The organism is Martinezella sp. CNPSo 3957, assembly GCF_057784395.1.
Map to the genome: position 1 here is coordinate 223,304 of NZ_JBXSOU010000005.1, position 55,802 is coordinate 279,105.

Here is a 55,802-nt window from a genome sequence, read left to right on the forward strand (position 1 = left end):
GGCCTGACGGCGGAGTGCCTGCTCCACCACCGGATGGCGGCCGCCCTCGATGGCGAACATGCGGCTGCCATCGACGATGGGTCGGCAATAGGCCTGCTCCTCGGCAAGGAGCGCAAGGCCGGCTGCGACATCGATCACCGACAGCGCGCGGGCGCCCGCCTTGATCGCCTCGGCAGCAGCCACCACGGCCGCGACCATGCGGTCGAAGGCCTCGAGCTCGATCGCCAGCGCCTTGTCAGCGGCATTGGCGATGCGGCTTTCGAGATCGGCAAGTTCAGTCGTGGTGAAACGCATGGCATTCGCCATGGTCTGGCGATGGATGAAGCGCGCCTTGGCTTCGCTCGTATCCGTCATCGGACCAGCATTGCCGGCGGTGACCTCGATGAAGTAGCCGAGCACATTATTGTGCTTGATCTTCAGTGATTTGATGCCGGTTTCCTCGGCATATTGCAGCTGCAGGCCGGCGATGACGCGGCGTGATTGATCGCGGAGTGCCCGCACTTCGTCGAGCTCGGCATTCGCCCCTTCCCTCAAGAAACCGCCGTCGCGTTTCAGCAACGGCAGCTCGTCGGCAAGTGTCGCGGCGAGCATCGCTTCAAGATCGGCGGGCAAGGCAACGAGCCCGGTCAATGCATCCTTCAGCTCTTCCGGCAGAAGTGCAGTTCCGAGCATGCGGGCAACGTCGGTTGCGGCTGCCAAGCCCTGGCGGATCGCCCAGAGATCGCGGGGGCCGCCACGATCGAGTGCGAGGCGCGACAGGGCGCGCGGCATGTCAGGCACATGCTTCAATGCCGAACGCAGATCGCTGCACAGCGACGGCTCCTCCGTGAGGAAACCTATCGAATCCAAACGCTCGTTGATGCGCTGGGGGTCGGTGAGCGGCGACATCAGCCTTTCGGCGAGAAGCCGGGCGCCGCCGCCGGTCACGGTGCGATCGATCGCTTTCAGCAGCGAGCCATTGCGGTCGCCAGAGAGCGTGCGAACCAGCTCCAGATTGGCGCGAGTGGCGGGATCGATGAAAAGCGTCGAGGCGCCGCTTTCACGCTCCGGCAACCCTAGCGGCGGCCGCTCGGCGAGCTGGGTCTTTTCGACATAGGCGATCGCGGCGGCGGCAGCTGCCAGTTCGGCGCGGGTGAACGTGCCGAAACCATCGAGCGTCGACACGCCGAAGTAACGAGTGATTCGCCCTTCGGCGCTGGCGCTGTCGAACAGCACGGCCGGCTGCGGGACTGCCGTGCGGCCGAGAATGTCGAAAACCGGCTTCAATTCCGGATCGTGGAACATCGTATCCGGCAGGATCAGCTCTCTCGGATCGATGCGCAGGATATCGGCGAGCAGCCTTGACGCCTCCGTCTCGGCGAGGCGGAAGACGCCCGTCGAAATATCGATCCAGGCGAGCGCCAGCTGCGGCTCGGCGCCACCGCGAATGCGTGTCAGCGCCATCAGATAATTGGATTCCGAAGGCGAAAGCAGTTTTTCTTCGGTGATCGTACCTGGCGTCACCAGGCGCACGACATCGCGCCGCACCACCGACTTGCCGCCGCGCTTCTTTGCCTCAGCCGGATCTTCCACCTGCTCGCAGACGGCGACGCGGAAGCCAAGGGCGATCAGCTTTTGCAGATAATCGTCGGCGGCATGAACCGGTACGCCGCACATCGGGATATCCTGCCCCATGTGTTGGCCGCGCTTCGTCAGCGTGATCCCAAGCGCACGCGAGGCATCGACGGCGTCTTCGAAGAACAATTCGTAGAAGTCGCCCATGCGGTAGAACAGCAGCGAACCGGGATTGTTCGCCTTGATCTCGATATATTGCTCCATCATCGGAGTAGCCGAGGCGCGGCTTTCCTCCGAGGCAAGCTCGGCGGCCGAGAAAGCATCGATGCTGGCGTTAATACGTTCGTTCACGGAGGTGCAGTTTTTCCAAAAAAATGAGGTGCCACCCTATCCGCGCGCCGCTATAGAAGACAACAGCTATCGGGCAAGAGGGACCGGTCGCCCACAGGAGGTTTGGAGGAACTATGGCTGACAGCAAGAGCAAGTCACGTCCGGGAACGGGAATTACCGATCAGGAAGCACTGGACTTCCACAAGAACGGCCGGCCCGGCAAGCTTGAGATCAACCCGACCAAGCCGATGGCGACACAACGCGATCTTTCCCTTGCCTATTCTCCCGGCGTCGCCGTTCCCGTAAAGGCGATCGCTGCCGATCCGGCTACTGCCTACGACTATACCTCACGCGGCAACATGGTTGCCGTCATCTCCAACGGCACGGCCATCCTAGGCCTCGGCAATCTCGGCGCACTCGCCTCCAAGCCGGTGATGGAAGGCAAATCGGTCCTCTTCAAGCGCTTTGCCGACGTCGATTCGATCGATCTTGAGATCGACACTGAGAATGTCGACGAATTCATCAATTGCGTGCGCTATCTCGGCCCTTCCTTCGGCGGTATCAATCTTGAGGATATCAAGGCGCCCGACTGCTTCATCATCGAGCAGCGCCTGCGCGAGCTCATGGACATTCCCGTATTCCATGACGACCAGCACGGAACCGCAATCATCGCCGCTGCCGGCCTGATCAACGCGCTCGAACTGACCGGCCGCGACCTCAAGACCACAAAGCTCGTCTGCAACGGCGCGGGCGCTGCCGCCATCGCCTGCATCGAGCTGATCAAGTCGATGGGCTTCAATCCGGAGAACGTCACCCTTTGTGATACGAAGGGCGTGATCTATCAGGGCCGCAGCGAGGGCATGAACCAGTGGAAGTCGGCTCACGCGGTCAAGACTGACAAGCGCACGCTGGCGGATGCAATGAAGGGCGCTGACGTCGTCTTCGGCCTGTCGCAGAAGGATGCCTTCTCCGAAGACATGATCCGCTCTATGGCAGACCGACCGATCATCTTCGCCATGGCCAATCCCGATCCGGAAATCACGCCGGAGGAAGTCGCCCGCATCCGCGACGACGCCATCATGGCGACGGGGCGCTCGGACTATCCGAACCAGGTCAACAACGTTCTCGGTTTTCCCTATATCTTCCGTGGCGCGCTCGACGTGCGCGCGACCACCATCAATGACGAGATGAAGATCGCCGCCGTCAACGCGCTGGCAAGCCTTGCGCGCGAAGACGTGCCCGACGATGTCGTTGCGGCCTATCAGGGTGCAAGGCCGCGCTTCGGCGCGCAATACATCATCCCCGTGCCCTTCGACCCGCGGCTCATCTCGGCAATTCCCGTAGCTGTCGCAAAAGCCGCGATCGAGAGCGGCGTCGCGCGCCGCGAAATAGCAGACATGGAAGCCTATGCACGCGAACTCTCGGCCCGGCGCGATCCGATCGCCTCGACGCTGGCGCAGCTTTACGAGCGCGTCCGCCGGCACCAGAAGCGCATCGTCTTTGCCGAAGCGGAAGAGGAGCAGGTCATGCGCGCCGCCCTCTCCTACGCCAATCAGGGGCTCGGCACCGCCATCCTTCTCGGCCGCGAAGATCTGATTCAGGCGACGGCCGAACGCGCCGGCATCGATCTCAACCGCCCCGGCCTCGAGATCGTCAATGCTCGCATCTCGAAGCGGGGCGATGCCTATATCGATTATCTCTATGCCCGGCTGCAGCGCCAGGGCTACCTGCATCGTGACGTAACCCGCCTGATCCATAACGACCGCAATCACTTTGCCGCCTGCATGGTCGCGCTGGGCGATGCCGACGGCATGGTGACGGGCGTCACTCGCAACTATTCGACCGCGCTCGGCGACGTGCGCCGCTGCATCGACGCCAAGCCGGGCCACCGGGTCATCGGCATCTCGATCGTGCTTGCGCGCGGCCGAACCGTCTTCGTCGCCGATACAGCCGTACATGACATGCCGACCTCAGAAGAACTGGCTGATATCGCCGAGGAAGCTGCCGGCTTCGCACGGCGCATGGGCTATGAGCCACGCGTCGCCATGCTCGCCTATTCCACCTTCGGCCATCCCCCGGGGGAACGTTCCGAGCGGGTCCGTGAAGCAGTGAACATTCTCGACAAGCGCTACGTCAATTTTGAATTCGATGGCGAAATGGCCGCCGATGTGGCGCTGGACCGCAAGCTCATGGAAAGCCTCTATCCCTTCTCGCGGCTATCCGGACCGGCAAACGTGCTTGTCATGCCCGCTTTCCACTCTGCGGCGATCTCCACCAAGATGCTGCAGGAGCTCGGCGGCTCGACGGTCATTGGGCCGCTGCTCGTCGGCCTCGACAAGCCGGTGCAGATCACATCGATGGGGGCCAAGGATTCCGATATCGTCAATATGGCCGCCATCGCGGCCTATGGTGCGGGGTCGTAGACGCTACCTTATGAAATTGAGCCGGCGACCCAACAAAGGTGATGGGCTCCCGTGTCAATTCGGTGTAAAATAAAGGGATGAGTGAAGCTCAGGTTTTGTTCGGAGTGTTGCGCCATTCAGCGCAGCCTGACATTGTCGATGCTATTGAGCGGTTCGTCCTTGACGCACCCGACCGCAAGCTCAACCGTGTGAATGCGCTCGCCTTCGCCGCCGACCATAGCTTCGATGAAGAACAGACTATCAATGCCTTCCTGCACGCGTCGCGCCTTGGCCTGTTCGAGATGTCGTGGAATGTTCTTTGCCCCGGCTGCGGCGGGGTATTGGATGCCAATACCTCGCTGAAAACCGTGCAAAGCGACACCTATAACTGTACGCTTTGCGCAGCCGGCTACGAGCCGACGCTCGATGAGATGGTCGAAGTTACCTTCACCGTCAGTCCGCGCGTGCGCCACATCGAAGCGCATAATCCGCACGACCTGCCGCCGCTCGAATATTTCCGTCAGATCTATTGGGGCTCGGGTATCGACCTTCCCGACGAGGGGTATGAAGAAAAAGTCGATCAATTCGTTCTGGAATCGCTCGAGCTGCCGCCCGGCGAGAAAGCAGTGATATCGCTTCAATTGCCGGCGGAATTCACCATCATCTTCGAGCCTGTCACGCATGCGGCGCAATTCCTCGATGTGAAGGGAGAGCCGTCTAGGGAAAGGCAGGCTCTTTCAATCGTTTTCGATCGCATGCACCGGCACAGCGAGGCCATCGAGTTGCGGCCCGGTCCCTTGCGCATCCAGATGGAGAACCACACCGACCTTCGCGTGCTGCCGTCGATCTGCGTGGCAAACGAGGCTCTTCACACGCTGCTTGGACAGCGCCGGCCATTTCTGACCGCCAAGCACCTGCTTTCCAATCAGACCTTCCGTGACATCTACCGCACGGATACGATCGACATCGATCAGCGGCTGAAGATCACCAGCCTCACCTTTCTGTTCACCGACCTGCGCGGTTCCACGGAATTATACGAAAGGGTCGGCGATCTCGCTGCCTTCGATCTGGTCAAGACCCATTTCGGCATCCTGCACGAAATCGTGGCGGCAGAGGCGGGTGCCGTCGTCAAGACGATCGGCGATGCAGTCATGGCAACCTTCCCGACGCCGGATCGGGCGCTCACTGCGGCGATGCGGATGCGCGAGGCCATGCTCAGCCTCAACAATGAGCGCGGTAACGACGACCTTCTCCTGAAAATCGGGATCCACGAGGGGCCGTGCATCGCCGTGAGCCTGAACGAACGGCAGGATTATTTCGGGCAAACGGTCAATATCGCATCCCGCGTCCAGCATCTCGCCACATCACGCGAAATCTTCGCCACCAGTTCGGTGCTCGATCATCCTCGCGCTGCCGAACTGATGACAAGACGCGGTCTCACACCGCAATCGCATCATGTCGCGCTGCGCGGCATCACCGACGCGATCGATATTTTCGCGATCCCTTGATAGTCCTCAGCTGGCAAAGCGACCGGCATCCGCGCCGTAATAATTTACGTAGCGGTTGGAGATGCTGGCGATCGGCAGGACGATCAGAACATCCGTGGTGTTGAAGGCCTGATCGACGACGGCGGTCGAGCCAACCATGGCGCCAAGGCGCAGATAGCCCTTGATCAAGGGCGGCATCGCCATCAGCGCTTTCTTCGGATTGATGGCCTCGACCGGCATCAGGTCCATGGTCCGAGCGAGCGACGGCAGAGCACCGACGGCCCAGTCATCCTTGGCGACAACATTGTGATAGAGAAAGGACAAGGCGAGCGCGTGCTGTTCCGGCAGGACACCGGGGAAGGAGGCGCAACCGATCATCGCGCCCATGCCATGCTTCAGCGCATAGGCCCAATTGCCCTGCCAGAGCAGCTCGACCGTGCGCTTGTTGCGGTAGTCCGGCAGCACGCAGGAACGGCCGAGTTCCATGAAACGCTTGTCGGGATGACGGGCAAGCAGTGCGTCGATGTCGAATTCCGATGACGAATAGAAGCCACCATTTGCCATGGCCACTTCCTGGCGCAGCAGGCGGTAGGTGCCGACGATCTGGTCTTCCGAATCGCCTTCGATCGATCGATCCAGCACCAGAAGATGGTCGCAAATGGCGTCCCAGCTATCGACGTCACGCTGGCGACGCATGGCGTCAGCCGGCAATTGCGCGTTCATCTCCTCGACGAAAACGCGGTAGCGTACGGCCTGAGCGGCATCGATTTCGCGCGCCGTGCGGGCAAGGCGCGTTTCGAGATTTCCGATGCGTCCGAGCACATCGCTGGCAACCGGCTCAACCGTTGCCTTTGAAGACTGAACCATTTCGCCCTGAGCTTCGCGATTCAAAATTTCGATGGACATGGCGATTCTCCCCCTGCGGGCCGATATAGCGCCATAAACCAAATTCGTGCGACAGGAAAGTGACACGCAGCCATGCTAAATGCAAGAACTGTGCCCATTGCAATATTCGAATAGGCGCACCGTCCCCAACTTAGCGGCCGCAAATGCCGCAGGTTGAGCCTTCTTTTCGGCCTCTATCGAACATTGATGAGCCGGCTTCCTTGTGCGTCAGTCGAAGATCGGAAATAATTTTCAGGCGCGTTCGAAAACCGATCTGGATAGGCCATTCAGCACTGTCTTCAGCTTCTCAGGATCGACCGGCTTTATGATGACGGCATCGGCACCGGCCAACAGCGCCTGGCGACGGATCGAATCGCGGCTGTCTGCGGTCAGTACGACGATCGGCAGCGAAGGAAGGCCATGCCTGCGTTCATGGGCCCGCAGTTGCGCAAGCACGGCCGCACCCGTGCCGCCCGGCATGTTGAAATCCGTGACCAGTACCTCCGGCCGCGTTTCGAGCTTTTCGATGCGGGCTCGAAGGCCATCGAAATCCTCGACGAGGCGGACCCTGTGGCCGGCCTTGGAGAGCATGGCCCGAACCAGCATCGCATTGACGGGGTCATCCTCGCCCAGCAGAATATCGAGCGCACGGTCCTCCTCCGCCTCCGGCGTCGTTATACCGATCTCGGAAACGGCCTCGATCAAGGCGTCGCGTCTCTCCATGCCGCGCATGCGGCCTCTCAGCACATCGATCAGCGACTGCTCGCGCAGCGGCCTGATGAGCCAGGCATCGAAAAGATCGAGCGGATGAGTGTTGCGCTCCTCGGGATTGACGAGGAATATCTTGCGCAGCCGAGGCACCGCAAGCGCATTTCCCTCGCTGAAATACCAGGGCGCCATGCGATGGTCGACGATGAGATCCGTCCACACCCCGCCTTCGCCCATGGGGAAGGAAGGCAGAAGATCGTCCATGTCACCGGGCCCGATCAGCCGGCAGCGGCCGCCGAGCGTCTGTATGGTCCGCATGATGGCCGTACTTGCCGCGCCTTCGGGGGCAAGCAGCAGGATACGAGAGCCTCTGAGCATGGTATTGCGCCGGTCGTGTCCATTCTCTCCGGCAACCAGGCGGACCGGGAAGGAGATGACGAACTCGCTGCCCTTGCCGCGCTCGCTCGCGACGCTGAGGCCGCCGCCGAATTCGCGCAGGATGCGGGCGGAGATGGCAAGGCCGAGACCTGTGCCGGCACTTCTTTCCACCGTGGTGCCGGCTTGCTCGAACTCGCCGAAGACGCGGGCCTGCTCCTCCTCGGTCATGCCGGGACCGCTGTCGCGCACCGATATCGTCAAATCCCGGCCATTGAGATCGACGCCGACAAGTACACCGCCGGTCTGGGTGAATTTCACCGCGTTGCCGATGACATTGAAAAGGATCTGGCGCAGCCGAGCGGGATCGAATTCCAAGTTCTCCGGAACATCGGCCGCAACGCTTGCAGCGATTTCTATGCCCTTTTCATGGGCGCGATGGGCGAGCATCTCGATGACGCCTTCCAGCAGCGGCCGTAAAGCCTCCTGCCGTGGATGCAACTGGAAGCGACCGACTTCGATCGTGGAGAAATCAAGGAGATCCTCGACCAGCTGCACCAGCGCGTGACCCGATTGGCGAATGCCGGTGAGATAATTTGCCTGCTCCAGGGTCAACGGCGTCTGGGCGAGCAGATGGTTCATGCCGAGAATGCCAGACAGCGGCGTGCGGATCTCATGGCTGACGGTGGCGAGGAGGCGGGATTTGGCGGCGCTGTTATACTCGGCCTTCAATCTGGCGTCTTCGCGCAGGCGCGCAGTCTGCCGCTCCTCGGTCACGTCGCGCGCGATGCTCTGTATGCATAATTGCCCCGTCGTCGCGTCGCGGAACATGACATCGTGCCAGGCAAAAATGCGCCGCCCCTCGGGCGTTGCGATTTCCGCATCCTGATGCTTCGCGCCGGTGACGGTACGGAATACGAGGCCGGTCTCTTCCAGCGTCAGGCCCTCCGGGTGCGGCCTGCCGGTCAATCGGCTGAACGTGGCATTGGCATGCATAATCCGCCGATCGATGCTGCGTGTGACGGTGATATCGCCGAGCGCATCATGAATGGTGGCAAGGAGATTGGCGCTTTCCCTGTACTCCCACAGGCGATCATGCTCGCTCTCGCTGGCATCGGCAGCAGCAATCTCGGGCTCGTCCGCAGCGCCTCGAGCTTTGACGATGCCGATAGCGGCAAGCGCAAGGGCCACAAGACCAAACAGACCCGCGAGCAGCAGCGGACCTCCGGTAAAGCCAATCACCAGAAAGGCTGCCCCAGCGACAAGACCCCCGCCATTCAGCCAATGGCCCAGCAACGACCGGGCCTGCGCGGGCGGTGGCGATTGCTGCCCCGCCTCACGCGGTACTGTCGATTTTACAAGCGACGACTCGTCGGCGGCCGGCCCTTCGCTCGGTCCCGTTTGGTCGTGAACTGCCGCGGCGGCAAGCTTTTCCTGCAGATCTGCCAGAGTGCTCATGCCGTCTGGCTATCATGGGCAGTCTTCCCGATGCCTTCAGGGATTCGATAGAATTTTACGCTTTTGCCTTTTTCGGCATGAGAAGCTCGTCGAGAATGACGCAGCCTGCGCCGATGGTGATGAAGCTGTCGGCAAGATTGAAGACGGCGAAAGACCACGTTTGCGTATGAAAGAGGATGTAGTCGATCACGTGGCCATAGAGAAAACGGTCGAGCAGATTGCCGAGGGCGCCGGCGATGATCAGAGCAAAGCCCGTGTGCGCGAGCCAGCGGTGATCGGGCGTGCGCCGCCAGAGCCAGAGCACGAAGGCGACGATGACGAGCCGCATCCCGACGATGAACCAGCCGTCCATGCCTGACAGCATCGAGAAGGCCACGCCGAGATTATAGGTGCGATAAAGCGACAGCATCGGAATGTAAGGCACAGGCCTATCCACCTGTAGCGGCAACCAGTTGTCGACCATGATCTTGATTGCCTGGTCGAGAACGACGGCAACCACGATGAAAATCAGGATTGGCAGGGGCCGCGAAAACAGGGCTGGCTTTGCAGTCGGCTGTTCGTGGGTCTCGCTATCGGTCATCGGGTCTCGCTCAGGGTCAGGATATGGCGGCGGGCTTCGAACAGCATGACTGCCGTCGCGACCGCCAGATTGAGGCTGTCGGCGCGGCCGGCCTGCGGGATGCGGGCGAGCGCATCGGCCTCTTTCGCCAGGGCATCCGGCAGGCCGGACTGCTCGTTGCCCATCAAGATGACGACAGGCTTCTTCTTGTAATCGATGGTGCGGTAATCGACCGCGCCAGCCAGATGGGTGGCAACAACGGAAACCTCAGCCTTCTTCTTCCAGGCCAAGAACTCTTCCGGCGTCGCCTTGACGACAGGAACGGCGAAGACCGAGCCCATGGTGGCGCGTACGGTTTCCAGCGAAAACGGATCGGTCGTCTCGCCGACGAGGATGACACCGGAGGCGCCGGCCGCATCGGCGGTGCGGATGATCGTGCCGAGATTGCCGGGATCGCGGACGCGGTCGAGCGCTACCCAGGTTTCACCGGCCTTCGGCTTGACGTCCCGAAGCTGCTGCCAGCGCTGCTCGAAGACACCGACTACCATCTGCGGATTGTCGCGGCGGGTGATCGAGCCGATGACTTTTTCGCTGACCTCCAGCACCAGCCCGCCGGCCGCGACCGTCTTGGCGGCCACCTGTTCGACGAGAGGCTTGCCCTTGGCCGCCTTGGCATAAACAAGCGTGCGGATCGTCCAGCCAAGTTCGAGCGCGTCGATGACGAGCTTCAGCCCTTCGGCCAGGAAGGCGCCGCTTTCCTCGCGGGACTTCTTGACCGTCAGCGCCTTAATGTCCTTGACGATCGGATTGGCAAGCGAGGTGACCTCCTTGACCTGTCCGACCTTGCGTGGGCCGTCACTGCGGAAATCCTGGTTCATTTCGGCACCCAGCGGCTGAAGAGAGAGGTGGAAAGCGCCCTGCCCGGCGCGCGGCCGTCAAGGCCGGCCTCACGGATGACCAGTTCGCCGGATTCGACCGCGCCGCCGGCGCCGCGCATGGTCTCGCGCATCAGCTCATGGATCGAGTAGAAGCTGGCGCGGATCGAATAGGCCGTCAGCACGAGGCCGAGCGCTTTCGGCGACAGGATTTCGCGGCAAATATCGAGCATCAGCGGCAGGTGTTCGAACAGGTGCCAGACTTCGCCGTTCGGACCGCGGCCGAATTTCGGCGGGTCGGTAAGGATGATGTCATATTTATTGCCGCGCCGTTCCTCGCGCAGGATGAACTTCATCGCATCCTCGCAGATCCAGCGGATCGGCAGTTTCTCCATGCGGCCCAAGGCCTGGTTTTCGCGCGCCCAGCCGATCGCCTTCTTGGAGGCGTCGACATGGGTCACTTCTGCGCCGGCAGCGGCTGCCACCAACGACGCCACGCCGGTGTAACCGAAGAGGTTCAGGACTTTCAGCGGTCGTTTCGCCGCCTCGACCTGTTCCTTCATCCAGGCCCAGTGCACGATCTGCTCCGGAAAGACCCCGACATGTCGGAAGGCGGTGAAGCGGCCGAGGAAATCGACGCCGAGCAATTGCAGCGGCCAGGTCTCGCCGAGCGCTTCGCGCGGAAAGCGCCAGCGGCCCATGCCGTCCTCATCGGTATCGCCGGTGAAGATCGCATCGGCATTGTCCCAGACATGCGCAGCGAGCGACGGCGGCCATAGCGCCTGTGCTTCCGGCCGCACGATGCGGTAGGGACCGTATTGTTCGAGCTTGAGGCCATTACCGCTGTCGATCAGGTGGAAATCGCCGGCACCGAGTGACTCGAGAATCACCGGCACGCGCTCCGGGGGACGCTCGCCAGTCCGCGCAATCAGCGGACGTTCCGGCGCTGCGGAAGCAGGCGCCGCATCGCGCGGCTCGGTTACCCGTTCGCCATGATCGCGCGTCGGCTTGGCTGGCCTCGAAGCATGCGCGGGCTTTGCCGGCGGCTTGCCGGACATATCACGCCGGGGTTTTGCCCCGAGACCGCCCGCAGTTTTCTGGCCGGGCCGGCTTTCCCTATGTTTCACCATACTTGTCTCAAAATTGATATGTGCGTGCAAATAGCATCTGGCCGCCACTTGGCAAAGCGCTTTCCGATCTGCGATGATCCATGCACAAAATGTCACATTGGGAGGATTGCGCATGGACATGACGGGCGAGGAGCGGATCGCAGCACCCAGGGACGCCGTATGGGCGGCACTGAACGATCCGGAGATCCTCAAGCAATGTATCCCGGGATGCCAGAGCCTGGAGAAGATCTCGCCGACGGAACTGACCGCGACGGTAAAGCTGAAGATCGGCCCGGTTTCCGCCTCCTTCAATGGCGAGGTCAAGCTTTCTAATATCAATGCACCGGAAAGCTACACGATTTCAGGCGAAGGAAAGGGCGGAATTGCCGGTTTCGCCAAGGGCGGCGCCGACGTCGTGCTCAAGGAAGACGGCGACGAGACCATCCTGCAATACGAGGCCAAGGCGCAGGTCGGCGGCAAGATCGCGCAGCTCGGCTCGCGGCTGGTCGATTCGAGCGCCAAGAAGCTGGCACAGCAGTTTTTTTCCGATTTCACCGCGGCGATCAACGACCAGTCCGGCGCCTGATTGCCGAGCGCATATTTGGCGCCCATATAGTCGATCATGACATCGAAATCTCAGACATGGGCCATCCGGCCCGCACGCGAACAGGATATGCGGACGCTCGCGGAGATTTATCTCCAGGTCCGCCGCGAGACATTCCGCTGGGTCGACCCCGATCGCTTTACACTGGAAGACTTTGCCACTCACACGAATGGCGAGCGTCTGTTCGTCTGCGAAGATGAGCATGGCACGATCGCCGGCTTCGCCGCGATTTGGGAGCCGGACGACTTCATCCACATGCTCTATATCCTGCCGGCCTTCCAGGGCCGTGGCGCGGGCAAGGCACTAATGGCCGCACTGCCGGATTGGCCAGGGCGCCGCTATCGGCTGAAATGCCTGGTCAAAAACATCCGCGCCATGGCGTTCTACAGGATGCTCGGCTTCGAGATCATCGGCGACGGCGCGTCGCCGGAAGGGGATTATAAAGAGATGCGGCTTGGCGATGCCGCTTCACTTTGACGGCAGCTGCCCGGCGATCTCTTCGGCGCGCGTGCGATGCTTGTCGGCTTCAGCCTGCCAGCGTACGGCCTCGCGCGACTGGTTACGCGCGCGCTTGCGATGCTTTCCCTGATTGACCCACGTGACCGCGGCACCGACGATCATGCCGAGGATCAGCGCCACAAACAACAGCACGAACAGAGGCGCATTCAGCGACAGCACCTGATCCTCCGGCCGAAAGGGATTGAGCGCCAAAGTGACGGATTGCCTGTTGGCAACGCAGAATATGATGAGGATGATGCCGAGCGGCAGCAATATCAGCAGATTGACGATCTTCTTGGCCATTGCGCAGCTCCTTTGTCCGCGGCCATGAGTGCCACGCACCCAAGCCACCTTCAGCCGCAGAATAGAAAAGAGGCGGCTGAATTCAAGTGCCACCGCGTCGCGGCACAATCATGTCCGACAACTATTTTCGTCGGCGCATTTGGGGAAACTCGGCCGGAGTGGCCCGATCAGTTGTCGTCTTCCTCATCGTCGCCGGCGCCCGGATTCAGGCGCTCGCGCAATTCCTTGCCCGTCTTGAAGAAGGGAACCCATTTTTCCTCGACGAAGACGGTATCGCCGGTACGCGGATTGCGACCGGAGCGTGAAGGCCGGTTTTTGACGGAAAAGGCACCGAAGCCGCGAAGCTCAACTCGGTTTCCCGCTGCGAGCGCATCGGTGATCTCATCCAAGACAGCATTGACGATATTTTCGACGTCGCGGTGATAGAGATGCGGGTTGCGGGCGGCAACAATCTGCACCAGTTCCGACTTAATCACAGCTATCCCCTTAAATCATTGATTTATCAATTGGCTGCACCCTGCCAAACAGAAAGCAGGCCGTCAAGAAACAACTTATCGGTCATGATTTTCTGGAGGCTCTCTCCTTTAATAAAATCATCATAACCGAGGCGATTTAGCAACCAGGAAGCGGCGCCCGGCCAAAAGAAGGACGAAGTTTTGTCTTCCGGCTTCCAATCGACGATCGGCAGGTCCTTCTTCACCTTGCGCGTTTCGAGATAGGCAAGGATTTCGTCCTCGCCGCCGAGCGTGTCGATCAGCTTGTTCTGCAGCGCCTGGCGGCCGGTGAAGATGCTGCCGTCGGCAAGCTTCAGCACTTCGTCGCGCGGCAGCTTGCGGCGCTCGGCGACCAGATCCACGAACCAGGCGTAGCTGTCCATGACCATATTGCGGATCATGTTCTTGGCGTCTTCGCTGGCGGGATGGAACGGCGACGGCTCGGCCTTCAGCGGCGCCGACTTGATCTCGTCGAGCGAAACGCCGACCTTGTCGAGCAGATCCTTGACCTGCGGATACTGAAAGATGACGCCGATCGACCCGGTGATGGAGGTATCGCCCGCAACGATATCGTCGCCGGCTGTCGCGATCATGTAGCCAGCCGAGGCCGCAACGGTGCGAATGTCCGACACGACCGGCTTCTTGGCGGCGACCGCGCGGATCGCCTTGAAGATCCGCTCCCCACCATAGGTCGTTCCGCCCGTCGAGGAGATCGACACGATCAGCGCCTTGACCTGGTCATTGTCGCGGATCTTCTTCAGCCGCTCCAGAAGCTCCGGATCGTCCTGGATGAGCCCGGAAATCTTGACGCGGGCGATCTGCGGACCGCGCGCATCGGGCAGATCGGCAGAGACGAAGCGATAAAACGCAAAGCCCAATGCCACCAGGAGCAAAACGGCAACAATGCGCCAGAAACCGAGCTTGCGTCGCAATTGTCGCCGATCCGCGATTGCAGAACTGTCCATCACGCCTTATTTCTCCCCGCAACAAATTGAAAGCGCTACAAACCGGATGTATGACACCTTGAAACGGGCACAATCCTCAGAGAAAAGCGTTTCCCGTTTTCGATGTCGTCGGCGGGGCGTCGCTCTGTCGTTCATCAGATAGGACATCGCCCGACCTGATGAAACCGGCCGATGGCATATTTTTCTGCTAAAATTCGCCCATGGCAGGAAAAAATCCATATTGGCAAGCCAGTGCAATAATGCGAAACGATCCGATAGGCTTTTTGGCACAGCCTCGCATAGCGTGAATGCGGTTTTCCGGATCATAGAAGACGGACCAGTTGCATGCTCAATACGATCGAGCCCCCCGGCGAGGCAATGCGCTCGGTGCCGGAACGGAACGCGTATAAAGACGCGATTTTCCACTCTAACCGCGTGAAGCGGCTGAGAGTGCTGTTGCCGCTTGCCGCCGTCGTGGTCTCGCTCCTGTTTATCGTCGTCTCGGTCATCCGCGCCTATCTGCCCGCCGACATCCGGATCGAGGGTGCCAAGATCGAGGATGGCAAGGTGGTCATGGAGCGACCGGCCATATCCGGCCGCAACAAGGATGGCATCAGCTATTCGCTGCTTGCCGAAAAGGCACTGCAGGATATCAAGAACCCGAATATGATCACGCTCAAGACCATCAAGGCGTCCATGCCGGTCAATACGGATGTGATCGCCCACGTCACGGCCCAAAGCGCGGATTTCGATCGCCAGGCCGATACGCTGAAGCTGACCGAACCCTTCACCATCATTATGGACAACGGCCTGCACGCGGAATTCAAGACCGCCTTCCTGGACGTGAAGAAGGGAGACCTTTCCAGCCAGGATCAGGTCGCAATCAGCCGAGGCGGTATGTCGGTTGTTGCGCGTTCGCTCAAGATGACGGATAAGGGGAGCGTAATCGAATTCGACGGGCAGGTTCGGATGAACATCCAACCCGCCACTCTCCATAATTCAGATAGCCAACAGAAGCCGGGCGGTTCATGACAAAGTATTGGCCTAATTCAATTTTCAATTCCGGCTTGCCCAAGGCAGGCCTTCTCTGTGCCTTTGGCGCCGTAGCATTCTTCGCCGCTGCCGAGGCCGGCGCACAGTCGACGACCAGCTCGATGCCGGGCCTTGCCCTTTCCAAGGATCAGCCGATCCAGATCGAAAGCGACAAGCTCGAGATTCACGACCAGGAAAGCCAGGCCGTCTTCACCGGCAACGTCAAAGTCGTGCAGGGCACGACGACCATGCAGGCCGGCAAGATGACGGTCTTCTACAAGAAGAAGCAGGCGGGTGACGCCAAGCAGCCCGATAATCCGGTCGCGAAGGCCGCCAAGGAACAGAACCAGTCGCTGGTGTCTGGCGATGCCAACATCGACCACATTCTGGTCAACGACAAGGTCTACCTCGTTTCCGGAACGCAGACGGCGACGGCGGAGGACGGCTCCTTCGACATGACCAACCAGCTTGCCATCCTCAAGGGCAAGAAAGTGGTTCTGACTGACGGGCCGAACGTTTTCACCGGCTGCCAGCTTACCGTGCACATGGCGACAGGCGAAGCCCAGTTGGATTCCTGTGGCGGCCGCGTCCAGATCCAGCTCGACCCGAAGTCGCAGCAAGTGCAGCAACAACAAAAGAAAAACTGATACCGGTCCCCTCGTGACGACATCGACAACTTCCACCTTGCCCGGCGTGCCCGGGCCGTCTTCTGCGGCATCCGGCGCACCGGCCGCCGACAAGGCACGCTATAAAGGCACGCTGATCGCCCGCGGCCTCACCAAGACTTACGGCAGGCGTCGCGTCGTGAATGGCGTTTCGCTGGTGGTACGGCGTGGCGAGGCTGTTGGCCTGCTGGGGCCGAACGGCGCCGGCAAGACGACCTGTTTCTACATGATCACCGGGCTGGTGCCGGTCGATGAGGGCACGATCGAAATTGACGGCAACAACGTCACGTCGATGCCGATGTACCGCCGTGCGCGGCTCGGCGTCGGCTATCTGCCGCAGGAAGCCTCGATCTTCCGCGGCCTGACCGTGGAAGAAAACATCCGCGCCGTGCTCGAGGTCCATGAAAAGGACAAGACGAAGCGGGAGCGCAAGATCGACGAATTGCTGGAAGAGTTCCATATTCGCAATCTGCGCACCGTGCCGGCGATCGCACTTTCGGGCGGCGAACGGCGCCGCCTCGAAATCGCCCGTGCGCTGGCGACCGACCCGACCTTCATGCTGCTCGACGAGCCTTTCGCCGGCGTCGACCCGATTTCGGTCGCGGATATCCAGAACCTTGTGCATCATCTGACCGCACGCGGAATCGGCGTGCTGATCACGGACCACAATGTTCGCGAAACGCTCGGCCTGATCGACCGCGCCTATATCATCCATGCGGGCGAGGTGCTGACCCATGGCAGGGCGAACGATATCGTCAGCAACCCTGAAGTACGCAAGCTGTATCTGGGTGACAATTTCAGCCTCTGATAGGCTGAAATGCCATCTTCCAATCCGCCAATATTAGCGGATGCTACCGCGCGCCGGAAATTTACTTCGGTTTCACAGTTCCGCTTGACCAAATCCAATAAAAAAGCAATTTTTGGGCCAGTTGGAATTTCGCGAGAATTTTAGTGATAAAAGACGCGGATTCCCGAGGAGTTCAAGGGGAGTCCCGCGTCCGCCATGGCACTATCGGCCAATCTTTTCCTGCGCCAAAGCCAGAGCCTGGTGATGACACCGCAACTGATGCAGTCCATCCAGTTGCTGCAGATGACGCATTTCGAGCTCACCCAATTCATCGCGCAGGAAGTCGAGAAGAATCCGCTGCTGGAATTTGCGTCAAATGACGAGGATCTAGGCAGTGCCAGCGACCGTGAGCCGAAGGACGAACGGTTCGAGGCCATGGAGGAAACCCATGGCGAGGATGGCTCCGAACGCAATGCCGGCGACCTTGCGAGCGACTGGTATGAGAGTGACAATACCGGCAATGCCAACCGGCTGAGCGACGAGCTCGACACCAATTTCGGCGATATCTTTCCTGACGACGGCAGTCCGCAGCGCGCCGATGCGCCGGAGCTGCTCAGCCAATGGAAGTCCATGCCAGGGGGGGAAGCCGGTGAGAGCTATGATCTTGACGATTTCGTCGCCGGCCAGGTGTCGCTGCGCGATCATCTGAACGAACAGATCCCATTTTCGCTTCCCGCCATGGCCGATCGGCTGATTGCCCAGCATCTTGTCGACCAGCTCGACGACACCGGCTATCTGCGCGCCGAGCTCAACGAAACGGCCGAACGGCTCGGCACCACGCTTGCCGATGTGGAACGGGTTCTGGACACCCTGCAGCAGCTCGATCCTCCCGGTGTCTTTGCCCGCTGCCTCAGCGAATGCCTGGCGATCCAGCTTCGGCAGAAGGATCGCTTCGATCCCGCCATGGAGCGACTGATCGAAAACCTTGAACTGCTCGCGCGGCGCGATTTTGCTACGTTGAAGCGGGTCTGCGGTGTCGATGAGGAAGATCTGCTCGACATGATGACGGAAATCCGTCAGCTCAACCCCAAGCCGGGCAGTGGTTTCGAGACCGAGATATCTGAGGCGATCATGCCCGATATCGTTGTGCGGCCCTCTGCGGACGATAGCTGGCTGGTGGAGCTCAATCCCGATGCGCTGCCGCGGGTATTGGTAAGCCAGTCCTATTTCGCTTCCGTCACCAAGACCAGCCAGGATCACGCCTTCCTGTCTGAATGCCTGCAGAACGCCAATTGGCTGACCCGCAGCCTGGACCAGCGCGCCAAGACGATCATGAAGGTGGCAAGCGAGATCGTGCGGCAACAGGACGCGTTCCTGCTGCATGGCGTCGACCATCTGCGGCCGCTCAACCTGAAAACCGTGGCGGACGCCATCAAGATGCATGAATCGACGGTCAGCCGCGTGACCTCGAACAAATACATGCTGACGCCGCGCGGTCTGTTCGAGCTCAAATATTTCTTCACGGTTTCGATCGGCGCCGTCGAAGGCGGCGACAGTCATTCCGCCGAAGCCGTACGTCACAAGATCCGCCTGCTGATCACGAACGAGAGCCCGGATGCGGTTCTATCCGACGACGATATCGTCGATACGCTGAAGAAGGGCGGGATAGAGCTTGCTCGCCGCACGGTTGCAAAGTACCGGGAAGCCATGAACATCCCCTCCTCCGTGCAACGGCGCCGGGAGAAGCGGGCTTTGGCCAAAGTTTCCGGTTTCTGACGGGCGGCAACCCTCAACCACAGGCTGCCGAACTCCTAACAGTCCGTTAAGACGCAGTTGACTTTCCCATGCGGCAGGGCTAGAAGCCCGCCGCAATCGCTGCAGGACAAGCACGACCATGAAACTTATCCCCACCATCCAAAAGGCGGTCGATATACGCAATTTGCCTTTGACTGCGTGAAGTGCTTGGATGAGCTTGAGGCTTGGCGTAAACTGATACGCGCAATAACCACTACAAGAAGGGAAACTCCATGAGTGTGCGTGTCTCCGGTAAACATATGGAAATTGGTGACTCCTTCCGGCAGCGGATAGAAGACCAGATCGGTATGGCCGTGACCAAATACTTCGACGGGGGGTATTCAGGTCAGGTAACTGTACACAAGTCCAGTTCGCGCTTCGCGGCCGATTGCAAGCTTCATCTCGATAGCGGCGTGGTATTGCATGCTGCAGGCGAAGCCATGGACCCGCAGCTTGCTTTCGATGCAGCATCCGAGCGCATCGAAAAGCGCCTGCGCCGTTACAAACGCAAACTCAAGGACCATCAGGCTGGCAGCCATGTGAACGGGCAGGCGGAAGTCGCCTATACGGTCATGGACAGCATTCCGGATGACGATGAGGAAATTCCTGCCGATTTCGCGCCAGCGATCGTCGCAGAAAGTACGAAGCAATTGAAGACCATGTCGGTGGCGACTGCCGTGATGGCACTCGACATGACCGACGAACCGCTGCTGCTCTTCCGCAGCCCCGGCAACGAGCACTTGAACATCGTCTACCGCCGTCAGGACGGCAACATTGGCTGGATCGACGCAGCCAATATCAAAGGCTGAGAATAGAAGATAAGCGGCGGCCGCGCATCATCGCAGCTGGCCGCCGCTTGCCCGTCATCGGTTCTCGGCGACACGAAGGATAAAGAGAATGGCATTGGCAGATTTGCTACAGCAAGATGCGATCATCCCCGCCTTGAAGGCAAATTCCAAAAAACAACTGCTTCAGGAGCTGGCCGCCAAAGCTTCCAAGCTGACCGGATTGCCCGAGCGCGAAATCTTCGATGTCGTGCTGCAGCGCGAGCGCCTCGGCTCCACCGGCGTCGGCAACGGTATCGCCATTCCCCACGGCAAGCTTGCCAGCATCAAGTCCATCGCCGGCATTTTCGCGCGCCTTGAAGCGCCTGTCGATTTCGAGGCGCTGGACGATCAGCCCGTCGATCTCGTCTTCCTGCTGCTTGCACCCGAAGGGGCCGGCGCAGACCACCTGAAGGCGCTCTCGCGCATCGCCCGCGTTCTGCGGGACCAGGATCTCGTCGCCAAGCTCCGCGCCACCGATTCCGCCTCCGCCATTTACGCCTTCCTCAACGAGGAGCAGGCATCCAACGCTGCCTGACGGCTTGGATTGCATCCAAGGCAAAAATAAGAGCCGGACGATCAGAGATCGTTCCGGCTCTTATTTTTTAGCGATGACTTTGAAAATCAGGCATCTTTTTCGTCGAGCGGGCTGTTGGCGCCCTGCTCGGCATTTTCGACGATCTTCGGGCCACCCTTGGCAACGCCGACCATGGCCGGGCGCAGAACGCGATCGCCAATGGCGAAACCTGCCTGCACGACCTGAACGACCGTGTTGTTCGGCACCTCGGGATTGGGCACTTCGAACATGGCCTGATGGAAATTGGGATCGAACTTCTGTCCGATCGGTTCGAGCTGGCGCACGCCATGACGCTCGAGAGCCGACAACATCGAACGCTCGGTCATCTCGACGCCTTCGATCAGCGTCTTAAGGCCGGCATCGGCACCGGCGCGTGCTTCAGCCGGAATGGCATCCAACGTGCGGCGCAGATTGTCTGCCACCGAGAGCATGTCGCGGGCAAAGCTTGCCACGGAATAGGACTTTGCATCCTTCACATCGCGCTCGGTGCGGCGACGGAGGTTGTCCATCTCAGCAGCCAGGCGAAGATAGCGATCGCGCAGTTCGCCGTTTTCGGCCTTCAGCAGCTCAACCGGATCTGGCTGGGACGGCTCGGCCGCATCTACGGTTTCCGCTGCATCCTGCGCGAAATCCGCTGACGTGTCGGCCGCCGTGGCGTCAGGTCCGGTTTTTGTTGTTTCGTCGGTCATGACGGTCTCCGAATTGCTTGGTCTTTGGATGTGCCCGATATCGAGGTTTGCTCGGAAAAAATCAAGGCTTTGTCGAGAAGAACAGCCAATTCGCGGCTTTGCGATGACGGCAATACTCTGCCTGCTCATTGCTGCCGCTTGTGACATCAGCTGTTCAGCCCTCCCTACCAGTGGTATTCTGAAATACATCTCAGCACAGCGTGGGGTGACATCAATGTCTAATGGCAAATCCCTTTCAGGCAAGTGTTTCTGTGGCGCGGTGGAAATCGCAGTCGATGGCGAGCCAATGGCGATGGGCTACTGTCATTGCGACTCCTGCCGGGAATGGTCGGCAGGGCCGGTCAACGCCTTCTCGCTCTGGCCTCCGGAAGCCGTGCATATCACCAAAGGCGCGGACAAGATCGGCAGCTACCAAAAGACCGAGAAGAGCGTGCGCAAGTGGTGCACGGTCTGTGGCGGTCATCTTCTGACGGAACATCCGCCGTGGGGCGTGACCGATGTCTACGCGGCCGTCCTGCCCGACCTCGATTTTCAGCCTGGCGTGCATGTCAACTACGAGACGACGGTGCTGCATCTGAAGGACGGGCTGCCGAAGCAGAAGGATTTACCAGCCGAGATGGGCGGATCGGGAACCTTGCTTCCCGATTGACCTTAGCCGCTAGGGTGGTTCAGTTTTCCACGGAATCCTGAACCGCTCTATCTCTTTGTTGCCTCGCAATTCCGGACGGAAAACCACTGCGCACTTTTCCTGGGATTGCTCTAGATCCTCTCCTCAGATTCCAGTCAGATTCCGGGCCGCGAAAGCCGCGAGATCAGCTGCGCGGTATAATCGACCATGGGCACGATGCGGGCATAGTTCAGCCGCGTCGGGCCGATGACACCGACGGCGCCGACGATGCGGTCATCATCATCGCGATAGGGCGCAACGATCAGCGAAGAGCCGGACAGCGAGAAGAGCTTGTTTTCCGAGCCGATGAAGATGCGCACGCCCGGTCCGCTTTCGGCCAGATTGAGGATCTCGATCAGGCTGTCCTTCTTCTCCAGATCGTCGAAAAGCAGGCGCAGACGATCCAGATCCTCCGCGCCGCCGATTTCGGCGAGTAGGTTGGAATGACCTCGAACGATAAGCTGCGTCGGCTTGCCGTCGTCATCACCGCCGGACCACACGGCGATGCCGCGCTCGACCAGCTGATGGGAGAGGCTATCCAGCTCCTGGCGCACGCTTTCCTTGAGAGTTTGCAACTGCCGCCGCAATTCCGGCATCGTCTGGCCGGTCATATGAGCATTGAGGAAATTGGCGGCTTCCGTCAGCTGCGACGATGTGGTGCCGGCCGGCAGCTCGATAATGCGGTTTTCCACTTGATCGTGCTCGCCGACGAGCACGGCGAGCGCCTTGGTCGGCTCCAGCCGGATGAATTCCACATGCTTGAGAACGGGATCGCTCTTGGAGGTGATGACGAGACCGGCGCCGCGCGAGATGCCCGATAGCACCCGGCTTGCCTCCGACATCATCGATTCCACCGGCTGGTCGCGATTGCTGCCGCGCACCTGCCGGTCGATATTGGCGCGGTCCTCGGCCGAGAGATCGCCGACCTGCATGAAAGCATCGACGAAGAAGCGCAGGCCCACCTGGGTCGGCAATCGCCCGGCGCTCACATGCGGCGAATAGATGAGTCCCAGCTCTTCCAGATCGCTCATGACATTGCGCACGGAAGCTGGCGACAGCGACATGGGCAAGAGGCGCGAGAGATTGCGCGAGCCCAATGGCTCGCCGTTCTCAAGATAGCCTTCGACGATGCGACGGAAGATTTCCTTGGAGCGTTCGTCCAGTGCAGCAATGACATCCGAGACCGACGATGTCGTGAATACCATTTCGCTGTCAGATCCATTCCGTTGAGCCTTAGGCAAAATATAATCATTCAGTTAGCAATGGCAAAAGGGAAAAATGTCGCCATGGCTGCCGAGGGGCTTTGCAGCCTGCTTTTCCTTTGCAAAAGCGGCCTGCGGGTCGTAGAAGCGGTCAACGAACATTCAGGAGAGTGGAATGCGGCCTTCAGGCAGAAAAACCGACCAGATGCGCAAGGTGTCGTTCGAGCGCAATTTTTCCAAGCATGCGGAAGGCTCCTGCCTGGTGAAATTCGGCGATACGCATGTGCTCTGCACGGCAAGCCTGGAAGACAAGACGCCGCCATGGCTGCGCAACAGCGGCAAGGGCTGGGTCACAGCCGAATACGGCATGCTGCCGCGCGCCACGGGCGAGCGCATGAAGCGCGAAGCTGCCGCCGGCAAGCAGGGCGGCCGTACGCAGGAAATCCAGCGCCTCATCGGCCGATCGCTGCGCGCCGTCGTCGATCTCAAGGAACTCGGCGAGCGCCAGATCACCGTCGATTGCGACGTCATCCAGGCCGATGGCGGTACGCGCACGGCCTCGATCACCGGCGGCTGGATCGCGCTTTACGACTGCCTGAAGTGGATGGAAAGCCGCAACATGGTGAAGGTCGAGCGCGTGCTGAAGGATCACATCGCCGCCATCTCCTGCGGCATCTTCGCCGATCAGCCTGTCATCGATCTCGACTATCTTGAGGATTCCTCGGCCGAGACCGACGCAAATTTCGTCATGACGGGCAAGGGCGGCATCGTCGAGATCCAGGGAACGGCTGAGGGTGCCCCCTTCAGCGAAGAGGAATTCGCCACGCTGATGCATCTGGCCAAGAACGGCATTGCCGAACTGGTGGAGCTGCAGAAGCAGGCTATCGCCTGAGGATATTTTGAATGGCTGACCCGGCCCTCGCAGGCGTCCTTGAAACCGCACTCTATGCGGACGATCTCGATGCAGCCGAGGCCTTTTATGGCGGCATACTCGGATTGCAGAAGATCTCGCGCGGCGGCAACCGTCATGTCTTCTATCGCTGCGGACCGGGCGTATTGCTGATCTTCAACAGCGAGGAAACGGTTAAGCCGCACGAGCCGGGTGCCCTGCCCGTGCCGCCGCATGGCACGAAGGGGCAGGGTCATGTCTGCTTCCGCGTCGATGGCAACGAGATCGGGATCATGGCCGAGAGGTTGAAGGCAGCCGGTGTCGATATCGAAGCCGATTTTCACTGGCCGAATGGCGGCCGATCGATCTATTTCCGCGATCCGGCCGGCAACAGCCTGGAATGCGCCGAACCCCGCATCTGGGGCCTATGACAGGACAGCACATGCGCAAGCTCGACACCAAGACCATTGTCGTCGCCAGCCACAATGCCGGCAAGATCCAGGAAATCCGCGATCTGATCGGCCCGCTCGGCTTTACCGCCAAGTCCGCCGCCGATCTGAACTTCATCGAGCCGGACGAGACGGGCACGACCTTCGAGGAAAATGCGACGATCAAGGCGCTCGCCTCCGCCAATGCCTCCGGCCTGCCGGCACTCTCGGACGATTCCGGCCTGGTGATCGATGCGCTCGGCGGCGATCCCGGCGTCTATACCGCCAATTGGGCCGAAACGGCTGACGGCACGCGTGACTTCGCAATGGCCATGCAGAAGGTCGAAACCGCCCTGGAAAAGGCCGGCGCCATCACGCCGGAGAGCCGCACTGCTCGCTTCGTCAGCGTGCTTTGCCTCGCCTGGCCGGACGGGCATACCGAGCTTTTCCGCGGCGAAGTCGAAGGCACGGTCGTCTGGCCACCGCGCGGCGGCCAAGGCTTCGGCTACGACCCGGTCTTCCAGCCCAAGGGATACGAGACTACGTTTGGCGAAATGAGTGCCGAGCAGAAGCATGGCTGGAAGCCGGGCGACGAGCAGGCGCTCTCGCATCGCGCCCGAGCCTTCAAGATCTTTGTCGAAACCTGCCTGGAGGCGTAAGCTAACCCCGTGGAAGTCGTAGATACGCAGGATCTGATGCGCGGAGCGCAATTGCTGCCCGATACCGGCGAACCCGGTTTCGGCGTCTACGTGCATTGGCCTTTCTGCGCAGCCAAATGTCCCTATTGCGATTTCAACAGCCATGTCCGCCATCAGCCTGTCGATCAGGAGCGTTTCGCCGCCGCCTTTCTGAAGGAAATGGCGACGATGCGGATGATCAGCGGCCCCAAAACCGTGACCAGCATCTTCCTCGGTGGCGGCACACCGTCGCTGATGAAACCGGAAACGGTGGGCGCGATCCTCGATGGCATTGCCAGGACATGGCATGTGCCTGACGGCATCGAGATCACCATGGAGGCCAATCCGTCGAGCGTCGAGGCAGAGCGCTTTCGAGGCTACCGCGCCGCCGGGGTCAATCGCGTATCGATGGGCGTGCAGGCACTGAACGACCGCGACCTGAAATTCCTCGGCCGGCTGCACAATGTCGAGGATGCGCTGAAGGCAATCAGACTGGCGCGCGAGATTTTTCCGCGCATGTCCTTCGACCTTATCTATGCTCGCCCGAACCAGACCGTCGAGGAATGGGAACGCGAGTTGAAAGAGGCGATCTCCTATGCGGTCGATCATCTCTCGCTCTATCAGCTGACGATCGAGGAAGGCACGCCGTTCTATGGCCTGCACAAGGCCGGCAAGCTGATCGTGCCCGATGGCGATCAATCGGCGCTCCTTTATGAGGCGACGCAGGAGATTACCGAGCGCGAGGGCATGCCGGCCTATGAGGTTTCCAATCACGCGCGTCCCGGCGCCGAAAGCCGGCATAATCTCACCTACTGGCGCTATGGCGACTATGCCGGCATCGGTCCCGGCGCCCATGGCCGCCTGACGCGTGGCCCACAGAAGCTGGCGACGGCGACCGAACGCAAGCCGGAGAGCTGGCTCGATATGGTCGAGCGCGACGGCCACGGCATGATTGACCAGGAAATGCTGGGGTTCGACGAACAGGCCGACGAATTGCTGCTGATGGGCCTGCGGCTGCGGGAGGGCGTCGATCTAGCCCGCTGGCAGCAGCTGTCCGGCCGCGATCCAGATCCGCAGCGCGAGGCGTTTTTACTGGAACACGGTTTCATAGAGCGGATCGGCAATTCCCGCCTGCGCTGCACGCCGGCGGGAATGCTGGTTCTCGACTCGGTCGTCGCCGATCTCGCCTGTTAACACCTCTCCCTTGAGGGCGAGGTCGCCGCGAAGCGGCGGGCGGGGGTGATTGCTGAAGGCACAATTGAGCCTTCAGTTCCAAACAGGATCACCCCAACCCGGCACTTACGTGCCGGCCCTCCCCCTTAAGGAGAGGGTGAATAGCCTTCCATCGATTGCCGCCAGACCCACCGCAATCAGCGCCATGCCGATAAAATGCTTCGACTGCAGGCTCTCGCCGAGAATGAGCGCGCCAAGCAGGATTGCGCTGACGGGAATGAGGAAGGTGACCAGCATCAGGTTGGTGGCGCCAGCCGTTGCCAGAATGCGGAAGAACAGCACATAGGCGATGGCGGTCGACAGGATTGCCAGGCCGGCGAGCGCCAGCCAGGTCTCGGTGGACGGTATTGCCAGCGTCCAGGGACGATCGACGAAGAGCGCGATTGGCAGAAGCATTATCGCCGATCCAGTCACCTGACCGGCGGCGGGAATGATCGGCGCCAGCCCCATGCGGCGGAAACGGCGGCCGAATATGCCGGCCAGCGAGTAGCTGAAGGCGGCACCCAGCACGGCAAGCTGCGCCAGCACGTTAGAGCCGAGGCTTGTAAGCACCGAGGGGCCGATCATCAGGGCGACGCCGGCAAAGCCGACGATGACGCCGATCAGGCGATTACCGGTCATCTTCTCATCCTCGGTCAGGAAATGGGCGACGACGACAGCAAAGAGCGGCGTGGTGGCATTGAGGATGGATGCAAGGCCGCTGGCGATATGGGTCTGCCCCCATACGATCAGCAGGAAGGGAATGACATTGTTGAGGAAGCCCATGCCGAAGAAGGCGAGCCAGGTCTGGCTGTCTCTCGGCATCGCATGGCCGGTGGCGCGTACGATGACATGCAAGGCAATGGCGGCGAGCGCGACGCGTGCGGTAACGATGGTGAAGGGCGGCAGTTCGCGCACCAGAATGCCGTTGAAGAGGAAGGAGCCGCCCCACAGGATGGATAGCCCCACCAGCATGCTCCATTCGACCGCGCCCATGGATTTCTGTAGCATGAGACTATCTCCAGCATCAGCTGATTGAGTTTTGCTTATCAGTGGCCAATCGTGACATCATTGCCAACCACCGATATTGCTGGAATAATCTCGCTATATAGGGGCTCTGACAAGCGAGTCTTTTTCAAATCACGATTTAGCTGAGCTCAATCATCATGGATCAATTGCCATCCCTTTCGGCGCTGCGCGCCTTTGAAGCCTCCGCCCGGCATCTCAGCATGACACTGGCGGCAAATGAGCTGCATGTGACGCCGGGCGCCATCAGCCTGCAGATCCGCGACCTCGAAAGCACCCTCGGCGTACGGCTTTTCGAGCGGCGAGCCCGGAGCCTGGCGCTGACGAGTGAAGGTGCCGAATATTTTGCGACGATGCGAACGGCATTCCGCCTCATCCGCGAGGCGACAGCGGCTCTCGCAATGCGCTCCAAGGATACGGTGCTGACCCTTACCTGCACAGCCGGCTTCGCCACGCACTGGCTGGTGCCGCGGCTGCGGCGCTTCGAGGAGGCCCATCCCGATATCGACCTGCGCATCAGCGCCTCCTATCGCATGATGGATTTCCAGCGGGATGGGATCGATCTTGCCATCCGCCACGGCCTCGGCGGCTATGAGGGATTGGCAAGCGAACGATTTCTCGATGACGAATATGTTCCGGTCTGTACGCCGGAAATGGCGGCTGCACTCGGCCCCTCCCCTGCGGTTGACGATCTCGCCACCCTGACGTTGATCCATGATGTCTACCGGCGTGACTGGGAGCTCTGGCTGAAGGCGGTCGGGGCAACGCGGGTGGATGCCATGCATGGGCCGGTCTTTACCGACGGCATGGGCGCATACCACGCCATGAAGGCTGGCCTTGGTATCGCCTTGATGCGCCGCTCCTTCGTGGAGCAGGAACTGGCTGACGGCACGCTTGTTGCGCCATTCCCGACGGGATTTGCAAGCGCGCTTGCCTATCACCTTGTCTATCAGCCCGGTGCGCTGGAAAGGCCGGCGATAGCGGCGCTGCGTGCCTGGCTATTTTCCGAGGTCTCACGCACGACGCCGCCGGCGTAGAGATCGGCTTTCCGGATACCAGTGACATCTGCACTGCGCCCCGGCGATGGATAGCCCAAAGAAAACGGCCGGCGGTGAGGCCGGCCGTGAGACACGGAGTGAATGCTGATCGCTCAGCTTACTCGTTGATGAGGCGCTTCAGCAGCTCAATCTCGTGCGACAGCTTGCTATCGCCGGAAATCAGCTCCTCGATCTTGCGCACGGCATGCAGAACCGTGGTGTGATCGCGACCACCGAAGCGGCGGCCGATTTCCGGGAAGGAACGCGGCGTCAGCGTCTTCGACAGATACATAGCGATCTGGCGCGGCTTGACGATGACGCGCGTGCGGCGGTTCGAAACCAGCTCCTGGCGCGACACGTTGTAGTGACGTGCGACGATACGCTGAATGTCCTCGATGCGGACGCGGCGCGGCTCGCCGGAGCCGACAAGATGCGCCAGCAGTTCGTCGACGCGCTCTACCGTCAGGTTCGGTTCGAAGGAGCGACGGAAGATAAGCTGGTTGAAGGCTCCTTCCAGTTCGCGGCCGCTGGCGGTCACGTTGCGGGCGACATGCGAGAGAAGCTCGGCCGGGATTTCCAGCGACGGATCGTCCTGGCGGGCAGCATCGAGACGGCGCTTGAGGATCTCAAGGCGCATTTCATAGTCCGGCGCCTCGACTTCGATCGCCACACCGCCCTGCAGGCGCGAACGCACGCGCGGGTCGAGCGATTCCAGCTCCCAGGGAGCACGATCGGCAGCGACGACGACCTGCTTGGCGCTGTCGAGCAACATGTTCAACAGATGGCAGAACTCATGCTGGATCATCTTACCCTGCAGGAACTGCATGTCGTCGATGATGAGCAGGTCGATATTGCGCAGCGAGTCCTTCAGCGTCAGCGCATCATTGTCGCGGATCGCGGTTGCGAAGCGCCACATGAAGTATTCCGCCGTCAGATAGACGACACGCAGGCCGCGCGGGTTCTGCACGGCTGCATTGGCGATCGCCTGCAGAAGGTGGGTCTTGCCAAGGCCAACCGTTGCATGGACGAAGAGCGGGTTGAAGCGCACGGCACCGGAGCCGGCTTCGGCGATGGTCTTTGCCGCGGCAAGGCTGACGCGGTTCGAGCTGCCTTCGACGAAGGTATCGAAGGTGAAGCGAGAATCGAGCGGAGAGCCGAAGAGCGGCGAACCTGCCATTGCGGGCCGCGCAGCCGCAGCCGCACTCACGGCTTGGGCAACCACCTGGCCGGCCGGCTGGGCGACGGCGCGACGGATCGGCGCGACAGCCGCCTGGTCCGGCACCGCCGGCTGCTCATCGGTAGATGGCTTCGCGCCCTGCCGGGTTGCAGTGCGCACCAGAATTTCGACTTTGAGGATCTCGGCATCCTCAGCCTGGAACAGGCTAGTGATAAGATCGAGATAGCGGTTGTTGATCCACGACTTCAGAAATGTCGTCGGAACCGTGAGGCGAACGACGCTCTTCGATACCGAATGAAGCTTGAGCCGCGCAAACCAGCTGGCATAGACATCGGGTCCGACCTGAGCCTTCAAGCGCGCGCTGACGCGCTCGAACAAATTACTTCGCGCCACGTCGCCCTTTTCCCCCGCCGCTTCTAAGCAAACCGCACCGAACGCCTGCGCATTGTCCCCATTTTCCAACGCACCCGTCGCCCTCGTATGTATCTGCATATAGTGCCGCCTTCCAAAGTCTCTTTATAGGGCGGGAGCACATCACTGCCGCCCCTGGTTCTTCGCCATGGCATGACGATCGCGCTCGTTGTCCCAAGCAGCGCCGCATACCGGTTCATCAGCCACGCCCGGCCAGCGGGCTTTACAGGAACACTGTGGCGAAAACCGCTCTTTAAAGCAGCATTCGTCTCGGCGTCTGTAACCGGAGCGTCAATCGGCCCTCGTATTCCGATTGACCGCTCCAATGGCTGTCAATTTTTCTCCCCTCCCCGCAGCCGCGCCAATAATTTGGGCCGCAAAGGACAGACAAGCTTCCTCGTTCCGCAAGCGTCGCCGCTTCCGGTTCTTACTCGTCAACTGTTTGAAAAAACGGAACTGAACCGCTCCGTCACAAGAGACAAAACCACCTCCACCGCCATACGTAACGGTGTTTGCCGAAGCCGTTTAAGGTGAAATCCGCGCCCCTTGTTGAAATCCATTTAGGCAGGATCGAAGGCAGATATCAACGATGAATTTTACACAAAATTAAGAGGCGGCCATTGACTCAGGAGGCCATTTTTGACTGTCACAAGCCCTTCAAAAAAGAATCGCTGTTGAATCAAAGAGATTCCTGTCGAACGCGATTCTCACAGCTTTCAAAAGAAAAAAAATAAAATATCCCTTGACTCAGTTGTGAGCCGGCAATGCGTCATGCAGATCACCCAGCGCTGAGATATCCTGCCGTAAGCCATTGTTTTAAAATGTATATTTCTGTCACGGCACTGACATGATCGAGCAGTCAATTTTGGCAATGCGGCGTTTTTTTGGCTGAATCCAAAAAGCCCGGCGCGAGGGCCGGGCTTAATACTAACGATAGACTCGTTAACGAAAGATTATGCAGTCGGGGCCGAAAGGGCCTTCACGCGCTTGGCAAGACGCGAAACCTTGCGGGAAGCGGTGTTGGCGTGAAGCACGCCCTTCTTTGCCGCGCGAGCCAGTTCCGGCTGAGCCGCGACGAAGGCTGTCTTTGCGCGATCCGCATCACCCGATGCGATGGCTTCTTCGACCTGGCGAACGAACGTGCGAACGCGCGAGCGACGAGCCTTGTTGACATCGGTGCGGCGGGCGATCTTGCGGGTCGCTTTTTTCGCCGAGGTAGTATTGGCCATGTATGCCTCTCTTAGAATTCGAACAAAACTCCATCGTTGCGGCGTAGGCCCCATGGCCACTTCATCCAGCAATGCGGGAGCAATTGCGGAAAACCAGAGCGGCTTTCCAAACTGTGGCGGGCATATAACCGGAATGAGCCGCGGCGTCAACGCGGATTCTCGCCAAACCCGCGTAATTCCGGAATCTTGGTCCCTACCGGTTCTTGAAAGCCGGCTTGCGCTTCTCGACGAAGGCCGCCATGCCCTCCTTCTGATCCTCTGTAGCGAACAGGCTATGGAACAGGCGGCGTTCGAAGCGCAGTCCCTCCTCGAGCGTGGTTTCGAAGGCACGGTTCACCGCCTCCTTGGCCATCATCACGGCAGGACCGGAATAAGAAGCGATCTTGGCGGCAGCGGCCAGTGCCTCATCGAGCAGCTTGTCTGCCGGTACGACGCGCGCCACAAGGCCGGAACGCTCCGCCTCGGCCGCATCCATCATCCGGCCCGTCAAGATGAGGTCCATCGCCTTGGCCTTGCCGACCGCACGTGTGAAGCGTTGCGAGCCGCCCATGCCAGGGATGACGCCGAGCGTGATTTCCGGCTGGCCGAATTTGGCGGTTTCCGAGGCGATGATGAAATCGCACATCATCGCCACTTCGCAGCCGCCGCCGAGCGCAAAGCCGCTGACCGCCGCGATGACAGGCTTGCGGGCATTGGCAATCTCGGCCCAGCCGCTGAAGAAGTCATTCTTATAAGCGTCGACGAAATCGAGCGATTGCATTTCCTTGATGTCGGCGCCGGCAGCAAAGGCCTTTTCCGAACCGGTGAGCACGATCGCACTGATGGCATCGTCAAGATGAAGAGCGGCATAGGCTTGCTTCAGCTCGGACAGGACCGTTGAGTTCAGCGCGTTCAGCGCCTGCGGCCGATTGATCCGGACGAGGCCGACGGCCCCATGTGTCTCGACAATGAGGGTTTCGTAGGCCACTTCTCTCTCCCTTTTATCAGCTTTGACCCTTCAATCACCCTTGGCAGGAGGCGCAGTAGAAAGAAGAGCGCCCCGCCTGGACGATGCGACTGACCGTACCGCCGCAGCCTGGCGTACTGCAAGGCTGCGCTTCGCGATCATAGACGGAAAAGGAGTGCTGGAAATAGCCGAGCGAGCCGTCCGTCTGGATATGATCACGCAGCGACGAGCCGCCAGCGGCGATCGCATCGGCAATGACCTCGCGGATCGCCTCGACGAGCGTGAACAGCGCCTCCGTCGGCTGTCCGGCATCCGTGACCAGCGTCCCGGCGGCGCGCAATGGCGACAGGTGAGAACGCCACAGCGCCTCGCATACATATATATTGCCGAGGCCCGCGATGTTTTTCTGGTCGAGCAGCGCGCTCTTCAGCGGCTGCGCCTTGCCGCCAAAGCGCTTAGTCAGATAATCGGCGCTCAGTTCATTGCCCGTGGGTTCCGGCCCGAGATCACGGAAGAAGGGGTGGCTGGCCATTTCGGCCCGCCGGACGAGATCCATGAAACCGAAGCGGCGCGGGTCATTATAGATGACGCGCGCATCGCCGCTTGCACCCGCCAGATGGAAGAGGACGTGATCGTGCTTCTCGTCCTTGGAGCGGGGATGATGGAAGGTTCCTGGCGTCTCGGCCGCCGCACCTTCCTCCACCCGGAACGAACCAGACATGCCGAGATGCGCAATAATTGTGTTGCCGTCGTCGAGATCGATCAGCAGGTATTTGGCGCGGCGGGACAGCGACGTGATGCCGCGGCCCGCAACATGCCGAGCGAAATCGGCCGGGAAAGGAAAGCGCAGATCGTTGCGGCGCAGCTCCAGCTCCTTCAGAACGGCACCCTCCATGGAAGGCGCAAGGCCGCGTCTGACGGTTTCGACCTCTGGTAATTCCGGCATGGCTATCCATCTTTATGTTTCAACCGCTTATGATCTGAGCTATAGCCCAAGGCATTGCGGCTGGTGATCTGGCTGATGAGATAGCGTGGCAAACGCGATTTCGCTATGGTCCGCCGCTTAATTGTGTAACGGAGTTGAGCCGATGGCAGACAGCCGCACCTCCGCCGATGGCGGCATGGAAACATCCTATGGCTTTCGCGAAGTAGCCGATGGCGAAAAGCAGGGCCTCGTCAACGAGGTGTTCCACAAGGTCGCCAAGCGCTATGACGTCATGAACGACGTCATGTCCATGGGCATGCATCGTGCCTGGAAAGACGCGATGATATCAGCGCTCAACCCACGCAAGGAGCCTGGCTACAAGGTGCTCGACGTTGCCGGCGGCACGGGCGATATCGCCTTCCGCATCGTGGAAGCCTCGAACCGCCTGGCGCATGCAACGGTGCTCGATATCAACGGCTCGATGCTGGCCGTCGGCGCCGAGCGTGCTGAGAAAAAGAAGCTTTCCGACAACCTCACCTTCGTCGAAGCGAATGCCGAGGAACTGCCTTTCGAGCCGAACTCCTTCGACGCCTATACGATCGCTTTCGGTATCCGCAACGTGCCGCACATCGATGTGGCATTGAAAGAGGCCTATCGCGTGCTGAAGCGCGGCGGCCGGCTGCTCGTGCTCGAATTCTCCGAAGTCGATCTGCCGCTGCTCGACCGCGTCTACGACGCCTGGTCCTTCAACGCCATTCCCAAATTCGGCAAGGCGATCACCGGCGATGCCGAGCCCTATCAATATCTGGTGGAATCAATCCGCAAGTTCCCGAACCAGCGGGACTTCGCGACGATGATCCGCGAGGCCGGCTTCTCGCGTGTGAGCTTCACCAATTACACCGGCGGCATCGCCGCGCTGCACTCCGGCTGGAAGCTCTGAAGCATGATGTCGAGCCACATGACGCGGCCGAAGGTTTCCGCTCGTCAGGACTTTGAGGTGCCATCTTTTTGCTTTGACGCAACTCCTGACGGAAAACCGCTACGCACTTTTCCTGGAATTGCTCCATGAGTGCTTTCGGCGCATATTTCGGCCTTGTTCGGGTCGGCTGGGTGCTCGTGCGCGAAGGCGTGGTCATGGCGCTGCCGTCGGAGGGGCTGCCGCCCTCCGTCAGTCTCGCCAAGTCCTTCGTCAGCATCTTTGCGCGCCGGAAGGCGAAGAGCCAGGCCCGCAGCGACCGGCTTGCACAAGCGGTCGAGCGGCTCGGCCCCTCCTATGTGAAGATCGGTCAGTTCCTGGCGACCCGGCCCGATGTCGTTGGCGTGGATATGGCCAACGACCTGTCCAAGCTTCAGGATCGGATGGCCTTCTTCCCGCATGAAACGGCGACGGCAGCCATCGAGTCTTCGCTCGGCCGGCGCATCGACGATCTCTATGCCAGCTTCGACGCGCCGATCGCCGCCGCGTCGATAGCGCAGGTGCATCCGGCCGAAATCAAGACGGCAGAGGGCCGCAAGCGCGTTGCCGTCAAGGTGGTCCGGCCTGGCGTACGTCAGCGCTTTTCTAACGATATCAAGGCGATGTATCTGGTTTCACGGCTGCAGGAGCGGTTCATGCCCTCCAGCCGGCGTCTTCGCCCGGTGGAAGTGACCAAGACGCTCGAGCAGACCACCAAGGTCGAGATGGATCTGCGGCTGGAAGCGGCCGCGCTCTCCGAGATCGCCGAAAACACCGAGAAGGATCCGGGCTTCCGCGTTCCGAAAGTCGACTGGGAACGCACCGGCCGCGACGTCATCACCATGGAGTGGATCGACGGCGTGAAGATGTCCGACGTCGATGGGCTGAAGGCGGCCGGCCACGATCTCAACGCGCTTGCCGATACGCTGATCCAGTCCTTCTTGCGCCACACGCTGCGCGACGGCTTCTTCCACGCCGACATGCACCCCGGCAACCTTTTCGTCGATGCAGCGGGCATGATCGTCGCTGTCGACATGGGGATCGTCGGGCGATTAGGGAAGAAGGAACGCCGTTTCCTGGCCGAAATCCTCTACGGTTTCATCACCCGCGACTATATCCGGGTGGCCGAAGTGCATTTCGAAGCCGGCTATGTACCTGCGCATCACAATACGGAGAGTTTTGCGCAGGCCATCCGTGCCATCGGCGAGCCGATCCATGGCCAGCCGGCCGAAACCATCTCCATGGGCAAGCTTCTGACCCTGCTCTTCGAAGTAACGGAACTCTTCGACATGGAAACGCGGCCCGAGCTGGTAATGCTGCAGAAGACCATGGTCGTGGTCGAGGGCGTATCGCGCATGCTCAATCCGCGCTTCAACATGTGGAAGGCTTCTGAACCGGTGGTCGGCGACTGGATTCGCACCAATCTCGGCCCGAAGCGGATCATGACAGATTTGAAGGACGGTTTGAAAGCGGCCGTGAAGCTCGCCGAAGCCGCACCCGAGATCGCCGCCAAGACCGAGAAATTCCATCACGAACTGCTGCATATGAGCGAAAACGGCCTGCGTTTCGATCCGCAGACCGCCGAAGCGATCGGCAAGGCCGAGGCCAAGCACAGCCGCTCCGGCCGCTTTGCGCTTTGGGTAATTGCGCTGACGCTGCTCTATATCGCCTGGCATCTGAGCTGATCGCCAAGCTTTCTGCTGCTTCTCCCTCGCCTTGGCCCAAATAGCTCGGCCGGCGCACGAAGCCATATGCGCGCGCAAACATAGAGTTGCGCAACGTATGCACTCGCCTCAAAATCAGTCTGTCTGGCACGGATCAAGGTGTTCGCCATTTGGGATATCCCATTGACGATAAGGCTCGCATAGCCTTGCAAAAAAGGAGAACAGCAGAGATGGAGCGTCAGAGAGCCGGTATCGAGCTCAGCGGGCAACCCCTTGGGTTCAGCGATCTGGTGCGGATCGGCGCGGGAGCCGTCCTGCCGTCGGCATCGGAAAGCGGCATGGCCCGGGTGCGGCTGGCGCGCAGCGTTCTCGAAAGCACGATCCAATCCGGCATGCCGGTCTATGGCTCGACAACCGGTGTCGGTGCGATGAAAGATGTCGAATGGTCTCCTGAAGATCTCGATGCCTTCAATCTCGGCCTCGTGCGCGCTCATCATTTCGGTACTGGCGCTCCGTTCTCCATGTCGGTCGTGCGCAATGCCATGGCGATCCGGGTCAATACCGCGCTCACCGGCCAGGTAGGTTGTTCGCAGGAACTGATCGAAGCCTATCTGCAGCTGTTGAGCTCGGATGTCATTCCCGTCGTCAGGCGTACGGGTTCGATCGGCTGCGCGGATATCGGCCTGATGGGCCAGATCGGCGCGGTTCTGACCGGCGTTGGCGAGGCCGTCTATCGCGGTCGCCGCATGCAGGCTGCCGATGCCTTCGATGCCGCCGGTATCGCTCCTGTCAAGATGATGCCGCGCGACAGCCTGGCCTCGCTCAGCGTCAATGCGGTCAGCTTCGCCGCCGCCGCGGAGACAACCCGCAATGCTGCTGCCTCGATCCGCGTGCTGCTTGCGACCGGCATGATGGCGGCCGGCGCGCTCGGCGCCTCGCGCGATCCGTGGATTTCCGTGCGCCATGTCGGCACCGCCCGCGAGGCACTGATCGGCGCCTGGCTCTGCAACGCCTCTGAAGAATGGCCCTGGCCGGTCGCAACCCATGTGCAGGACCCGCTGAGCCTGCGCATGATCGCCCAAGTCTTCGGCGCCGTTATCGAGAACCTTTTAACGGCGGGCCACAAGATTCTGGCCGCCACCGGCCGCTCGGACGACAATCCCGTCATCGTCGATGGCCGTGTGATGACCTCCGGCGGCTCCCTCCCGCTCGATGTCACCGTGCTTCTGGAAGCAGCCGTCATCTGCATGGCCCATGCGGCCCGCAACGCCTTCAATCGCTGTGTCCTGCTCGGTAACGGCCAGCGGCGTGGGTTGCCCGTCAATCTCGTGCCGGAAGGTAGGATCGCGACCGGCTTCGGCCCGATCATCAAGCTCGCCGGCGAGATCTTCTCGCGTGTTCTCTCCATGTCCAATCCGGTCTCGGCGCAGTCGCTGGTGGTTGCGGCCGGCATGGAAGACGAGGCCGCCTTCCTGCCACTGGTCATCGAGCGTTTCGAGCGGCAGATGCGGGCACTGAAGCGTCTGGCCGCTCTTGAAGCCCTGCTGTCGGCCCAGGCGATGGACATTCTCGGCGACAAGCCGGAAGGCGTGGCGCGTATGCTCTATGACGTCGTGCGCAAGCATGCCGACTTCTATGTCGTCGATCGTCCCCTTTCGGCCGAAGTCGAGGCGATCGAGGAGGAACTGGGCTCGGAGGCTTTCGTTTCAGAGTTGATCGCTCACAAGCCGATCCTCGCCTATGATGATTTCTTCGCGCTCGGCTCGCTGGAGCGGGTCGAAGAGCGGCTTTATCGCGACACGATTGCCATCTGAATTAACGACGCGCGGAGGGAACGCACATGGCCGATTTCGATCTTGTTCTGCAAGGCACCGTGGTTCTGCCTGAACGCATCGTGGAAGCCGGCTATGTCGCCGTGCGCGACGGCAAGATCGCCGAGGTCGGCATTGGCGTGCCGCCGGCAGCGCGTGAGCGGCACCTGCTCGGCAAGGCTCTGATCCTGCCTGGCGCGATCGACGCGCAGGTCCATTCCCTTTCCCAGAAGGATCAGGAGGATTTCATCTGGTCGACGCGCTCTGCAGCGGCCGGCGGCGTCACCACCATCGTCGACATGCCCTATGACGAAGGCAATCTTGTCTGCTCGGCAGCGGCGGTGAAGAAGAAGATCGACCACGCAGCGCCGCAGTCGCGCGTCGACTTCGCCCTCTACGGCACCGTCGATCCGGAAGAAGGCCCGGCGCGCATCGCCGAAATGGTCGAGGCCGGTGTGGCCGCCTTCAAGTTCTCCACCTTCGGCACCGATCCCAAGCGCTTTCCCCGCATCCCGCCTGCCCTCCTCGACGCCTGCTTTGCCGCGATCGCGCCGACCGGCCTCACCGCCGGCGTCCACAACGAGGATGACGAAGCGGTCCGCACCTATATGGAGCAGGTGAAGGCGAGCGGCGTCACCGACTACCGCGCTCACGGCCTTTCCCGCCCGCCAATCACTGAACTGCTTGCCATGCACACGATCTTCGAGACGGGCGCTGATACCGGCTGCCCGGCGCATGTCGTGCATTGCTCGCTCGGCCGCGGCTACGACATCGCCCGCGCCTATCGCCGCGACGGCTTCAAGGCGACGGTCGAATGCTGCATCCATTATCTGACGCTCGACGAAGAAAACGATGTGCGGCGCCTCGGCGGCAAGGCGAAAATTAATCCGCCCATCCGCCCGCGCGCCGAAGTGGAAACCTTGTGGCGCAAGGTGGCGGAAGGCAATGTCTGGCTCGTCTCGACCGATCACGTCAGCTGGTCGGAAAACCGCAAGACCAATCCGGACATGCTGGCGAATGCTTCGGGCGTGCCGGGACTGGAGGTCATGGTGCTGCTCTTCGTCAAGGGTGCTCTCGAACGCGGCGTGCCGCTGACCTGGGCTGCAAAGCTGATGGCGGAAAACCCGGCTAAGCATTTCCGCCTCGATCATATCAAGGGCGCTCTGACGCCGGGCAAGGACGCCGATATCGTCGTGCTGGAACCGCGTGAAACGATCTATGATGCGGCTGCTAGCGGCAACAATGTCGTCGGCTGGAGCCCCTATAACGGCATCCGTCTGCCCTGGACGGTGTCCGCCGCCTACCTTAGAGGCAAGCAGATCACTGAGGGACAGAAAGTGCTCGCCGAGCCCGGCTCAGGCGGCTTCGTCCGTCCCTCGCCTCGCCAAATTCTTGCCGGAGATGCAGCCTGATGACCGAAACCAAGCGCCACAACCTGCCCGTAAATGCCGATCGTATCGCGGAGGATATCGATACTCTGGCCAGCATTACCGAGCCGGGCCATCCCTGGACGCGCCGAGCCTTCTCGCCGCTCTTCCTCGAAGGACGCGCCTATATCGACGCGCGGATGAAGGCGGCAGGGCTTGAGACCCGCATCGACGCCGCCGGCAATCTGATCGGCCGGCGTGCTGGCACGAAACCCGGCCTCGGCACGATCCTTGTCGGCTCGCATTCCGACACCGTTCCTGATGGCGGCCGCTTCGACGGCATCGCCGGCACGATCGCCGCGCTCGAAGTCGCACGTTCCTTGAAGGATCGCGGCATCGAGCTCGATCATGACCTGGAGATCGTCGATTTCCTCGCCGAAGAAGTCAGCATCTTCGGCGTTTCCTGCATCGGCAGCCGCGGCATGACCGGGCAGATCCCCGAGGCGTGGCTCAGCCGCGCGAGCGGCGACCGCACGTTGTCGCAGGGCATTGCCGAAGTCGGCGGCGATCCTTCCGTGCTGCTCTCCCAGAAGCGTCCGGATCTTGCCGGTTTCCTGGAGCTGCATATCGAACAGGGTCCGGTGCTGGAAGCCGAGAACAAGGATATCGGCATCGTCACCGCGATCGCCGGCATCACCCGCATCGAAATCACCGTGGAAGGCCGCGCCGACCATGCCGGCACGACGCCGATGGATCGCCGCGCCGACGCACTGGTGGCAGCCTCACAATTGGTCCTCGACATTCGCCAACGTGCCGCCGAGCAAGCAAAGACGCCGGGTCATTTTGCTGCGACGGTCGGCGAATTCCGTATCGAGCCGAATGCGGCCAATGTCGTGCCGTCCAAGGTCGTGCTGCTGATCGACGGACGCGCCGAAATCCGCAGCGACATGGAGGATTTCCTCGCCTGGCTCGACGGTGAGGTGAAGACCATCACCGCCGATTATGGCGTCACGATCAACCCGCCGGTGCGCGTCTCCGACAATATGCCGACGCCGGGTGCTCCGGTGCTGCTCGAAACGCTCGAGCGCGCCTGCGATACGGTTGGTGCAAAGCATCGCCGCATGGCCTCCGGCGCCGGCCACGACACAGCCTGGATCGCCAAGGTCGCGCCTGCCGCCATGATCTTCGTGCCCTGCAAGGAAGGTCGCAGCCATTGCGCCGAGGAATGGGCCGAGAATGACGACATCGCCATGGGTGCTGCCGTGCTCTTCGAAGCGGTGCGCGACATGGACAAGAACCTCAAACAGAACCGGGAGTAGCCAATGGGACGCGTACTCGTTGCCAAGGATGTGGAAGCGGCCGTCAAGGGCGGCTCCGTTTACGCCGCCGGCGGCGGCGGCTGGGCCGATCACGGCCGCATGCTCGGCTATGCGGCCGTCAATGTTGGCAAGCCGGAGCTGGTGTCGATCGAGGAACTCAACGACAACGACTGGATCGCCACGGCCGCCGCCATCGGCGCACCGGCCTCCACGACGCCCTGGGAAATGCAGGGCATCGATTACGTGAAGGCCACGCAGCTGCTGCAGGACGAGCTTGGCGAAAAGCTTTCCGGCCTGATCATCGGCCAGAACGGCCGGTCCTCGACGCTGAACGGCTGGCTGCCATCGGCGATCCTCGGAACGAAGGTGGTGGATGCGGTCGGCGACATCCGCGCGCATCCGACTGGTGATATGGGTTCGATCGGCATGGCGGGTTCGCCCGAGCAGATGATCCAGACCGCCGTCGGCGGCAACCGGGCCGAAAACCGCTATATCGAGCTCGTCGTGAAGGGCGCGACGGCGAAGATTTCGCCGATCCTACGTGCGGCATCCGACCAGTCCGGCGGCTTCATCGCCTCCTGCCGCAATCCGCTGCGCGCTTCTTATGTCCGTACACATGCGGCGCTCGGCGGCATCTCCATGGCGCTCTCGCTCGGCGAAGCGATCATCGAGGCGGAAAAGAAGGGCGGCAGCGCCGTCATCGACGCCATCTGCAAGACCACCGGTGGCCATATCCTTGCCGAAGGCACCATCACCAAGAAGGACGTCGTCTACACGAAGGAAGCCTTCGACATCGGCACTATCTCGGTCGGTAGCGGCGACAAGGCGGTCATCATGCATGTGATGAACGAATACATGGCGGTCGAGGATACCAGCGGCAAGCGCCTGGCGACCTTCCCCTCCGTCATCACCACGCTGTCGCCGGAAGGCGAACCCTTGAGCGTCGGCCAGCTGCACGAAGGCATGAAGGCTTTCATCCTGCATGTGCCGATGGACATCATTCCGCTGTCTGCCAGCGTGCTCGACCCCACGGTCTATCCCTCCGTCGAAAAGGCCATGGGGATCGAGATCGCGAAATACGCACTGGCAGGCAAGAAAGGCTGAAAAGCGCAGGAGGCTTGAATGGCCCGCGATGCCGGTCTCGAAGAATTGCTGAGAGAAGAGCTCGGGCAACGACCCGGGCTCAGCGAAAAGGCGATGTTCGGTGGCTGGGCCTTTCTGCTCAACGGTCATCTCCTATGCGGCGCCCGTGACGACGGGATGCTGATCCGCCTTGGTAAGGGCAACGATGCGTGGGCGCTGGAGCAGCATGACGTCAAAACCATGTTGATGGGCGGCCGCGAGATGAAGGGGTGGCTGCGTGCGGGGCCGGAGGCCTATGGCAACGACATGCTGCGCAAGCGGCTGCTTCTGGCCGCGCTGGACTTCGTCGAAGGCCTGCCGCCGAAATAGCCGGGCCACCGAAACAACAAGGAAAACAGGGAAGGGAAATCCATGCCGAAAGCCAATCCACGTCATCCGAAATTCCCCATTCCGGGCGGCCCGGAGCTGCGTGCCAAAGGCTGGCGGCAGGAGGCCCTGCTGCGCCTGCTCGAAAACGTGCTCTCGGTCGGCGAAGATCCGGACAATCTCGTCGTCTACGCCGCTCTCGGCAAGGCTGCCCGCAATTGGGCGGCGCATAAGGGCATCGTCAAGGCGCTGACCGAAATGGATGAGAACCAGACCCTGCTCATCCAGTCCGGCAAGCCAATCGGCCTCATCCGTACGCATGACAAGGCGCCGCTCGTCATCATGGCGAACTGCAACATCGTCGGGCAATGGGCGAAGGCGGAAGTCTTCTACGAACTGCAGCGCAAGGGCCTGATCTGCTGGGGTGGCCTGACGGCCGGCGCCTGGCAATATATCGGCAGCCAGGGCGTCATCCAGGGCACCTACGAAATCTTCATGCGCATTGCCGAGCGTCGCTTCGGCGGCGATCTTTTCGGCCGTTTCGTGCTGACGGCCGGTCTCGGCGGCATGGGCGGCGCGCAGCCGCTCGCCGGCCGCATGGCGGGTGCCGCCATCCTCTGCGTCGATATCGATGCGGAGCGCGCGAGGAAGCGCCAGGAAATCGGCTATCTACAGGAAATCGCCCCGGATCTCGATTCCGCGCTGGCGATGATCGATGCAGCCGTCAAGGAGAAGCGGGCGCTTTCCGTCGGGCTGGTCGGCAATGCGGCGGAGATCTATCCCGAGATCGCAAGGCGCGGCATCGTTCCCGATATCGTCACGGACCAGACCTCGGCGCACGATCTCGTCTATGGCTATGTGCCGAAGGGCATGAACCTGCAGCAGGTTCGGGACTTGCGCGACGACGGCCAGGGGCAGCTGATGGCGGCAAGCCGCGCCTCGATCGTCGAACATGTGAAAGCCATGCTGGATTTCCAAAAGAAGGGTTCCGAAGTCTTCGACAACGGCAACCTGATCCGCACGCAGGCGAAGGAAGGCGGCGTTGCGAACGCTTTCGATATCCCGATCTTCACCGAAGCCTATCTGCGACCGCTCTTTTGCCGCGCCATCGGTCCATTCCGCTGGATGGCGCTATCAGGCGAGGAAAGCGATATCGCCCGCATCGACGATCTGCTGCTGGAAATGTTCCCGGATAACAAGATCATCACCAACTGGATCAAGCTTGCCCGCCAGCACGTGCCCTTCGAAGGTCTGCCGGCACGCATCGCGTGGCTCGGCCATGGCGAGCGCACGGCGCTGGCCCGCCGCGTCAACGAGCTTGTTTCAAGTGGCGAACTCAAAGGCCCGATCGCCTTCTCGCGCGACCATCTCGATGCCGGCGCCATGGCGCATCCGAACATCATGACCGAGCGCATGAAGGACGGCTCCGACGCCATCGCTGACTGGCCGCTGATCGACGCCATGATGCTCTGCTCGTCCATGGCCGATCTCGTCGTCGTCCATTCCGGCGGCGGCGGCTATGCCGGCTACATGACGAGCTGCGGCGTCACCGTGGTCGCCGACGGCACGGCTGCCGCCGACGAACGGCTCGACCATGCATTGACCAACGACACCGCGCTCGGCGTCATGCGCTATGCCGATGCCGGCTACGAGGAAGCGCTGGACGAAGTTGCGAAAAAGGATGTGCCCTATATCCGTTTGGGATAAGCGCGCCTGTTCTTAGCGGCTTCGAAAGACTATGGTCCCGGGCAATTCAAGTCGACCTGTTTTACACGCAATTCCGGACTGAAAACCGCTGCGCACTTTTCCTGGAATTGCTTTGGAGAGTTGCCCGTGATCCCCTGGACCTTGCTCGACACTGCGAAAATCCCTGGCGGCGGCGAGCTGCGTTTGAAGCAGCGCGGCCAGGAATTTTCCATCATGCTCGGCACCAACGAGCTTATGAACAGCCGTTTGAGCGGCTCCGAGCGGGCACTAGCCACGCTTTCCTGCGAGAAGATCAAGGGCCGGAAGGCGCCGCACATACTGATCGGCGGCCTCGGCATGGGCTTTACCTTGCGTGCGGCCCTTGGCGAACTCGATGCGGATGCAAAGGTCACGATTGCGGAGCTGGTTCCGGCAGTCGTCGCTTGGGCACGCGGGCCGATGGAAACGGTCTTTGACGGTTGTCTCGACGATCCGCGCGTCGCCATTCACGAGGGCGATGTGCGTCCACTTATCCGCGCCCGCAAGGCGAGTTACGACGCCATCCTGCTCGATGTCGACAATGGTCCTGACGGTATTACGTCGGAAGCCAATGACGGTCTCTACGATTATCAGGGCCTGAAGGCAGCGCGTGATGCCTTGCGGCCCGGCGGTGTGCTCGCGGTCTGGTCGTCGGGGTCTGACGAGCGCTTCACAAGACGGCTGCGCGATAGCGGTTTTGCCGCCGAGGTGGTCAATACGCGTGCCAATGGCAAAACGGGCGCGCGTCATGTCATCTGGCTCGCCACAAAATCGGGATCATAACGCGTCGAATTGAAATAGCGCTCGAGATGCTATATATCAATGTCATATCTCAAAGGAGTTATGGCATGGACACCGCAAAGATCTTCTGGTCCGGCCGCTCGCAGGCCGTGCGCTTGCCGAAGGAATTCCGCCTCGATGGTGAGGAAGTGCGCATCCGCCGGCAGGGAAAAGCAATCATTCTGGAGCCGATCGCCGAAGATTGGGATTGGTTGGAAGCTGTTACAGGGCCGGTTGATCAAGACTTCGTAGAAGCGACCGAAGAAGAGCCCGCTGAGCAGCAACGCCCCGAGCTGGATATCTTCAAGTGAAGTATCTGCTCGACAGCAATGCCGTCATCGCCCTGATGAAAGGACATTCCGGCTTCGTCAGCGAGCTGCGCAGACACAGGCCGCAAGATTTCGCCATTCCGGCCATCGTGGCACACGAGCTGTTTTATGGTGCCTATAAGGGCCAGCGCGTCGCCGAGAATCTTGCGCGTGTGGAAGCCCTTCAGTTCGAGACGTTGGACTTCGATGGGCAAGATGCCCGTGTGGCCGGCGAAATTCGCGCAAACCTTGCTTCCCTTGGCACACCGATCGGTGCCTATGACGTTTTGATCGCGGGGCAGGCCGTCGCCCGCGATCTGATCCTGATAACGCACAATGTCAGAGAGTTCGAACGCGTTGACCGGCTGCGTTTTGAAGACTGGGAGTCCTTGCCGAGCGGCTAAAGATAGCGCGTTTCCTCCGGCGCGCGATCGAAGCGGTTGTCGCGGCCGTCGAAATAGCCGACAGGAAGCGAGGCGAGCTCTTCATCGGTGGCATTATCCAGGCAGCTGATGCTGATCGCATAGAACTTGCCGCCGAGGGCTGGATTTTCACCCCAGTTGAAGGAGCTGATGCCGCAATTTTTGCAGAAGAGGTGATGCAGGATGCGCGGGCCAAACTGATATTCGCCAATGTTGTCTTCGCCCGAGGTCAGGCGGAAATCGGCGGGCGTGGCGACAGCCAGCCAGTTGCGTTTCTTCTTGCAGATCGAGCAATTGCATTTGAAGGTACCGCTCTGCAGATCGAGATCAGCTTCATAGCTCACCGCGCCGCAATGGCAACTTCCGTGATAGGTCTTCTTCATTACTCTCATCCTTCCCTTGAGGTGGCTTCTGCGTAGGCGGCGTATTTGTCGAGCGCCTGTTCCCAGCCGCCGGTCTGCAATCTCAGCTCTGTATCGTCAGGCAGCTCGACCTTGCGGAAGACGAGGCGTGTCTTCTCGCCGCGCTCATGAAACTCGACGGTCACCTGCATCGGATGTTCAGGCCTCCCCTCCTGGTTTTCCCAGGCGAAGGTGAAGACGAGGCGCTCGGGCGGAACGATCTCCAGATAGCGGCCATGGCTCCAATATTCCTTGCCCTCCGGCGTGAGAATGCAGTGCCGCCAGGCGCCCCCTTCCCGCAGGTCGACGGAAACGGATGGGGCCGTCATGTTTTGCGGTCCCCACCAGTGCATCAGATGCTGCGGTTCCGTCCAGAGGCGAAACAGCAGGGCACGCGGCGCGGCAATCTCGCGGGTCAGCACGATCTCGCGCGGCGGCCGCACGCTGCCGCCCTCAGTTGCTGGGGTCATTCTTTCCTCCCTTTTGCAATAGCGCTGCGTAGTCCTCTAGGCGATCGAGATTGTCGTTCCAGAACTGGCGATAGCTCTCCAGCCAGTCATCGACTTGGCGCAGCGGCTTCGCTTCCAGCCGGCAGGGTCGCCATTGCGCTTCCCGACCCTTCGAGATCAGGCCGGCCTTCTCCAGCACCTTCAAATGCTTGGAGACGGCGACCAGCGACATCTCGAAGGGTTCGGCCAGTTGGGAGACGGATGCCTCGCCGGTCGTCAGCCGCGCCAGGATCGCCCGGCGGGTGGGATCGGCTAGGGCCGAAAGGGTCGCGCTCAACGTGTCCATTTGTAAACCATATAGTTAATTAACTTATTGGTTTAATATATGACGCAGGCGCGCGATGTCAAGAAGCTGCTGCCGGCACGCAATCTCAGGAAATGACGTTGGAAACTTCGATCAGGTTCTGGTCGGGATCGCGGAAATAGACGGAGAGAATGGGGCTGGTCGCGCCGGTTCGGCACACGGGGCCTTCCTCGATCGCGACGGCCTCAGCTTGCAAGTGAGCGACAACGTCATCAAGCGGCGTCGTGCTGATGAAGCAGAGGTCGGCCGAACCCGGTGTCGGCCGATCGGCCTTGGGCTCGAATTCACGGCCGGCTTGATGCAGATTGATCTTCTGGTTGCCGAAGATGAGAGCCTTGCGGCCCTCCCCGAAAGTTTCGACACCCATACCGAGGACACGGGTATAGAAATCGCAACTCTCCTCGATGCTCGCAACCGTGAGCACCAGATGATCGAGATGGTCGATACGGATCATGGTGGCCTCCTGGGCTCAGCGACGCGCCAGCCTGGCAACGGCAAGGGCGCTGGCCAGACAGAATGCCAGCATGACCAGGATGAAGGCAACCACGGCATTCCAGCCATCGGCGAGCCAGAAATAGCCGCCGACCGAGCCCGCTATACTGGAGCCGAGATAATAGGCGAGCAGGTAGAGCGAGGAGGCGTGCCCCTTGAAGCCATCGGCCAGCCGTCCCACCAGCGCACTGGCGACGGAATGGGCCATGAAGAAGCCAATCGTCACCAGGACAATGCCGAGAATGATCAGCGGCAAGGAGCTGGAAAGCGTCACCGCCGCACCGAGCGCGGCGATCAGAACGCCAATCGGCAGCACGATGAAATGGCCGATGCGATCGCCGAGGAGGCCTGCCGCCCACGAGGCGACGATGCCGAAGAGATAGGCGGTGAAGATCAGTCCAAGCTCGGTCTGGTTGAGATCATAGGGATCGGCGACAAGACGGAAGCCGGCATAGTTATAGACCGTTACGAAGGAGCCCATGACGAGAAAGCCGATGGCAAAGAGCAGCGGCAGCGCCGCATTGCCAAAATGACCGCTCCAGGCCTTCACATGGAAGCCGGCATCGAAGCCCTTTCGCGGCATAAAATTGCGCGACGGCGGCAGCAGATAGAGGAAGCCGATGGCGGCGATCAGGCCGAGAATGCCAACGGTCGCCAAAGCCGGCCGCCAGCTCAGATATTCGGCGATCGTGCCGGTCACCACGCGCCCGGCCATGCCGCCGAAGGCGTTGCCGGCGATATAGAGGCCCATGGCACCGCCGAGGCCGCGCGGTTCGATTTCCTCAGCCAGATAGGTCATGGCGACGGCCGGGACGCCGCCCAGCAAAAAGCCTTCTAGCGCGCGAACGGCAAGCAGCATATGCCAACTCGGCGATACCGCGCAGACGAGCGTACAGATAGCCGCGCCGAGCAGCGAGATGAACATCAGGCTGCGGCGGCCGAGGCTTTCGGAAATGGCGGCGGCGCCGAAGATCGCGAAGGCCAGGAAGCCCGTCGAAAGCGACAGCGACAGCGAACTTGCGGCAGGCGTGATACCGAAATCCTGAGAAAAGATCGGCATCAGCGGCTGCACGCAATAAAGCAGCGAGAAGGTGGCAAAGCCCGAGAGAAACAGCCCAATGGTCGCGCGGCGGAAGGCGGGCGTGCCGCGCGTCAGGAATTGGCGGGGCTCGGTCGGCGGCTCGTTTCTGACGAGCGTCAATTCGGGGTGGGAGGTAACTTCGGACACAGTGGTTTGCTGCTTGCTTGCGGCGCGAAACATCGGTGGCACCTGACCTTTCTTGCCTTGGAATCTAGCCAGACGAGCTCCATTAGTCCAATATATGGAACAGGCGATCTCAATAGCTTTTGGAGATAGCGATGGAGCTGCGTCATATCCGCTATTTTCTGGCGCTGGCCGAAGCGGGAAACTTCACCCGTGCGGCGGCCAAACTCGGTATCGGCCAGCCGCCGCTCAGCCAGCAGATCCGGGACCTGGAAAACGAAGTGGGTGCGCAGCTGTTCCACCGCGTGCCGCATGGTGCAGAACTGACGGTGGCCGGCGAGGCGTTTCTCGCGGAGGCGAAAATGGCGGTCGATGCGGCGGAAAAGGCAAAGCTCGCCGCCCAGCGCGCCAATCGCGGCGAGATCGGCCGCCTGTCGCTTGGCTTCACCGCCTCTTCCGCCTTCAACACCATCGTCACGGCAACCATTCGCGAGTTTCGGCGGCATTGGCCGGAAGTGCTGATATCGCTGACCGAGATGAACACCAATGCGCTGATGGAGCGGCTGATGCGCGGCGAGATCGACGCGGCCTTCATTCGCCCGGGCCTTGAAGATCCGAGAGACGTGCGCCTGAAGCGTTTTGCCGATGAGCCGATGCTGATCGCGCTGCCGGCTCATCATCCTCTGGCGAGTAAGGAACGCGTGCCGGTTGCGGCGCTCGTGGGCGAACCCTTCATCCTCTTCCCGCGCATGGTGGGGCTGAGCCTCTATGACGATATCGTCGCCGCCTGCCGCGAGGCGGGCTTCGACCTCGTGGTGACGCAGGAGGCGCCGCAGATCCCCTCCGTCGTCAATCTCGTGGCCGCAAACCTAGGCGTTTCCATCGTTCCGGCTTCGATCGCACAGATCAAGCTCGACGGCGTGGCCTATCGGCAAATCGACGGGCCGCCGGTCGTGGCGCGTCTCGGCCTTGCCAGTCTCAAGGCGCAGCGATCGCCCGTCATCGCCAACCTCATGAGTCTGATTGCGTAGCTATTTGTTTTCACGCAATTCCGGACGCAAAACCGCTTCACACTTTTGCTGGAATTGCTCCCGCTCCCAATAAGGCGGATCGCCGAATGCCTTCTTTAGATGATCGGCCATGGCACGCAGTTTGGCCGAGGGGTTGCGCCCTTCCGGATGGGCCATGAAGATGAATTCCGGCTCCGGCTGGTAGCCGACGTCGATCTCGACAAGCCGCCCCTCCCTCACCGAAGGTCCGGTGATGAAGGCCGGCAGCAATGCGATACCGAGGCCGGCAATCGCGGCATCGTGAAGGACATCGCCATTGTTCACGCCCAGCGCCAGCTTTCCACGGATGACCACCGCGCCCTCTGGTCCCTCGAAACGCCAGTCGGTGACACCGCGATTGGTGTAAAAAATACCGCGATGACCCTCGAGATCGGAGAGCGAAGCAGGTTTGCCGTTGCGGCTGAGATAATCCGGCGAAGCCACGAGAAGGCGGCGGCTGCGGGCAAGCTTCCATGCGACAAGGCGCGAGTCGGCAATCAGGCCGTGACGAATGATCGCGTCGTAACCGTCCGAGGCGGCATCGACCCGGCGGTCGTCGAGATCGAGCGTCAGTTCGATCTCCGGATGCGCGGCGAGAAACGGGTAGAGAGCCGGCCCCAGATGCAGGCGCCCGAAGGTGACGGGTGCGGCAATGCGCAGAGGTCCCATCAGCGTGCCGCGCCGCTCGGCGAGATCGGCCGCCGCCTCGCGAACCTCCTGTGCGATGCGGGTCGCGCGCTGCAGAAAGGCAGCACCATCCTCCGTCAGGGTCAGCTTGCGGGTCGTGCGGTGAAGCAGGGTCGCTCCCAATGCCTTCTCCATTTCCGACAGGCGTTCGCTGACGACGGATTTCGACAGGCGGAGGCGTCGAGCCGCCTCACTGATCGAGCCAGCTTCGGCTACGGTTACAAACGTCACTATCCCATCGATCTTCAACATCGTTCGGCAATTCCGAATTCGAATTCCACTATTTGCAGACTAATCCGAACGATCGAAAAAGGCCATCTTCCACATATCGGACAAACCGAAAGACACGTCCTCACACAGGAGATGGAATGATGAACCGCTTGAATGGAAAAGTCGCAATCGTCACCGGTGCCAGCTCCGGCATCGGCCGCGCCACGGCAAAACTCTTCGCCGCGGAGGGCGCCAAGGTTGTCGTCGGCGCTCGCCGCGTCGCAGAGCTGGAAAGCCTTGCCGCGGAGATCAAGGCCGCCGGCGGTGAAGCAGCTGTATTGGCCGGCGACGTGCGCTCGGAAGACTATCACAAGGCACTGGTCGCCCTTGCTGTCGAGCGCTACGGCAAGCTCGATATCGCCTTTAACAATGCCGGCACGCTCGGCGAGGCCGGTCCCAGCACCGAGGTTTCGGAGGCAGGCTTTTCCGAAGCGCTGGCGATCAACCTTACCGCGTCCTTCCTGGCCGCCAAGCATCAGATTGGTGAAATGATAAAGCACGGCGGCGGCTCCGTGATTTTCACGTCGACCTTCGTCGGCCACACCGTCAGCTTCCCCGGCGTTGCCGCCTATGCCGCCAGCAAATCCGGCCTGATCGGCCTGACTCAAACGCTCGCCGCCGAATTCGGCCCGCAGAATGTCCGCGTCAATGCCGTACTGCCGGGTGCCGTCGATACCGACATGTATCGCGACATGAACGACACTGCGGAAAAGCAGGCCTTCATTACCAATCTACATGCGCTGAAGCGCGTCGCCGGTCCGGAAGAGATCGCTCGCTCGGTCCTCTATCTTGCCTCCGATGATGCAAGCTTCGTCAGCGGCACGGCTTCTCTCGTTGACGGCGGCCTCTCGATCACGCGGACCTGACCGAGTGTTTAGCCGACGCAATTGTCGCGTCGGAATGCTTTGAATGAATAAGGACGGGCCGCGGATCCTACTTCCCTGGCGGCCCCTCCATTCAGAACATCGTATTATTGTTCTTCGACGTCTCGGGGATCGGCTGCACCGAATCCCAATGTTCCTGGATCTTGTTGTCTTCCACACGGAAAATGTCGACGATAGCGCTGCCGCGGTCGCCCGGCTGGCGAACAGCGTGGACGCGCAGGATCACATAATCGCCGTCGACCATCACGCGCTTGATCTCGCTCTTCGACTGCGGGTAGTTCTTTTTCAGGTACTCGAGGAAGCCGCGCAGACCCTCGGGACCATCGGCGGCAAGAGGATTGTGCTGGATGTATTTGCCGAGATATTTGGAAGCCGCGTCGAAATCCTTGTCGTTCAGCGCCTTCTGGTAGAACTCCAGAACGATCTCCTTGTTCTTCAGCTCTTGCGGCGAATAGGCGCGTTCGGCAAAGGCCGGCATGGCAGCGGCCAGGATCGGCAGGGCGATGACAGCGATTTTCATCAATTTCAAGACGTTGCTCCTTTAGTCGTTAACACATTCACTTTTGTCGAGGGCGAAGATGCCCGCAAATGACAAGTCGGTGATGCCGACGTGATTATTGGCTGCAAATAGCGGAAAATTCGATCACTTGCGTCGCAATCACCGACACACCGAACTCGATGGAAGCACGCGGCGATTGCCTATGACACACCAAAGGCTTAGGCTTATCGGCAAAAGAACAGGCGACGGGTTCAGGCATGGTTCTCGCAGGAAAGCGCATCCTTCTCATCATCTCTGGCGGCATCGCGGCCTATAAGAGCCTCGATCTCATTCGCCGGCTGCGCGAGCGCGGCGCGAGCGTGCGGCCCGTCATGACATCGGGTGCGCAGGAGTTCATCACGCCACTTGCCGTCGGCGCGCTTGCCGCCGACCATGTTTTCACCGATCTGTTTTCACGGCAGGACGAGCAGGATGTCGGCCATATCAGGCTGGCGCGCGACTGCGATCTCGTGCTGATCGCCCCGGCAACTGCCGATCTACTCGCCAAGATGGCAAACGGGCTGGCGGATGATCTCGCCTCGACCATATTGCTCGCCACCGACCGGCCTGTGCTTGCAGCGCCCGCGATGAACCCGAAAATGTGGGCGCATCCAGCAACCAGACGGAACATCGAAACTCTACGCAGCGACGGCATTGCCTTCATCGGCCCTATGACGGGTGAAATGGCCGAGAGCGGCGAAAGCGGCGCGGGCAGGATGGCGGAACCGCTCGATATCGTCGCGGCAGCCGAGCGACGGCTGGATGACGGCGCCAAGCCGCTTGCCGGCAAGAAGGCGGTCGTCACCTCCGGGCCGACACACGAGCCGATCGACCCCGTGCGCTACATCGCCAACCGCTCGTCGGGACGGCAGGGTCATGCGATTGCCGCAGCACTTGCGGCGCTGGGCGCCGACGTCACACTTGTTTCCGGCCCGGTCACCATTCCCGATCCAGTCGGCTTGCACGTCATCCATGTCGAGCGGGCTGATGAGATGCGCGATGCCGTTTTAGCGGCCCTTCCGGCCGATATCGCGGTGATGGTGGCCGCAGTTGCCGACTGGCGCGTCGCCTCCGCATCGGACCAGAAGATCAAGAAGCATCCCGGCGAATCGATCCCGACGCTGGCGCTCACGGAAAACCCCGACATCTTGAAGACTGTGGGACATCACACGCAGCGGCCGAAACTCGTGATCGGCTTTGCCGCCGAAACGCAGGATGTCGAGAGCAACGCCCGCGCCAAGCTGGAGCGCAAGGGCGCCGACTTCATCGTCGCCAACGACGTCTCGCCCGCGACCGGAATCATGGGCGGCGCGAGAAACAAAGTGAAGATCATCAGCCATGATGGTGTCGAGCAATGGCCGGATCTCGACAAGGATGAAGTGGCCGTGCGGCTGGCGACGCTAATAGCAGCTCAATTCACGCAGGAATAGCGACTACCGGCTGGCGCTCTGCGGATACGCGCTCCTCCGGCTGGAAGGGCGTGACATGGACGCCGGTATCATCGATCATGACGGCGCTGCCATCGGGAATTTCGCGCCAGGCATCGATGTCGTCGTTCAGCGGCTCCGACACGAGGCAGTATCCCGCACCGACTGGCGAGGCATAGAGCGTCGGCGCCTTGCGGTCGGTTGCATAGCGGATGGCGTAGAGCGACTTTCCGTCGGAGAAGGCCGCAGTGAAGCGCACCAGCACCGAGCCAGTCAGATGCAACGACAGCCCTTCGACGAAGCCGATGGTCTGAGCGATCGCCGCAATTGGATTGCTCGTCAAACCGAATTGCATCGCCAGCAGGAACAGGAGCTCGGAATCGGTCGTGCCGCTGCGGGCATGGAACAGCCGGTCGTCGAGCATGGCTTCCATCGGCCGGCGCAGGCGATCGAAATTGGAAATCTGGCCATTGTGCTGGAACGACCAGTTTTCGAAGACGAAGGGATGGCAATTGTCGCGGCGCGTGCCGCCGCCTGTGGCAGCACGGACATGGGCGAGGAAGAGCGGCGAGCGGATCTGCCGCGCCAAGCTTTTCAAATTGCAATCGGACCAGGCCGGCAGGATATCGCGGTAGCGGCCCGGTTCTGGCCGATCACCGTACCAGGCGATACCGAAGCCATCGCCGTTGGTCGCCGTCTTGGCGCGCGTGGCGCAATGGGATTGTTCGATCAGGGAGTGGGCAGGCGAAGACACCAGCTCCTCCAGATAGAGGGGGTCTCCACGATAGGCTGCCCAGCGACACATGCGTCTCTCACTCCGATTCCTGCTGTCTTCCTGTCCCGCGGGAGAATGGCAAATCCAGAGCGTGATGCCGAAAAGTGTAGGCGGTTTTCGGGCGACATCACGCTCTACTTCTTCGATTCTAGAGCGGATTCAGATTTTAGGTCGAGCCGACCTAAAATCATCCGGCTCTAGGACGATTGTTTATGCGGAATGGGTAATAAAGTCTTAATTTTCCATGCCGTGCGGCGCAAGATGACAGATATTTGACGCCTCGTCCGTTCACATTTCGCATCGCAACATTTTTTTGTAAGGGCCGCTGCGGCAGCGCTCTTGCTCAAGATGCGGCGGGCAACACATTTCACTGCGACAATAAGTGTGAAGCTTCCGTGGATCGAACCCCTTGCATCAGCTCGAATTTGAGCTACGTTTAGCTTGTCTGAAACGTAACGAAAGGAAGGTGATCCAATGTCTAGTGAGATTTCGGTCTTTGTATACGGCATGGAAATGGTTGTGAGCGTCGCGAGGCAGCCCTCGCTCTGATCAACACCTTCCCGAAGCGTTTGCCGCTTCAGGCCAGTTACGGGCCAAAGCTCATGGGGGGTCGCTTAAAGCGGCCCCTTTTGATTTTCAATCGTTCGTTTTTTCCTTGCCAAACGGGAAGAGCGCCTTAGCTAACCCAGCATGTCTTCTCAGGAACAGCCCGAACAGGGTGAAGCCAAGCCGAGGCCGCTGAACGAGCCGGCCCTTACCGCACTCTCATTGTATCCGCAGGACTGGGCCTTGTTCCTCGATATCGACGGAACCCTGCTCGATCTCGCCGAAAGGCCGGAAGCGATTGTCGTGCCCGATTATCTGCCCGGTACCCTCCATGCGCTTTCCCGCCAGCTCGGCGGCGCGCTGGCCTTGGTCACCGGCCGCGCCATCGAATTCGTCGATCCTCTTTTTGCACCCTTCCGCTTTCCCGTCGCAGGCCTCCATGGCGCAGAACGGCGTGATGCGGCCGGACGGCTGCGGCGGGCGCATATTCCGCCCGCCTTTCAGGCGATGAAGCAGACCATCGCCTACGAGGCCCAAGCCTGGCCCGGCGCCATCGTCGAGGACAAGGGGGCGGCCGTCGCGGTCCACTTCCGCCATGCACCTGCATATGAGGCCGAGATCGGCGAAGCCATGCAGCGCCACCTGGAGGAAGCGGGTCCCGACTGGAACCTTCAGCGCGGCAAAATGGTCCTTGAAATCTGCCCCGCCCACGCCAGCAAGGGACATGCCGTCGAGGCGTTTCTGTCAGAAACGCCCTTCGAAGGACGCCGTCCGGTCGCGATCGGCGACGACGTGACCGACGAGACGATGTTTGCCGCCGCCAACCGTCTCGGCGGCCAATCCGTGCGCATCGGCGATGCCAACGGAAAAACACTGGCGCGTGCATCCATTGGCTCACCTGCGCGTTTAAGGGACGTGCTGGGAACGCTCGTCAAGTAATTTTCGATCATGGCGATGTCTCCCAGCCTTCTCGAAAGGAAGAATTCGTGAGTCGACTCATCATTGTTTCTAATCGTGTTTCCGTACCCGACCATAAAGGCGCCGCAGCGGCAGGCGGCCTCGCGGTGGCGCTGCAGGCGGCGCTCGCCGAGCGCGGCGGCATCTGGATGGGCTGGTCCGGCAAATCGAGCGGCGACGCGGAGCCTGAGCCGCTGCGGATGACGCAGGACGGCAATATCACCTATGCGCTCACCGATCTGACCCAGACCGATGTCGAGGAATATTACCAGGGTTTTGCCAATCGCGTGCTCTGGCCGATCTGCCATTACCGGCTCGATCTCGCCGAATATGCCCGCAAGGAAATGACCGGCTATTTCCGCGTCAATCGCTTCTTTGCCCATCGGCTCGCACCCCTGATCGAGCCTGACGACATCATCTGGGTGCATGACTATCATCTCATCCCGCTTGCAGCGGAGCTGCGGCAGATGGGCCTGAAGAACCGCATCGGCTTCTTCCTGCATATTCCCTGGCCGCCGGCCGATGTCGTGCTCGCCATGCCGGTGCATGAGGAGATCATGCGCGGCCTCTCCTCCTACGATCTGCTCGGCTTCCAAACCGATTACGATCTTGAAAACTTCGCGGGCTGCCTGAAGCGCGAGGGAATGGGCATCGAGAAAAGTCCCGGCCATTTCAGCGCGCATGGCCATGACTTTCGCGGCGGCGCCTATTCGATCGGTATCGAGACGGCGGGCTTTGCCGAATTCGCCCGCAGGGCAGCGTCGCACAGCATGGTACAGAAAGTGCGCCAGAGCATCGAAGGCCGCGACCTGATCCTCGGCGTCGACCGGCTCGATTACTCCAAAGGCATCACACAGCGCATCGATGCCTTCGAACGCTTCATCACCAACAACCCCGCCCACCAGCGCAGCATCACTTATCTGCAGATCACGCCGAAATCCCGCTCGGAAGTCCCCGAATACGAGGCGATGCAGAACGCGGTTGCCGAACAGGCCGGCCGGGTCAATGGCGCGATCGGCACGGTCGACTGGGTGCCGATCCGCTATATCAACCGTTCGATCAGCCGCCCAATCCTGGCGGGTCTCTATCGGCTCGCCAAGGTCGGGCTGGTGACGCCTCTGCGCGATGGCATGAACCTGGTCGCCAAGGAATATGTCGCGGCGCAAGACTCTGAAAACCC

The 55,802-nt window shown here is 60.9% G+C and carries 56 protein-coding genes (2 of these 56 running past the window's edge); 32 read left to right on the forward strand and 24 right to left on the reverse strand.

What is annotated here, in order from left to right:
• Positions 1-1,821, reverse strand: partial view of a DNA mismatch repair protein MutS gene (gene mutS, locus AC13QE_RS14865; RefSeq protein ID WP_488484357.1) — the 5' portion only. Its footprint begins 837 nt before the window's first position; only the first 1,821 of its 2,658 coding nucleotides appear in the window; the start codon lies at positions 1,819-1,821; its stop codon lies off the left edge, out of view.
• Between the two features lie 197 nt (positions 1,822-2,018).
• Here mutS and AC13QE_RS14870 point away from each other — a divergent pair, with 197 nt between their 5' ends.
• Positions 2,019-4,307 (forward strand): NADP-dependent malic enzyme, encoded by a 2,289-nt coding sequence (locus AC13QE_RS14870; RefSeq protein WP_488484237.1) that lies wholly within the window; start codon positions 2,019-2,021, stop codon positions 4,305-4,307.
• Positions 4,308-4,384: 77 nt separating this feature from the next.
• Positions 4,385-5,794: a DUF5939 domain-containing protein gene (locus tag AC13QE_RS14875; RefSeq protein ID WP_488484238.1), complete on the forward strand. Its 1,410-nt coding sequence runs from the start codon at positions 4,385-4,387 to the stop codon at positions 5,792-5,794.
• A 6-nt stretch (positions 5,795-5,800) separates the two neighbouring features.
• Here AC13QE_RS14875 and olsB read toward each other — a convergent pair whose 3' ends face one another.
• The 5 genes from olsB to AC13QE_RS14900 all read right to left on the reverse strand — a co-directional run bounded on the left by olsB (position 5,801) and on the right by AC13QE_RS14900 (position 11,763).
• On the reverse strand, positions 5,801-6,679 hold the full coding sequence (gene olsB, locus AC13QE_RS14880) for a l-ornithine N(alpha)-acyltransferase (protein ID WP_132715674.1): 879 nt from the start codon (positions 6,677-6,679) through the stop codon (positions 5,801-5,803).
• Positions 6,680-6,910: 231 nt separating this feature from the next.
• The gene (locus AC13QE_RS14885; RefSeq protein WP_488484239.1) at positions 6,911-9,199 is read right to left on the reverse strand and encodes a PAS domain-containing hybrid sensor histidine kinase/response regulator; all 2,289 of its coding nucleotides are present in this window, start codon (positions 9,197-9,199) and stop codon (positions 6,911-6,913) included.
• A gap of 55 nt (positions 9,200-9,254) precedes the next feature.
• The gene (gene lspA / locus AC13QE_RS14890; RefSeq protein ID WP_488484240.1) at positions 9,255-9,779 is read right to left on the reverse strand and encodes a signal peptidase II; all 525 of its coding nucleotides are present in this window, start codon (positions 9,777-9,779) and stop codon (positions 9,255-9,257) included.
• Positions 9,776-10,636 carry a TrmH family RNA methyltransferase gene (locus AC13QE_RS14895; RefSeq protein ID WP_488484241.1) on the reverse strand — a complete coding sequence of 287 codons (861 nt, stop codon included), beginning with the start codon at positions 10,634-10,636 and terminating at the stop codon, positions 9,776-9,778. Before AC13QE_RS14895 ends, lspA begins: the two co-directional genes overlap by 4 nt.
• Complete coding sequence (locus AC13QE_RS14900; RefSeq protein ID WP_488484242.1) at positions 10,633-11,763, reverse strand: class I SAM-dependent methyltransferase; 1,131 nt, start codon at positions 11,761-11,763, stop codon at positions 10,633-10,635. Before AC13QE_RS14900 ends, AC13QE_RS14895 begins: the two co-directional genes overlap by 4 nt.
• 112 nt (positions 11,764-11,875) lie before the next feature.
• Between AC13QE_RS14900 and AC13QE_RS14905 the strand changes: the two genes are divergently transcribed.
• Together AC13QE_RS14905 and AC13QE_RS14910 are read left to right on the forward strand one after the other, a co-directional pair.
• Positions 11,876-12,328: an SRPBCC family protein gene (locus AC13QE_RS14905; RefSeq protein WP_488484243.1), complete on the forward strand. Its 453-nt coding sequence runs from the start codon at positions 11,876-11,878 to the stop codon at positions 12,326-12,328.
• A gap of 36 nt (positions 12,329-12,364) precedes the next feature.
• Positions 12,365-12,823, forward strand: a complete 459-nt coding sequence (locus AC13QE_RS14910) for a GNAT family N-acetyltransferase (RefSeq protein WP_132715669.1) — start codon at positions 12,365-12,367, stop codon at positions 12,821-12,823.
• Here AC13QE_RS14910 and AC13QE_RS14915 read toward each other — a convergent pair.
• From AC13QE_RS14915 to sppA, 3 genes are all read right to left on the reverse strand, one after another.
• Positions 12,815-13,147 (reverse strand): LapA family protein, encoded by a 333-nt coding sequence (locus AC13QE_RS14915; RefSeq protein ID WP_112336691.1) that lies wholly within the window; start codon positions 13,145-13,147, stop codon positions 12,815-12,817. The genes AC13QE_RS14910 and AC13QE_RS14915 overlap by 9 nt on opposite strands.
• Positions 13,148-13,314: 167 nt before the next feature.
• A complete protein-coding gene (locus tag AC13QE_RS14920; protein WP_015338608.1) occupies positions 13,315-13,623 on the reverse strand; it encodes an integration host factor subunit beta in 309 nt (102 codons plus the stop codon).
• Positions 13,624-13,649: 26 nt separating this feature from the next.
• Complete coding sequence (sppA, locus tag AC13QE_RS14925; RefSeq protein ID WP_112336692.1) at positions 13,650-14,606, reverse strand: signal peptide peptidase SppA; 957 nt, start codon at positions 14,604-14,606, stop codon at positions 13,650-13,652.
• A 324-nt stretch (positions 14,607-14,930) separates the two neighbouring features.
• Here sppA and lptC point away from each other — a divergent pair, with 324 nt between their 5' ends.
• From lptC to ptsN, 6 genes are all read left to right on the forward strand, one after another.
• Positions 14,931-15,617, forward strand: coding sequence for an LPS export ABC transporter periplasmic protein LptC (gene lptC / locus AC13QE_RS14930; protein WP_132715668.1), 687 nt, complete (start codon positions 14,931-14,933; stop codon positions 15,615-15,617).
• Positions 15,614-16,264: an LptA/OstA family protein gene (locus tag AC13QE_RS14935; protein WP_132715667.1), complete on the forward strand. Its 651-nt coding sequence runs from the start codon at positions 15,614-15,616 to the stop codon at positions 16,262-16,264. The genes lptC and AC13QE_RS14935 overlap by 4 nt, the downstream gene beginning before the upstream one ends.
• 37 nt (positions 16,265-16,301) lie before the next feature.
• Positions 16,302-17,090, forward strand: a complete 789-nt coding sequence (lptB, locus tag AC13QE_RS14940) for an LPS export ABC transporter ATP-binding protein (RefSeq protein ID WP_041677789.1) — start codon at positions 16,302-16,304, stop codon at positions 17,088-17,090.
• Between the two features lie 243 nt (positions 17,091-17,333).
• Positions 17,334-18,845 (forward strand): RNA polymerase factor sigma-54, encoded by a 1,512-nt coding sequence (rpoN, locus tag AC13QE_RS14945; protein WP_488484358.1) that lies wholly within the window; start codon positions 17,334-17,336, stop codon positions 18,843-18,845.
• A gap of 251 nt (positions 18,846-19,096) precedes the next feature.
• Positions 19,097-19,672: a ribosome hibernation-promoting factor, HPF/YfiA family gene (gene hpf / locus AC13QE_RS14950; protein WP_132715665.1), complete on the forward strand. Its 576-nt coding sequence runs from the start codon at positions 19,097-19,099 to the stop codon at positions 19,670-19,672.
• Positions 19,673-19,760: 88 nt separating this feature from the next.
• Positions 19,761-20,225 (forward strand): PTS IIA-like nitrogen regulatory protein PtsN, encoded by a 465-nt coding sequence (ptsN, locus tag AC13QE_RS14955; protein ID WP_015338601.1) that lies wholly within the window; start codon positions 19,761-19,763, stop codon positions 20,223-20,225.
• A gap of 86 nt (positions 20,226-20,311) precedes the next feature.
• Here the strand turns inward: ptsN and grpE are convergent, their stop codons facing one another.
• Positions 20,312-20,953, reverse strand: a complete 642-nt coding sequence (gene grpE / locus AC13QE_RS14960) for a nucleotide exchange factor GrpE (RefSeq protein WP_015338600.1) — start codon at positions 20,951-20,953, stop codon at positions 20,312-20,314.
• A gap of 214 nt (positions 20,954-21,167) precedes the next feature.
• Between grpE and AC13QE_RS14965 the strand changes: the two genes are divergently transcribed.
• The gene (locus AC13QE_RS14965; RefSeq protein WP_488484244.1) at positions 21,168-21,602 is read left to right on the forward strand and encodes a GFA family protein; all 435 of its coding nucleotides are present in this window, start codon (positions 21,168-21,170) and stop codon (positions 21,600-21,602) included.
• Positions 21,603-21,736: 134 nt separating this feature from the next.
• Here the strand turns inward: AC13QE_RS14965 and hrcA are convergent, their stop codons facing one another.
• Entirely contained in the window at positions 21,737-22,825 is a 1,089-nt protein-coding gene (hrcA, locus tag AC13QE_RS14970) for a heat-inducible transcriptional repressor HrcA (RefSeq protein WP_015338598.1), read from the reverse strand.
• A 172-nt stretch (positions 22,826-22,997) separates the two neighbouring features.
• Here hrcA and rph point away from each other — a divergent pair, with 172 nt between their 5' ends.
• The 4 genes from rph to hemW are packed head-to-tail and all read left to right on the forward strand — an operon-like array spanning position 22,998 to position 26,010.
• Positions 22,998-23,714, forward strand: a complete 717-nt coding sequence (gene rph / locus AC13QE_RS14975) for a ribonuclease PH (protein ID WP_015338597.1) — start codon at positions 22,998-23,000, stop codon at positions 23,712-23,714.
• Positions 23,715-23,725: 11 nt separating this feature from the next.
• Entirely contained in the window at positions 23,726-24,142 is a 417-nt protein-coding gene (locus tag AC13QE_RS14980) for a VOC family protein (RefSeq protein WP_488484245.1), read from the forward strand.
• Positions 24,143-24,153: 11 nt separating this feature from the next.
• Entirely contained in the window at positions 24,154-24,798 is a 645-nt protein-coding gene (gene rdgB, locus AC13QE_RS14985) for an RdgB/HAM1 family non-canonical purine NTP pyrophosphatase (protein ID WP_488484246.1), read from the forward strand.
• A gap of 36 nt (positions 24,799-24,834) precedes the next feature.
• On the forward strand, positions 24,835-26,010 hold the full coding sequence (gene hemW, locus AC13QE_RS14990; protein ID WP_132716657.1) for a radical SAM family heme chaperone HemW: 1,176 nt from the start codon (positions 24,835-24,837) through the stop codon (positions 26,008-26,010).
• Between the two features lie 105 nt (positions 26,011-26,115).
• On the opposite strand, the gene AC13QE_RS14995 is transcribed toward hemW, so the two are convergent.
• Positions 26,116-27,039 (reverse strand): DMT family transporter, encoded by a 924-nt coding sequence (locus AC13QE_RS14995; RefSeq protein ID WP_488484247.1) that lies wholly within the window; start codon positions 27,037-27,039, stop codon positions 26,116-26,118.
• A 155-nt stretch (positions 27,040-27,194) separates the two neighbouring features.
• Between AC13QE_RS14995 and gcvA the strand changes: the two genes are divergently transcribed.
• Positions 27,195-28,091 carry a transcriptional regulator GcvA gene (gcvA, locus tag AC13QE_RS15000; RefSeq protein WP_488484248.1) on the forward strand — a complete coding sequence of 299 codons (897 nt, stop codon included), beginning with the start codon at positions 27,195-27,197 and terminating at the stop codon, positions 28,089-28,091.
• Between the two features lie 118 nt (positions 28,092-28,209).
• Here the strand turns inward: gcvA and dnaA are convergent, their stop codons facing one another.
• From dnaA to mutM, 4 genes are all read right to left on the reverse strand, one after another.
• Complete coding sequence (dnaA, locus tag AC13QE_RS15005) at positions 28,210-29,760, reverse strand: chromosomal replication initiator protein DnaA (RefSeq protein ID WP_132715659.1); 1,551 nt, start codon at positions 29,758-29,760, stop codon at positions 28,210-28,212.
• A gap of 872 nt (positions 29,761-30,632) precedes the next feature.
• Positions 30,633-30,908: a 30S ribosomal protein S20 gene (gene rpsT / locus AC13QE_RS15010; protein WP_132715658.1), complete on the reverse strand. Its 276-nt coding sequence runs from the start codon at positions 30,906-30,908 to the stop codon at positions 30,633-30,635.
• 193 nt (positions 30,909-31,101) lie between these two features.
• Complete coding sequence (locus tag AC13QE_RS15015) at positions 31,102-31,875, reverse strand: enoyl-CoA hydratase (RefSeq protein WP_488484249.1); 774 nt, start codon at positions 31,873-31,875, stop codon at positions 31,102-31,104.
• Positions 31,876-31,909: 34 nt separating this feature from the next.
• A complete protein-coding gene (mutM, locus tag AC13QE_RS15020) occupies positions 31,910-32,800 on the reverse strand; it encodes a bifunctional DNA-formamidopyrimidine glycosylase/DNA-(apurinic or apyrimidinic site) lyase (protein WP_488484250.1) in 891 nt (296 codons plus the stop codon).
• Between the two features lie 142 nt (positions 32,801-32,942).
• Here mutM and ubiE point away from each other — a divergent pair, with 142 nt between their 5' ends.
• The 11 genes from ubiE to AC13QE_RS15075 all read left to right on the forward strand — a co-directional run bounded on the left by ubiE (position 32,943) and on the right by AC13QE_RS15075 (position 44,561).
• Positions 32,943-33,719, forward strand: coding sequence for a bifunctional demethylmenaquinone methyltransferase/2-methoxy-6-polyprenyl-1,4-benzoquinol methylase UbiE (gene ubiE, locus AC13QE_RS15025; RefSeq protein WP_488484251.1), 777 nt, complete (start codon positions 32,943-32,945; stop codon positions 33,717-33,719).
• A gap of 125 nt (positions 33,720-33,844) precedes the next feature.
• Positions 33,845-35,419, forward strand: a complete 1,575-nt coding sequence (gene ubiB / locus AC13QE_RS15030) for a 2-polyprenylphenol 6-hydroxylase (protein ID WP_488484252.1) — start codon at positions 33,845-33,847, stop codon at positions 35,417-35,419.
• A gap of 209 nt (positions 35,420-35,628) precedes the next feature.
• Positions 35,629-37,212, forward strand: coding sequence for an aromatic amino acid lyase (locus tag AC13QE_RS15035; RefSeq protein ID WP_488484253.1), 1,584 nt, complete (start codon positions 35,629-35,631; stop codon positions 37,210-37,212).
• 26 nt (positions 37,213-37,238) lie between these two features.
• The gene (ertD, locus tag AC13QE_RS15040; RefSeq protein ID WP_488484254.1) at positions 37,239-38,621 is read left to right on the forward strand and encodes a hydantoin-5-propionate amidohydrolase; all 1,383 of its coding nucleotides are present in this window, start codon (positions 37,239-37,241) and stop codon (positions 38,619-38,621) included.
• Positions 38,621-39,895 (forward strand): Zn-dependent hydrolase, encoded by a 1,275-nt coding sequence (locus AC13QE_RS15045; RefSeq protein ID WP_488484255.1) that lies wholly within the window; start codon positions 38,621-38,623, stop codon positions 39,893-39,895. The genes ertD and AC13QE_RS15045 overlap by 1 nt, the downstream gene beginning before the upstream one ends.
• A 3-nt stretch (positions 39,896-39,898) precedes the next feature.
• Positions 39,899-40,999: a thiohydantoin desulfurase gene (ertC, locus tag AC13QE_RS15050; RefSeq protein ID WP_488484256.1), complete on the forward strand. Its 1,101-nt coding sequence runs from the start codon at positions 39,899-39,901 to the stop codon at positions 40,997-40,999.
• A gap of 18 nt (positions 41,000-41,017) precedes the next feature.
• Positions 41,018-41,347 (forward strand): TfoX/Sxy family protein, encoded by a 330-nt coding sequence (locus tag AC13QE_RS15055; RefSeq protein ID WP_132715650.1) that lies wholly within the window; start codon positions 41,018-41,020, stop codon positions 41,345-41,347.
• A 42-nt stretch (positions 41,348-41,389) separates the two neighbouring features.
• Positions 41,390-43,051 (forward strand): thiourocanate hydratase, encoded by a 1,662-nt coding sequence (ertB, locus tag AC13QE_RS15060; RefSeq protein ID WP_132715649.1) that lies wholly within the window; start codon positions 41,390-41,392, stop codon positions 43,049-43,051.
• A gap of 126 nt (positions 43,052-43,177) precedes the next feature.
• Positions 43,178-43,852: a spermine/spermidine synthase domain-containing protein gene (locus AC13QE_RS15065; protein WP_132715648.1), complete on the forward strand. Its 675-nt coding sequence runs from the start codon at positions 43,178-43,180 to the stop codon at positions 43,850-43,852.
• A 65-nt stretch (positions 43,853-43,917) separates the two neighbouring features.
• Positions 43,918-44,160 carry a type II toxin-antitoxin system antitoxin VapB gene (gene vapB / locus AC13QE_RS15070; RefSeq protein ID WP_132715647.1) on the forward strand — a complete coding sequence of 81 codons (243 nt, stop codon included), beginning with the start codon at positions 43,918-43,920 and terminating at the stop codon, positions 44,158-44,160.
• Positions 44,157-44,561 carry a type II toxin-antitoxin system VapC family toxin gene (locus AC13QE_RS15075; RefSeq protein ID WP_132715646.1) on the forward strand — a complete coding sequence of 135 codons (405 nt, stop codon included), beginning with the start codon at positions 44,157-44,159 and terminating at the stop codon, positions 44,559-44,561. Before vapB ends, AC13QE_RS15075 begins: the two co-directional genes overlap by 4 nt.
• On the opposite strand, the gene AC13QE_RS15080 is transcribed toward AC13QE_RS15075, so the two are convergent.
• The 5 genes from AC13QE_RS15080 to AC13QE_RS15100 all read right to left on the reverse strand — a co-directional run bounded on the left by AC13QE_RS15080 (position 44,558) and on the right by AC13QE_RS15100 (position 47,546).
• Entirely contained in the window at positions 44,558-44,962 is a 405-nt protein-coding gene (locus AC13QE_RS15080) for a GFA family protein (RefSeq protein WP_132715645.1), read from the reverse strand. The genes AC13QE_RS15075 and AC13QE_RS15080 overlap by 4 nt on opposite strands.
• A gap of 5 nt (positions 44,963-44,967) precedes the next feature.
• Positions 44,968-45,450 (reverse strand): SRPBCC family protein, encoded by a 483-nt coding sequence (locus tag AC13QE_RS15085; RefSeq protein WP_132715644.1) that lies wholly within the window; start codon positions 45,448-45,450, stop codon positions 44,968-44,970.
• Entirely contained in the window at positions 45,434-45,775 is a 342-nt protein-coding gene (locus AC13QE_RS15090) for a metalloregulator ArsR/SmtB family transcription factor (protein ID WP_132715643.1), read from the reverse strand. The genes AC13QE_RS15085 and AC13QE_RS15090 overlap by 17 nt, the downstream gene beginning before the upstream one ends.
• An 85-nt stretch (positions 45,776-45,860) precedes the next feature.
• Positions 45,861-46,247: a VOC family protein gene (locus AC13QE_RS15095; RefSeq protein ID WP_132715642.1), complete on the reverse strand. Its 387-nt coding sequence runs from the start codon at positions 46,245-46,247 to the stop codon at positions 45,861-45,863.
• A 15-nt stretch (positions 46,248-46,262) separates the two neighbouring features.
• A complete protein-coding gene (locus AC13QE_RS15100) occupies positions 46,263-47,546 on the reverse strand; it encodes an MFS transporter (RefSeq protein WP_488484257.1) in 1,284 nt (427 codons plus the stop codon).
• A gap of 98 nt (positions 47,547-47,644) precedes the next feature.
• Here AC13QE_RS15100 and AC13QE_RS15105 point away from each other — a divergent pair, with 98 nt between their 5' ends.
• Entirely contained in the window at positions 47,645-48,520 is an 876-nt protein-coding gene (locus AC13QE_RS15105) for a LysR family transcriptional regulator (protein WP_488484258.1), read from the forward strand.
• Here AC13QE_RS15105 and AC13QE_RS15110 read toward each other — a convergent pair whose 3' ends face one another.
• A complete protein-coding gene (locus AC13QE_RS15110) occupies positions 48,521-49,477 on the reverse strand; it encodes a LysR family transcriptional regulator (protein ID WP_488484259.1) in 957 nt (318 codons plus the stop codon). It lies immediately after the preceding gene.
• A 119-nt stretch (positions 49,478-49,596) separates the two neighbouring features.
• On the opposite strand from AC13QE_RS15110, the gene AC13QE_RS15115 reads away from it, so the two are divergent.
• Entirely contained in the window at positions 49,597-50,361 is a 765-nt protein-coding gene (locus tag AC13QE_RS15115; protein WP_183810323.1) for an SDR family oxidoreductase, read from the forward strand.
• A gap of 91 nt (positions 50,362-50,452) precedes the next feature.
• Here the strand turns inward: AC13QE_RS15115 and AC13QE_RS15120 are convergent, their stop codons facing one another.
• Entirely contained in the window at positions 50,453-50,899 is a 447-nt protein-coding gene (locus tag AC13QE_RS15120) for a nuclear transport factor 2 family protein (RefSeq protein ID WP_488484359.1), read from the reverse strand.
• Between the two features lie 236 nt (positions 50,900-51,135).
• Between AC13QE_RS15120 and coaBC the strand changes: the two genes are divergently transcribed.
• Positions 51,136-52,347: a bifunctional phosphopantothenoylcysteine decarboxylase/phosphopantothenate--cysteine ligase CoaBC gene (gene coaBC, locus AC13QE_RS15125; protein WP_488484260.1), complete on the forward strand. Its 1,212-nt coding sequence runs from the start codon at positions 51,136-51,138 to the stop codon at positions 52,345-52,347.
• On the opposite strand, the gene AC13QE_RS15130 is transcribed toward coaBC, so the two are convergent.
• Positions 52,334-53,149, reverse strand: a complete 816-nt coding sequence (locus AC13QE_RS15130) for a class II glutamine amidotransferase (RefSeq protein WP_488484261.1) — start codon at positions 53,147-53,149, stop codon at positions 52,334-52,336. The two genes, coaBC and AC13QE_RS15130, sit on opposite strands and share 14 nt — an antisense overlap.
• Before the next feature lie 660 nt (positions 53,150-53,809).
• Between AC13QE_RS15130 and otsB the strand changes: the two genes are divergently transcribed.
• The gene (gene otsB / locus AC13QE_RS15135) at positions 53,810-54,604 is read left to right on the forward strand and encodes a trehalose-phosphatase (RefSeq protein ID WP_488484262.1); all 795 of its coding nucleotides are present in this window, start codon (positions 53,810-53,812) and stop codon (positions 54,602-54,604) included.
• A 47-nt stretch (positions 54,605-54,651) separates the two neighbouring features.
• Positions 54,652-55,802: the 5' portion of an alpha,alpha-trehalose-phosphate synthase (UDP-forming) gene (gene otsA, locus AC13QE_RS15140; RefSeq protein WP_488484263.1), read on the forward strand. The gene runs 226 nt beyond the window's last position; only the first 1,151 of its 1,377 coding nucleotides appear in the window; its start codon is at positions 54,652-54,654; its stop codon lies beyond the right edge, outside the window.

Excerpts from the sequence above, each read along its gene's own strand:
- dnaA (WP_132715659.1), bottom strand. The coding sequence starts at position 29,760 with ATGCAGATACATACGAGGGCGACGGGTGCGTTGGAAAATGGGGACAAT.
- lspA (WP_488484240.1), bottom strand. The coding sequence starts at position 9,779 with ATGACCGATAGCGAGACCCACGAACAGCCGACTGCAAAGCCAGCCCTG.
- hpf (WP_132715665.1), top strand. The coding sequence starts at position 19,097 with ATGAGTGTGCGTGTCTCCGGTAAACATATGGAAATTGGTGACTCCTTC.
- rpsT (WP_132715658.1), bottom strand. The coding sequence starts at position 30,908 with ATGGCCAATACTACCTCGGCGAAAAAAGCGACCCGCAAGATCGCCCGC.
- ubiB (WP_488484252.1), top strand. The coding sequence starts at position 33,845 with ATGAGTGCTTTCGGCGCATATTTCGGCCTTGTTCGGGTCGGCTGGGTG.
- AC13QE_RS15055 (WP_132715650.1), top strand. The coding sequence starts at position 41,018 with ATGGCCCGCGATGCCGGTCTCGAAGAATTGCTGAGAGAAGAGCTCGGG.
- AC13QE_RS14875 (WP_488484238.1), top strand. The coding sequence starts at position 4,385 with ATGAGTGAAGCTCAGGTTTTGTTCGGAGTGTTGCGCCATTCAGCGCAG.
- AC13QE_RS15100 (WP_488484257.1), bottom strand. The coding sequence starts at position 47,546 with ATGTTTCGCGCCGCAAGCAAGCAGCAAACCACTGTGTCCGAAGTTACC.
- rpoN (WP_488484358.1), top strand. The coding sequence starts at position 17,334 with ATGACACCGCAACTGATGCAGTCCATCCAGTTGCTGCAGATGACGCAT.
- AC13QE_RS14895 (WP_488484241.1), bottom strand. The coding sequence starts at position 10,636 with ATGAACCAGGATTTCCGCAGTGACGGCCCACGCAAGGTCGGACAGGTC.
- vapB (WP_132715647.1), top strand. The coding sequence starts at position 43,918 with ATGGACACCGCAAAGATCTTCTGGTCCGGCCGCTCGCAGGCCGTGCGC.
- coaBC (WP_488484260.1), top strand. The coding sequence starts at position 51,136 with ATGGTTCTCGCAGGAAAGCGCATCCTTCTCATCATCTCTGGCGGCATC.
- AC13QE_RS14965 (WP_488484244.1), top strand. The coding sequence starts at position 21,168 with ATGTCTAATGGCAAATCCCTTTCAGGCAAGTGTTTCTGTGGCGCGGTG.
- AC13QE_RS15115 (WP_183810323.1), top strand. The coding sequence starts at position 49,597 with ATGAACCGCTTGAATGGAAAAGTCGCAATCGTCACCGGTGCCAGCTCC.
- hrcA (WP_015338598.1), bottom strand. The coding sequence starts at position 22,825 with ATGGTATTCACGACATCGTCGGTCTCGGATGTCATTGCTGCACTGGAC.
- hemW (WP_132716657.1), top strand. The coding sequence starts at position 24,835 with ATGCGCGGAGCGCAATTGCTGCCCGATACCGGCGAACCCGGTTTCGGC.
- AC13QE_RS14870 (WP_488484237.1), top strand. The coding sequence starts at position 2,019 with ATGGCTGACAGCAAGAGCAAGTCACGTCCGGGAACGGGAATTACCGAT.
- olsB (WP_132715674.1), bottom strand. The coding sequence starts at position 6,679 with ATGTCCATCGAAATTTTGAATCGCGAAGCTCAGGGCGAAATGGTTCAG.
- AC13QE_RS15080 (WP_132715645.1), bottom strand. The coding sequence starts at position 44,962 with ATGAAGAAGACCTATCACGGAAGTTGCCATTGCGGCGCGGTGAGCTAT.
- otsB (WP_488484262.1), top strand. The coding sequence starts at position 53,810 with ATGTCTTCTCAGGAACAGCCCGAACAGGGTGAAGCCAAGCCGAGGCCG.
- AC13QE_RS15105 (WP_488484258.1), top strand. The coding sequence starts at position 47,645 with ATGGAGCTGCGTCATATCCGCTATTTTCTGGCGCTGGCCGAAGCGGGA.
- AC13QE_RS15090 (WP_132715643.1), bottom strand. The coding sequence starts at position 45,775 with ATGGACACGTTGAGCGCGACCCTTTCGGCCCTAGCCGATCCCACCCGC.
- lptC (WP_132715668.1), top strand. The coding sequence starts at position 14,931 with ATGCTCAATACGATCGAGCCCCCCGGCGAGGCAATGCGCTCGGTGCCG.
- AC13QE_RS14980 (WP_488484245.1), top strand. The coding sequence starts at position 23,726 with ATGGCTGACCCGGCCCTCGCAGGCGTCCTTGAAACCGCACTCTATGCG.
- AC13QE_RS14900 (WP_488484242.1), bottom strand. The coding sequence starts at position 11,763 with ATGGTGAAACATAGGGAAAGCCGGCCCGGCCAGAAAACTGCGGGCGGT.
- grpE (WP_015338600.1), bottom strand. The coding sequence starts at position 20,953 with ATGACCGACGAAACAACAAAAACCGGACCTGACGCCACGGCGGCCGAC.
- rdgB (WP_488484246.1), top strand. The coding sequence starts at position 24,154 with ATGCGCAAGCTCGACACCAAGACCATTGTCGTCGCCAGCCACAATGCC.
- AC13QE_RS15110 (WP_488484259.1), bottom strand. The coding sequence starts at position 49,477 with ATGTTGAAGATCGATGGGATAGTGACGTTTGTAACCGTAGCCGAAGCT.
- AC13QE_RS15120 (WP_488484359.1), bottom strand. The coding sequence starts at position 50,899 with ATGAAAATCGCTGTCATCGCCCTGCCGATCCTGGCCGCTGCCATGCCG.
- ptsN (WP_015338601.1), top strand. The coding sequence starts at position 19,761 with ATGGCATTGGCAGATTTGCTACAGCAAGATGCGATCATCCCCGCCTTG.
- rph (WP_015338597.1), top strand. The coding sequence starts at position 22,998 with ATGCGGCCTTCAGGCAGAAAAACCGACCAGATGCGCAAGGTGTCGTTC.
- AC13QE_RS15085 (WP_132715644.1), bottom strand. The coding sequence starts at position 45,450 with ATGACCCCAGCAACTGAGGGCGGCAGCGTGCGGCCGCCGCGCGAGATC.
- gcvA (WP_488484248.1), top strand. The coding sequence starts at position 27,195 with ATGGATCAATTGCCATCCCTTTCGGCGCTGCGCGCCTTTGAAGCCTCC.
- AC13QE_RS14905 (WP_488484243.1), top strand. The coding sequence starts at position 11,876 with ATGGACATGACGGGCGAGGAGCGGATCGCAGCACCCAGGGACGCCGTA.
- sppA (WP_112336692.1), bottom strand. The coding sequence starts at position 14,606 with ATGGACAGTTCTGCAATCGCGGATCGGCGACAATTGCGACGCAAGCTC.
- AC13QE_RS14915 (WP_112336691.1), bottom strand. The coding sequence starts at position 13,147 with ATGGCCAAGAAGATCGTCAATCTGCTGATATTGCTGCCGCTCGGCATC.
- AC13QE_RS14995 (WP_488484247.1), bottom strand. The coding sequence starts at position 27,039 with ATGCTACAGAAATCCATGGGCGCGGTCGAATGGAGCATGCTGGTGGGG.
- AC13QE_RS15045 (WP_488484255.1), top strand. The coding sequence starts at position 38,621 with ATGACCGAAACCAAGCGCCACAACCTGCCCGTAAATGCCGATCGTATC.
- ertB (WP_132715649.1), top strand. The coding sequence starts at position 41,390 with ATGCCGAAAGCCAATCCACGTCATCCGAAATTCCCCATTCCGGGCGGC.
- AC13QE_RS15035 (WP_488484253.1), top strand. The coding sequence starts at position 35,629 with ATGGAGCGTCAGAGAGCCGGTATCGAGCTCAGCGGGCAACCCCTTGGG.
- AC13QE_RS14935 (WP_132715667.1), top strand. The coding sequence starts at position 15,614 with ATGACAAAGTATTGGCCTAATTCAATTTTCAATTCCGGCTTGCCCAAG.
- AC13QE_RS14910 (WP_132715669.1), top strand. The coding sequence starts at position 12,365 with ATGACATCGAAATCTCAGACATGGGCCATCCGGCCCGCACGCGAACAG.
- AC13QE_RS15130 (WP_488484261.1), bottom strand. The coding sequence starts at position 53,149 with ATGTGTCGCTGGGCAGCCTATCGTGGAGACCCCCTCTATCTGGAGGAG.
- ertD (WP_488484254.1), top strand. The coding sequence starts at position 37,239 with ATGGCCGATTTCGATCTTGTTCTGCAAGGCACCGTGGTTCTGCCTGAA.
- ertC (WP_488484256.1), top strand. The coding sequence starts at position 39,899 with ATGGGACGCGTACTCGTTGCCAAGGATGTGGAAGCGGCCGTCAAGGGC.
- ubiE (WP_488484251.1), top strand. The coding sequence starts at position 32,943 with ATGGCAGACAGCCGCACCTCCGCCGATGGCGGCATGGAAACATCCTAT.
- AC13QE_RS14885 (WP_488484239.1), bottom strand. The coding sequence starts at position 9,199 with ATGAGCACTCTGGCAGATCTGCAGGAAAAGCTTGCCGCCGCGGCAGTT.
- AC13QE_RS15095 (WP_132715642.1), bottom strand. The coding sequence starts at position 46,247 with ATGATCCGTATCGACCATCTCGATCATCTGGTGCTCACGGTTGCGAGC.
- mutM (WP_488484250.1), bottom strand. The coding sequence starts at position 32,800 with ATGCCGGAATTACCAGAGGTCGAAACCGTCAGACGCGGCCTTGCGCCT.